The organism is Bradyrhizobium guangdongense (assembly GCF_006483445.1).
GTDB lineage: Bacteria > Pseudomonadota > Alphaproteobacteria > Rhizobiales > Xanthobacteraceae > Bradyrhizobium > Bradyrhizobium guangdongense_A.
Genome location: NZ_PPPT01000119.1, coordinates 1 through 44,467 on the forward strand (window position 1 = coordinate 1; position 44,467 = coordinate 44,467).

Annotated in this window: 48 protein-coding genes and 1 pseudogene; 25 read left to right on the top strand and 24 right to left on the bottom strand. The window is 64.3% G+C overall.

The genetic code is table 11. The features are described 5' to 3' along the window. On the bottom strand, positions 1–568 hold a 568-nt coding region (locus tag C2U70_RS17475), incomplete at its 3' end, for a dienelactone hydrolase family protein (protein WP_433960684.1). Positions 569–705: 137 nt separating this feature from the next. Between C2U70_RS17475 and C2U70_RS17480 the strand changes: the two genes are divergently transcribed. Beyond that, a complete protein-coding gene (locus C2U70_RS17480; RefSeq protein WP_140979673.1) occupies positions 706–1,170 on the top strand; it encodes a cupin domain-containing protein in 465 nt (154 codons plus the stop codon). Between the two features lie 7 nt (positions 1,171–1,177). Here the strand turns inward: C2U70_RS17480 and C2U70_RS17485 are convergent, their stop codons facing one another. Further along, a complete protein-coding gene (locus tag C2U70_RS17485) occupies positions 1,178–2,140 on the bottom strand; it encodes an alpha/beta hydrolase (RefSeq protein WP_140979674.1) in 963 nt (320 codons plus the stop codon). On the opposite strand from C2U70_RS17485, the gene C2U70_RS17490 reads away from it, so the two are divergent. Then, positions 2,139–2,456, top strand: coding sequence for a hypothetical protein (locus C2U70_RS17490; protein WP_140979675.1), 318 nt, complete (start codon positions 2,139–2,141; stop codon positions 2,454–2,456). The genes C2U70_RS17485 and C2U70_RS17490 overlap by 2 nt on opposite strands. Before the next feature lie 276 nt (positions 2,457–2,732). On the opposite strand, the gene C2U70_RS17500 is transcribed toward C2U70_RS17490, so the two are convergent. From C2U70_RS17500 to C2U70_RS17510, 3 genes are read right to left on the bottom strand one after another with little or no spacing between them, the layout of a single operon-like run. After that, complete coding sequence (locus C2U70_RS17500) at positions 2,733–3,851, bottom strand: HD-GYP domain-containing protein (protein ID WP_140979677.1); 1,119 nt, start codon at positions 3,849–3,851, stop codon at positions 2,733–2,735. Between the two features lie 46 nt (positions 3,852–3,897). Beyond that, the gene (locus C2U70_RS17505; RefSeq protein WP_140979678.1) at positions 3,898–4,230 is read right to left on the bottom strand and encodes a PilZ domain-containing protein; all 333 of its coding nucleotides are present in this window, start codon (positions 4,228–4,230) and stop codon (positions 3,898–3,900) included. Next, positions 4,227–5,252 carry a DUF2336 domain-containing protein gene (locus C2U70_RS17510; protein ID WP_349629574.1) on the bottom strand — a complete coding sequence of 342 codons (1,026 nt, stop codon included), beginning with the start codon at positions 5,250–5,252 and terminating at the stop codon, positions 4,227–4,229. The genes C2U70_RS17505 and C2U70_RS17510 overlap by 4 nt, the downstream gene beginning before the upstream one ends. Before the next feature lie 383 nt (positions 5,253–5,635). Here C2U70_RS17510 and C2U70_RS17515 point away from each other — a divergent pair, with 383 nt between their 5' ends. Then, positions 5,636–6,583: an AraC family transcriptional regulator gene (locus C2U70_RS17515; RefSeq protein ID WP_140979718.1), complete on the top strand. Its 948-nt coding sequence runs from the start codon at positions 5,636–5,638 to the stop codon at positions 6,581–6,583. A 55-nt stretch (positions 6,584–6,638) separates the two neighbouring features. After that, positions 6,639–7,229 carry an NADPH-dependent FMN reductase gene (locus tag C2U70_RS17520; RefSeq protein ID WP_140979680.1) on the top strand — a complete coding sequence of 197 codons (591 nt, stop codon included), beginning with the start codon at positions 6,639–6,641 and terminating at the stop codon, positions 7,227–7,229. Positions 7,230–7,328: 99 nt separating this feature from the next. On the opposite strand, the gene C2U70_RS17525 is transcribed toward C2U70_RS17520, so the two are convergent. The 3 genes from C2U70_RS17525 to C2U70_RS17535 all read right to left on the bottom strand — a co-directional run bounded on the left by C2U70_RS17525 (position 7,329) and on the right by C2U70_RS17535 (position 10,439). After that, entirely contained in the window at positions 7,329–7,763 is a 435-nt protein-coding gene (locus C2U70_RS17525; protein WP_140979681.1) for a GFA family protein, read from the bottom strand. A 75-nt stretch (positions 7,764–7,838) separates the two neighbouring features. Further along, positions 7,839–9,923, bottom strand: coding sequence for a methyl-accepting chemotaxis protein (locus tag C2U70_RS17530; protein ID WP_140979682.1), 2,085 nt, complete (start codon positions 9,921–9,923; stop codon positions 7,839–7,841). Positions 9,924–10,001: 78 nt separating this feature from the next. Then, entirely contained in the window at positions 10,002–10,439 is a 438-nt protein-coding gene (locus C2U70_RS17535; protein WP_140979683.1) for a DUF1810 domain-containing protein, read from the bottom strand. A 205-nt stretch (positions 10,440–10,644) separates the two neighbouring features. Between C2U70_RS17535 and C2U70_RS17540 the strand changes: the two genes are divergently transcribed. The 8 genes from C2U70_RS17540 to C2U70_RS17575 all read left to right on the top strand — a co-directional run bounded on the left by C2U70_RS17540 (position 10,645) and on the right by C2U70_RS17575 (position 16,618). Further along, positions 10,645–11,598, top strand: a complete 954-nt coding sequence (locus C2U70_RS17540; RefSeq protein ID WP_186294320.1) for a DUF2778 domain-containing protein — start codon at positions 10,645–10,647, stop codon at positions 11,596–11,598. Between the two features lie 64 nt (positions 11,599–11,662). Beyond that, on the top strand, positions 11,663–11,920 hold the full coding sequence (locus C2U70_RS17545; RefSeq protein ID WP_140979685.1) for a hypothetical protein: 258 nt from the start codon (positions 11,663–11,665) through the stop codon (positions 11,918–11,920). Between the two features lie 215 nt (positions 11,921–12,135). Next, positions 12,136–13,632, top strand: coding sequence for an ATP-binding protein (locus C2U70_RS17550; protein ID WP_140979686.1), 1,497 nt, complete (start codon positions 12,136–12,138; stop codon positions 13,630–13,632). A gap of 87 nt (positions 13,633–13,719) precedes the next feature. Continuing rightward, positions 13,720–14,445, top strand: coding sequence for a DUF6064 family protein (locus tag C2U70_RS17555; RefSeq protein ID WP_186294321.1), 726 nt, complete (start codon positions 13,720–13,722; stop codon positions 14,443–14,445). 79 nt (positions 14,446–14,524) lie between these two features. Next, on the top strand, positions 14,525–15,226 hold the full coding sequence (minC, locus tag C2U70_RS17560) for a septum site-determining protein MinC (RefSeq protein WP_140979687.1): 702 nt from the start codon (positions 14,525–14,527) through the stop codon (positions 15,224–15,226). A 21-nt stretch (positions 15,227–15,247) separates the two neighbouring features. After that, positions 15,248–16,063 carry a septum site-determining protein MinD gene (gene minD, locus C2U70_RS17565; protein WP_140979688.1) on the top strand — a complete coding sequence of 272 codons (816 nt, stop codon included), beginning with the start codon at positions 15,248–15,250 and terminating at the stop codon, positions 16,061–16,063. Then, a complete protein-coding gene (gene minE / locus C2U70_RS17570) occupies positions 16,060–16,341 on the top strand; it encodes a cell division topological specificity factor MinE (RefSeq protein WP_140979689.1) in 282 nt (93 codons plus the stop codon). The genes minD and minE overlap by 4 nt, the downstream gene beginning before the upstream one ends. Before the next feature lie 91 nt (positions 16,342–16,432). Further along, on the top strand, positions 16,433–16,618 hold the full coding sequence (locus C2U70_RS17575) for a hypothetical protein (RefSeq protein WP_140979690.1): 186 nt from the start codon (positions 16,433–16,435) through the stop codon (positions 16,616–16,618). Between the two features lie 7 nt (positions 16,619–16,625). Here the strand turns inward: C2U70_RS17575 and C2U70_RS17580 are convergent, their stop codons facing one another. From C2U70_RS17580 to C2U70_RS17590, 3 genes are all read right to left on the bottom strand, one after another. After that, positions 16,626–16,865, bottom strand: a complete 240-nt coding sequence (locus tag C2U70_RS17580) for a hypothetical protein (protein ID WP_140979691.1) — start codon at positions 16,863–16,865, stop codon at positions 16,626–16,628. Between the two features lie 106 nt (positions 16,866–16,971). After that, on the bottom strand, positions 16,972–18,096 hold the full coding sequence (locus C2U70_RS17585; protein WP_140979692.1) for a hypothetical protein: 1,125 nt from the start codon (positions 18,094–18,096) through the stop codon (positions 16,972–16,974). A gap of 87 nt (positions 18,097–18,183) precedes the next feature. Beyond that, positions 18,184–18,561: a hypothetical protein gene (locus tag C2U70_RS17590; RefSeq protein ID WP_140979693.1), complete on the bottom strand. Its 378-nt coding sequence runs from the start codon at positions 18,559–18,561 to the stop codon at positions 18,184–18,186. 136 nt (positions 18,562–18,697) lie between these two features. On the opposite strand from C2U70_RS17590, the gene C2U70_RS17595 reads away from it, so the two are divergent. Next, complete coding sequence (locus C2U70_RS17595) at positions 18,698–19,483, top strand: SDR family NAD(P)-dependent oxidoreductase (RefSeq protein WP_140979694.1); 786 nt, start codon at positions 18,698–18,700, stop codon at positions 19,481–19,483. Here C2U70_RS17595 and C2U70_RS17600 read toward each other — a convergent pair whose 3' ends face one another. The 3 genes from C2U70_RS17600 to C2U70_RS17610 all read right to left on the bottom strand — a co-directional run bounded on the left by C2U70_RS17600 (position 19,484) and on the right by C2U70_RS17610 (position 21,394). Beyond that, a complete protein-coding gene (locus C2U70_RS17600) occupies positions 19,484–19,720 on the bottom strand; it encodes a DUF6894 family protein (protein ID WP_140979695.1) in 237 nt (78 codons plus the stop codon). Positions 19,721–20,039: 319 nt separating this feature from the next. Then, a complete protein-coding gene (locus tag C2U70_RS17605) occupies positions 20,040–20,300 on the bottom strand; it encodes a hypothetical protein (RefSeq protein ID WP_140979696.1) in 261 nt (86 codons plus the stop codon). An 86-nt stretch (positions 20,301–20,386) separates the two neighbouring features. Then, positions 20,387–21,394: a hypothetical protein gene (locus tag C2U70_RS17610; protein WP_140979697.1), complete on the bottom strand. Its 1,008-nt coding sequence runs from the start codon at positions 21,392–21,394 to the stop codon at positions 20,387–20,389. 318 nt (positions 21,395–21,712) lie between these two features. Between C2U70_RS17610 and C2U70_RS17615 the strand changes: the two genes are divergently transcribed. Beyond that, positions 21,713–22,321: a L,D-transpeptidase gene (locus C2U70_RS17615; RefSeq protein ID WP_186294324.1), complete on the top strand. Its 609-nt coding sequence runs from the start codon at positions 21,713–21,715 to the stop codon at positions 22,319–22,321. A 13-nt stretch (positions 22,322–22,334) separates the two neighbouring features. On the opposite strand, the gene C2U70_RS17620 is transcribed toward C2U70_RS17615, so the two are convergent. Further along, a complete protein-coding gene (locus tag C2U70_RS17620; RefSeq protein ID WP_140979699.1) occupies positions 22,335–22,766 on the bottom strand; it encodes a COG4315 family predicted lipoprotein in 432 nt (143 codons plus the stop codon). 283 nt (positions 22,767–23,049) lie between these two features. On the opposite strand from C2U70_RS17620, the gene C2U70_RS17625 reads away from it, so the two are divergent. Further along, positions 23,050–23,331, top strand: coding sequence for a hypothetical protein (locus C2U70_RS17625; RefSeq protein WP_140979700.1), 282 nt, complete (start codon positions 23,050–23,052; stop codon positions 23,329–23,331). 133 nt (positions 23,332–23,464) lie between these two features. Then, a complete protein-coding gene (locus C2U70_RS17630) occupies positions 23,465–23,983 on the top strand; it encodes a DUF1993 domain-containing protein (protein WP_140979701.1) in 519 nt (172 codons plus the stop codon). A 108-nt stretch (positions 23,984–24,091) separates the two neighbouring features. Here C2U70_RS17630 and C2U70_RS17635 read toward each other — a convergent pair whose 3' ends face one another. Further along, positions 24,092–24,556, bottom strand: a complete 465-nt coding sequence (locus tag C2U70_RS17635; protein WP_140979702.1) for a MarR family winged helix-turn-helix transcriptional regulator — start codon at positions 24,554–24,556, stop codon at positions 24,092–24,094. A 115-nt stretch (positions 24,557–24,671) separates the two neighbouring features. Between C2U70_RS17635 and C2U70_RS17640 the strand changes: the two genes are divergently transcribed. The 3 genes from C2U70_RS17640 (at position 24,672) to C2U70_RS17650 (ending at position 28,181) form a co-directional block, all read left to right on the top strand. Beyond that, positions 24,672–26,573 (top strand): FAD-binding monooxygenase, encoded by a 1,902-nt coding sequence (locus tag C2U70_RS17640; RefSeq protein WP_140979703.1) that lies wholly within the window; start codon positions 24,672–24,674, stop codon positions 26,571–26,573. 102 nt (positions 26,574–26,675) lie between these two features. Beyond that, entirely contained in the window at positions 26,676–27,224 is a 549-nt protein-coding gene (locus tag C2U70_RS17645) for an SRPBCC family protein (protein ID WP_140979704.1), read from the top strand. 3 nt (positions 27,225–27,227) lie between these two features. Further along, on the top strand, positions 27,228–28,181 hold the full coding sequence (locus tag C2U70_RS17650; protein WP_140979705.1) for a cytochrome D1 domain-containing protein: 954 nt from the start codon (positions 27,228–27,230) through the stop codon (positions 28,179–28,181). Positions 28,182–28,326: 145 nt separating this feature from the next. On the opposite strand, the gene C2U70_RS17655 is transcribed toward C2U70_RS17650, so the two are convergent. Both C2U70_RS17655 and C2U70_RS17660 read right to left on the bottom strand, forming a co-directional pair. Beyond that, the gene (locus C2U70_RS17655) at positions 28,327–29,253 is read right to left on the bottom strand and encodes a nucleoside hydrolase (RefSeq protein ID WP_140979706.1); all 927 of its coding nucleotides are present in this window, start codon (positions 29,251–29,253) and stop codon (positions 28,327–28,329) included. Next, positions 29,253–29,897, bottom strand: coding sequence for an HAD-IA family hydrolase (locus C2U70_RS17660; RefSeq protein WP_140979707.1), 645 nt, complete (start codon positions 29,895–29,897; stop codon positions 29,253–29,255). Before C2U70_RS17660 ends, C2U70_RS17655 begins: the two co-directional genes overlap by 1 nt. Before the next feature lie 72 nt (positions 29,898–29,969). Here C2U70_RS17660 and C2U70_RS17665 point away from each other — a divergent pair, with 72 nt between their 5' ends. Both C2U70_RS17665 and C2U70_RS17670 read left to right on the top strand, forming a co-directional pair. Continuing rightward, on the top strand, positions 29,970–30,191 hold the full coding sequence (locus C2U70_RS17665; RefSeq protein ID WP_140979708.1) for a DUF433 domain-containing protein: 222 nt from the start codon (positions 29,970–29,972) through the stop codon (positions 30,189–30,191). 4 nt (positions 30,192–30,195) lie between these two features. Then, entirely contained in the window at positions 30,196–30,546 is a 351-nt protein-coding gene (locus C2U70_RS17670) for a DUF5615 family PIN-like protein (protein ID WP_140979709.1), read from the top strand. A gap of 39 nt (positions 30,547–30,585) precedes the next feature. Here the strand turns inward: C2U70_RS17670 and uvrA are convergent, their stop codons facing one another. Beyond that, positions 30,586–33,564 (bottom strand): excinuclease ABC subunit UvrA, encoded by a 2,979-nt coding sequence (gene uvrA / locus C2U70_RS17675; RefSeq protein ID WP_140979710.1) that lies wholly within the window; start codon positions 33,562–33,564, stop codon positions 30,586–30,588. 242 nt (positions 33,565–33,806) lie between these two features. On the opposite strand from uvrA, the gene C2U70_RS17680 reads away from it, so the two are divergent. Beyond that, the gene (locus tag C2U70_RS17680; protein WP_186294322.1) at positions 33,807–35,636 is read left to right on the top strand and encodes a M4 family metallopeptidase; all 1,830 of its coding nucleotides are present in this window, start codon (positions 33,807–33,809) and stop codon (positions 35,634–35,636) included. A 91-nt stretch (positions 35,637–35,727) separates the two neighbouring features. On the opposite strand, the gene C2U70_RS17685 is transcribed toward C2U70_RS17680, so the two are convergent. From C2U70_RS17685 to C2U70_RS17695, 3 genes and pseudogenes are all read right to left on the bottom strand, one after another. Next, positions 35,728–36,396 carry an outer membrane protein gene (locus C2U70_RS17685; protein ID WP_140979712.1) on the bottom strand — a complete coding sequence of 223 codons (669 nt, stop codon included), beginning with the start codon at positions 36,394–36,396 and terminating at the stop codon, positions 35,728–35,730. Between the two features lie 252 nt (positions 36,397–36,648). Then, positions 36,649–37,394, bottom strand: a pseudogene (locus tag C2U70_RS17690) (outer membrane protein). A gap of 308 nt (positions 37,395–37,702) precedes the next feature. Continuing rightward, the gene (locus C2U70_RS17695; RefSeq protein ID WP_140979713.1) at positions 37,703–38,446 is read right to left on the bottom strand and encodes an outer membrane protein; all 744 of its coding nucleotides are present in this window, start codon (positions 38,444–38,446) and stop codon (positions 37,703–37,705) included. Positions 38,447–38,900: 454 nt separating this feature from the next. Between C2U70_RS17695 and C2U70_RS17700 the strand changes: the two genes are divergently transcribed. Continuing rightward, positions 38,901–39,392: a single-stranded DNA-binding protein gene (locus C2U70_RS17700; RefSeq protein WP_140979714.1), complete on the top strand. Its 492-nt coding sequence runs from the start codon at positions 38,901–38,903 to the stop codon at positions 39,390–39,392. 12 nt (positions 39,393–39,404) lie between these two features. Here the strand turns inward: C2U70_RS17700 and C2U70_RS17705 are convergent, their stop codons facing one another. Further along, positions 39,405–39,770, bottom strand: a complete 366-nt coding sequence (locus tag C2U70_RS17705) for a low molecular weight protein tyrosine phosphatase family protein (protein ID WP_140979715.1) — start codon at positions 39,768–39,770, stop codon at positions 39,405–39,407. Positions 39,771–40,063: 293 nt separating this feature from the next. On the opposite strand from C2U70_RS17705, the gene C2U70_RS17710 reads away from it, so the two are divergent. Both C2U70_RS17710 and gyrA read left to right on the top strand, forming a co-directional pair. After that, a complete protein-coding gene (locus C2U70_RS17710; protein WP_140979716.1) occupies positions 40,064–40,462 on the top strand; it encodes a DUF2306 domain-containing protein in 399 nt (132 codons plus the stop codon). Positions 40,463–40,630: 168 nt separating this feature from the next. Beyond that, a complete protein-coding gene (gene gyrA / locus C2U70_RS17715; RefSeq protein WP_140979717.1) occupies positions 40,631–43,369 on the top strand; it encodes a DNA gyrase subunit A in 2,739 nt (912 codons plus the stop codon). A gap of 105 nt (positions 43,370–43,474) precedes the next feature. Here the strand turns inward: gyrA and C2U70_RS17720 are convergent. Then, on the bottom strand, positions 43,475–44,467 hold a 993-nt coding region (locus C2U70_RS17720; RefSeq protein WP_186294323.1), incomplete at its 5' end, for a KUP/HAK/KT family potassium transporter.

A 44,467-nucleotide genomic window follows, 5' to 3' on the forward strand; every position in this document is an offset into this window, starting at 1 on the left:
CGCCGCGAAAGCCCGCGGCTGAGCCCTGACGGATCATCACGTTCAGCGCGGTGCTGCCGCCATTCGACCAGCCCTGCAAAAAGACCTGGCCGCCGTTAACGTCGCTGCGGGTTCGCAAATAGGCGAGCGCGCCCTCGGCGTCGCGCGGACGCACGGTCTTTTCGTTGACGTCGGCGCGATCGGGATCGCCATGGGTGAAGCGGCCAAAACCGTAAGCCTTGCCGCGCGGCCCAAAACTGTCCGGCAGCAGCGCGAGGTAGCCGCGATCGGCCCAGTACTGGCCCCACATGGCATGGCGCTTCGACAGCGTCGATGCATTGCAGTCGGATGCAGTCTTGGGGCCGACGAAGGTGCAGGTCGAGTTGGTGTTGCTCGAATAAGGCCCGCCGCGGCCGTGCAGCATGACGATGGCTGGGTAGGGACCTGCGGATTTCGGCTTGAAGACATAGCCGACGATTTGGGTGCTGCCGTCGCCGCTCGGAAAATACACCGTCTGCGGTTCGGCCGCGGCGCCGGTGACCAGCCAGGTCCAGGCGAGGGCAGCACACGGGATCAAACGGCTTGGCATGGCTGGCGAGAATCTCTCCTCGTGGCAGCAGACACCAGCGTGGTTGCGGTTTCAACCGTGCTTGCTGCACTGCGCGCTGACGGGGCCGTGGAGAGCTGCTAGCCTTGTCGGCAACAACGCTGGAACGGAGCATCGTCATGGACGCCGTGACCCCAAAAGACCCGCAGACCGCCGATCAGCACTCGCATCTCGTGCAGCCGCAAGCCATGGACTGGCAGACAACGCGCTTTCCCGGCTGCGAGGCCAAGACGCTGCTGTTCGACCGCACCACCGGATTGATGACGGCCCTGATGCGCTTCGCGCCGGGGTCGGTGCTGCCCGACCACGAGCATGTCGGCATCGAGCAGAGCTACGTGATCGATGGCTCGCTCGTCGACAAGGAGGGGCCGGCCAAGGGCATCGCCTGCAAGGCCGGCGAGTTCATCTGGCGCGAGGCCGGCAGCCGCCACGCCGCCTGGTGTCCGGACGGCGCACTGATCCTTGCGATCTTTCAGGTGCCCAACAAGTTCTTCGAGGCCGATGGCCGCGTTGTTGATGCCTCCGGCCAGGATTGGGACGGAACCTGGGGCCACACCGACGCGCAGCGGGCGCGCCGGGGATAGCTCCTCGTTAGACGCCCCGCGCGAGCAACGCCCGGAAATCGGCGCGGGCGCGTTGCGCTTCCGCGCGCGCGACCTCCGACGTCTCGCCCATGCTGAAATAGCCGTGGATCAGGCCGGGGCCTTCGTGGTGCCTGACCTTCACGCCGGCCGCCTCCAGCGCGCGGGCATAGGCTGCGCCTTCGTCGCGGAGCGGATCGAACCAGGCCGTCGTAACCACGGCAGGTGCTGCGCCCGCGAGCGACGCGGCGCGCAGCGGCGATGCGCGCCAGTCGCCGGCGTCAGCGGGATCGGCAAAATAGTGGCCGGCAAACCATTCCATCACCGCGCGTGACAGGAAATAGCCGTCGGCGTTTTCGCTGCGCGAGGGGAAACGGGCGTTCTCGTTGCTATCTGCGTAATTGCCGACGGCGTCGGTCGCGGGATAGACGAGGAGTTGTCCGGCGAGCGTGATGCCAGCATCGCGGCAGGCGAGCGCGGTGACGGCCGCGAGATTGCCACCGGCGCTGTCGCCGGCAACACCGAGGCGCTTTGCGTCGCCGCCAAATTCCGTCACGCGGGTGAAGATGTCGGTCGTCGCTGCCACGGCATCCTCGAATGCGCCGGGAAAACGCGTCTCCGGCGGCCGCCGGTAGTCGACGGAGACGACGACCGCGCCAGTCTCGATCGCGAGGTTGCGCGCCTGCCGGTCATGCGTTTCCAGATCGCCCGCGACCCAGCCGCCGCCATGGAAAAACACCACGGTCGGCGCCGTTTCCGAGCCAATGCGATAGACCCGCGCCGCAATTGGCCCTGCGCCGCCTTTCACCTCAATATCCCTGACGCTGTCGACCGCCGGCGGCGGCACCGCCGCGCGCGCCGCAGCCAGTGCACGCAAGGAATCGCGGGCGCTCTGCGGTGTCATGGTCGCGGGATCGCGCAACGGCAGCGCCGGAATGATCTGGGCGATGACGGGATCGAGCGGTGCGGCCATGGCGTATTCCCTGGATTTCCTTGATTGCAGGCTTCTTGCCTGTTTGAGCGCTTCTTGGTTCTGGTTGGTGGTTAACATAGATTTCGCGCACCGCGCCGGCAATCGCCGGTCCATCATGCCAACGATGCAGAGACGCAAGTCGCGCGCGAGCGCGCAAGGGCAGGGAGCACAAGACGCGGAATCCGAAGCGCTGGCCTCAGTCGCGTCGCAGCGTGGGTTCAAGCGAGAAAAATATTCTCTGAGTCGGCTGCTGAAAATTTTGGGTGTGGACCGCGCGACGGCTCTTGCAATCTCGAACGGTCAGGAGGAACAATAAGGCCCTGAGAGGGTTTGTTGCTGGCGCGAGGGAATTGATATGCGGCGGCTGGCTAGCCTGGTCCGATGGTTCTTCGGACCACGAGGTATCAGACATCCGGTGGATGACGATCCCAGCCTGCCTTTCACACCCGACGAGTTTGGCCGCCTGATCCGCAGCGGAAATCACGACGACATGAAGCGCCTGGCGGAGGGACTCGCCTGCCGGTCGATCCCGCGCCGGTCCAGATACCGCGCCACGCACTGATCCCGCTTCAGCGCAAAACCACCGCTGAGATTACCGCGTCAGGGCCACTGCCTTGAACGACGCGACCAGCGGCTTCTCCAGCTTTCCGTTCATCCCGCAGAGAATGTTGTAGGCCTCCTCACGCGGCAGCGTGGGCCTGTACGGTCGATGTTCAATCAGGGCAGAGAAGATATCGGCAATCGTGAGGATTCGAACGATGTCGGAAATGTTCTCGGCGCAGAGCCCGTCGGGGTACCCGCTGCCGTCGAGATATTCGTGATGATGTCTGACGGCGTCGAGGATCTCGGGCGAAACTCCGTCGTGATCCCTGAGGAACTCATATCCCGTTACGGGATGTGTTTCGATCAGCACTCGTTCTTCTGCGTCGAGACGTCCGGGCTTGTCGAGGACCGCCAGCGGAATCTTCGCTTTGCCGATGTCGTGGAACATGGCGGCGGTGTAGAGCCGCTCGAGATCGGTTTTTCGCACCCCCAGGCTCAGGCCAAAATCGATCGCCACGCCCGTAACGAGCAGGCAGTGCTGATAGGTGCCCTCGTGATGACGCCGCACTGTCGTCAACCATTTCGACAGGCCATGCTCGGAAATGCGATTGGCGATCTTGCGGCCGGCTTCCCTGGTGCCGTCGACGTCGATCGCCTGGCCCAGCATGAGCGAGGCGAACATCGCAGCGATGGCGGTGGCTCCCGCCTCGGCGGCATCGTTCGGCTGCGCGGCTTGTTCTGACGCGGAGGAGCCGGTCTCGGTTTGGTCCATCAACGCCGCCATCAGCTTGGTTCGGTCGATCGTCCCGGGCAGCACCAGCGTTGCGCCGAGCGCGTAGGCTTGCGAGATGCAGACGTGCGAGGTCTGCTCGACGATGAAAATGCGCTTGGCCGTCTTGGCAATGCGTGCGGCGCGCTTTTTCAGCGCTGCGATGTTCTCGACGATGCGCAGGTCGGCGCGCACCACCACGGCAAGCGGGGTGTGAGGAAGCTTTGCTTCGGCGTCGAGCCTTTCGCCCGCGACCGTGAACTTGCGTTCCAGGATCGAGCAGACGCCCGACAATTTGTCCGAGGTGTCGGCCAGGACGTGTACGAAGGCGTTTGCTTTCGACGTGTCCTGGGTGCTTCCGTGCGTTTCGGCTAACTTGATTGGCCTTGCGTTCTGCACAGGTCGTCTGCGTTCGGTTCGAGTTCGAGATGATCCGATGGGTCTCTTATTTGCTTGCTGCCGCCTTCTGCGCGGCCGCTTGTGCGGTCGACGCCTTTAGGCTCTTCTTGTTTGCGAGAATGAAGTGAACGCCGGCTGTGGTCCCATCGATCCACACCAGCTCGCAGCGCCGATAGGCCAATCCCGTCGACGACAGCACCAGGAAGAATTCCTTGGCCTGCAACACGTCGAGCGTGCCTTCGACCTCGACCTTGGCACCGGTGTCGGAAATGTCGACCAGAACGCAAGCGCGCCGCCACGTGCCGTCGGAGCCCATCAGATTGACGGGCTGACGATGATCCATGCGCACCCGCATGGTCTTGCGATTGTCGAACTTCATGCGCTCATTCCCAGTTTCGCAGTCTTGTTGTCCGTGGATGCCGCTTTGGTGTTCGCGGCCATCTCGCCCCAGCGCACGGTCCACTGGCTGGTAGACAGATGCAGGGTCTCGAACAGTTGCTGGGCCCGTTCACGATCCTCGAAGGAGAGGCGAATGCCGCCGCGATTGCCCAGGATCGCCAACGTGGTCTGCCAGTTCAGGCGCGAGGCGCGGCAAGCCATCACCAGGCCTTCGCAATCATCGTCGGCCATGACGGCCTCGATGATGTCGATCGGCGCACCTGACAGCACCGAGAGCGCGGTCCAGAGGTTCGCGGTCTCGCCACGGATGGCAAAGCGGTTGACGGTGGAGTCGTTCAGCTTGCCGATGCGGTTGAGCGCAACGATCTCGGGCCTCGCATCCGCATATTCGGGGGCGCGCGGCCGAACCGCGCCTTTCGCCGGGCCGTTCATCTCGGTCGCCGAAGCCACACCCTGCACCGCCGCCGCTGCCTCCGGCGGCGACGCGGCAAGCAGTTTTCGGACCACCATGTCCGGGACGTTCGGCCGGAGCACCAGCTCCCTGGTCAGCTCGCCGTCTTTCTCGGCCCGCGCGGCCAGGATCGCGTAGGCGGCCTCGGACAATTGCGCGCCAGGGTTCTTCGCGATCGCAAGGCAGACCTTCTTGCCGCCGCGCTTGACCAGGATGTCGGCGAGCTGCTTCTCAATTTTGCGGCGGCCGGAGATCGCGAGCAGGTGCTGCTCGCCGCGCGCCGATGCGATCGCTTCGAGATCTTCCCGCGACAGCGCGGGCGAGTTCCGCAGCAGCGGGGTGGCGATCGCGGGATCCTCATGGACGGCCAGACGACGCACCGTCTCGCGCGGCGGCATCTTCAGCTCCGACAAGATCGCGCTGAGCTGTGCCAGTGCGTCGGCCGCAATTCGCCCCGCCAGGCGGACCAGCAAATCGTCAAGAAGGCTGACGTGTCTCTCCGTCAGCCGGTCGCGGCTGGCGACGAGCAGATCGGTGATCTGCCAAAGCATGCGGGCGCAACGTTCGGCCGAACAGGCCGAGATCGCGTCCTCTAATTCTACGATAATGTCCGCAGGCGAAATCGCGCGCATGGCGTGCCTGATCACTAAAAAAATACACAAGGTCCCAACGGTTCAATTGCGCGCCAAAGTTGTTAACATGAGATATACAAATGAGTCGGTAGGGTATTTCAGCACCACGCCGCGCCCGGAATTGATTATCGAAATTTGGCAGCTCTCGCCGTTGTTTGTTGTTTGATCGATTTGATGCGTTGCAACTCATTGATGTGAGCGGGTGGATTCGTTCACGGGGAATCTTGCCAAGCGGGAGGGAAATAGCGCCGGTTTTTGCCGGACGTGCGTCATACGACCACGCGCGATTTTCATGCATTGCCATGGACACTGATCATCAAGCGCCGACGCTGGCGCCAAAGACATTTCGCTTTACCGACGTTGATGAGTTCCGCAGTTCAATCCGTACCCTGAATGTGGAATTCACGCCGCTTGTGCGGACGATTTCGGCCGAGCAGGTGATTCTCAGCCTGCCCGGGTGCGACATCAACTACACGACGTCGTTTCCCCGCATCGTGGATGCGCAGCTCGCGCCGAACTGCACGGCGGTCGGCTTCATGATGGACGATCATGAGGTTCCCATTCGCTTCAACGGCGCGCATCGCGACCGGGCGGCGATCGTGATCGGAAGCGGCGGGGCCGCCTACAACACGGTCGAGGAGGTGGCGCGTCAATATGCCTCCGTCATGTTCACGCCTGAAGTGATCCATCGCGGCTGGCCCGAGACCCATGCCAATTTCAAGATTTTCGAGACCAGTGCCGCCGCTCTGCACTGGTTGCGAGGCCTGATCCGGGAAGTGTTGGCGGCGGCCTCGGAGCCTGCCGATGCCGTTGATCGACGCCTGAAGGCGCCGGCGATGCGGGAATCCCTTCTGGCCGGGGTCGATGCGGCGTTCTCCGACGCGGTTCCCGCGCGCTGGACGGCGCGCCCGAATGACGCGCGCCATTTCAAGATCTTTCAGGACATCCGCGCGCTTTTGTCCGAAGACCTCGGTCAGCCCATCTACAGCGAGCAGGTGGCCAAAAGGCTCGGCCTGTCGGTTCGCAGCATGCACGACGCCGTGCAGCGCTATCGCGGCATGAGCCTGCATCGCTTTCTGCGCCTGCGGCGGCTCTGGCTCGTGCGCAAGCACCTGCTCACCGGGCCCGACAGCGTGAAGGCCGCGGCGCTCGCCTTCGGCTTCTGGCACCTCAGCGATTTCTCCAAGAGCTATCGTGACAGGTTTGGCGAGACACCGTCGGAAACGCGGGAGCGCGGCCGCAGGGCGTGACGTTCTGGCGCGGACGTGACTCGGCGCGCGCGCAACTGCGTGCTAGCGTCCGAACATGAGCAACCGCATCCTCGTCCTCTATGGTTCCTACCGTTCCGATCGCATGGGCATTCGCCTGGCGCAGTTCGTCATCGACCGGCTGCGCCGCCGCGGCGAGGACGTCGAACTCATCGACGCCAAGGCCATCGGCCTGCCGATGCTCGATCGCATGTACAAGGAACATCCCAAGGGCCAGGCGCCGGAGGCGCTGGAAAAGCTTGCGACGAAGATCCGCGAAGCCGACGGGTTTGTCTTCGTCACCGGCGAATATAATTGGGGCATCCAGCCGGGCCTGAAGAACCTCACCGATCACTTCCTGGAGGAGTGGTTCTGGCGTCCCGCCGCGATCGTGAGCTATTCCGCTGGCCGCTTGTCCGGCGCGCGTGCCGCCACCGCATGGCACGGCACGCTCTCGGAAATGGGCATGGTCGTGGTGTCGAGCACGATCGGCGTCGGTCCGATCGGGCAGTCGCTGTCGGAGGCGGGTGAGCCGACGGGCGAGGGCGGTGCTGCACTGGAGCGCGCATTTCCGCGCTTTGCTGATGACCTCCTGTGGTGGATCGAGGCCGCCAAGGCGCAGCGCGCCCGGAAGAAGCCGCCTTATTAGGCGCGACCCATCGGTAGCCCGGATGGAGCGTTAGCGTAATCCGGGAGAGTCTCGAAACATCGAAAACTGGTCCCCGGATTGCGCTGCGCTCCATCCGGGCTACGGGATCTCCTCGGCCGGGATGAAGCGGAGCGTGCCTGCGCGACGCGTCGGCTGACCGGTGTCGTTGGTGTGATTGACGCCGTCCATGACCGGCACTTCAGTGAAATCGAACGGGCTGATTCCGTCCAGGCAGGCCACGTTGACGGCGTACAGGTTCTGGTCAGATCGCCGCTGGTGGTGGGTGTAGATGCCGCAGCGGGAGCAGAAGAAGTGCTGCGCCGCTCGGGTGTGGAAGCGGTAGCTCGTGAGCGCGTCCTCGCCGCCGAGGAACTTGATCCCGCCCATCTCCGCCATGGCGACGACGGCGCCGCGCATCCGGCAGTAGGAGCAGGTGCAACGCCGGATCGAGTTGAAGCCGTCGCTGAGCGTCACCTCGAAACGCACGGTGCCGCAATGGCACTGGCCCGCCCGAACGCCTTCATCGCCCGACATGTCGCCTCCTGTTCACGTCACCCCTACGCTTTGACGGGCGTACGAGAGCGTCCGGACGACGTCAACGGCTTCGGGCTAAGCGGCCCTGACCTCCGACAGGAAGCGGTTCACCTGACCGGCGAGATCGCGGGACTGCGTCGAGAGCTGCTCGGCTGCGCCCAGCACCTGGTTAGCGGCAGCACCGGTGTCGTCGGCGGCGCGCTGCACGCCGGTGATGTTGCTGTTGACCTCCTGGGTGCCGCGGGCGGCCTCCTGCACGCTGCGGGAGATCTCCTGGGTCGCAGAACCCTGCTCCTCGATGGCGGACGCAATCGCGATCCCGATCTGGTCGATCTCGGCGATGACGTCGGCGACGCCGCGGATCGCAGACACCGTCTCGTCACTGGCGGTCTGGATCGCCGCGATCTGCTCGGAGATTTCGGTGGTGGCCTTTGCGGTCTGGCCGGCCAGTGACTTCACTTCGGAAGCGACCACCGCAAAGCCGCGGCCGGCATCGCCGGCGCGCGCGGCTTCGATCGTGGCGTTGAGTGCCAGCAGATTGGTCTGCTCGGCGATGCTCTGGATCAGCGTGACGACGTCGCCGATCTTCTGCGCGCCTTCGGCGAGCGCGCGGGCGGTATCGCCGGTGCGGCGGGCGTTCTCGACCGCGCGGGCCGCGATCTCGGTGGATTGTGCGACCTGGCGGGCGATCTCGGCGATCGAGGAGGTCAGCTCCTCCGTGGCGCTCGCCACCGTCTGCACGTTGGTCGAGGTCTGCTCGGACGCCGCGGCGACGACGGCCGCCTGGCTGTTGGTGGCGGACGCGGTCGAGGTCATCGATTGAGCGGTGGTCTCCATCGCGTGCGAAGCCGACGACAGGCCGCCGACGAGTTCGCCGACCTTGGTCTCGAAGGTGCGGGTGAGCTCGTCGAGCACCTGGGCGCGCCGCATCTTGACGTCGTTCTCGGCCTGCTTCTCGGCGGCGAGCCGGTCGGCCCGGATCATGTTGTCCTTGAAGACCTGCACGGCGGCGGCCATGTCGCCGATCTCGTCGGAACGTGCCGCACCGGGGATTTCACCTTCCATGTCGCCGCCAGCAAGGCTCGACATCCGCGATGTCAGGTTGACGATCGGCGCGCAGACGCGGCGGCGGACCATGACGACGAGGCCGATGCTGGCGACGAGCACCGCAATGAGGCCGGCGAGTGCGATGGAGAAGCTCAGGCGCGCCGCCGAATAGGCCGAGCCAAGCACCTGCTCGGCATTGTCGTAGAAGGCCTCGCGCACGCCGATCACGGCGCCGAGGCCGCGCTGCGATCCCTGATAGAAGGCGTCGACGTCGAGCTCGTATTTGCCTGATGCCGCGCCGTCCTTGACCAGCTTCAGCTCGCGGCCAAAACCCTCGACATAGTCGGCGTTCATCTTCTCCAGCGCGGAGGCGACATTGGCCGGCGTCGTCGGATTGCCGCGCAGCTCCTGCAGCGACATCAGGATCTGGTCGTTGCGGCCTTGAGAGCGGGCGATGTCGATCTTCTCGGCGTCGGTCGCCGCCTTCTTGGCGCCGACGAGGTTCTTGTGCAGGCTGGCGTTGAGGCCGCCGACGTCGCGCAGCGCCCAGGCGACGTTGGCATAGCTCGCCTGCCGGTAGGCATCGCCGTTGAGGATCGCCATGCGGCGGACCTGCTCGTTGAGCAGCGCAGTGACGCCGTTGTTGAACACGGCATTGTCGGCGACGATCTTCTTCGCCGCATCCTTGCGCGCCTCGGCGGGACCGTCGATAGCCTTGTCGATGGACTCGCGCAAGGCGCTAAACTTCGTGTTCAGCGCCTCGATCTGGGTTGCGATGGTGCCGCCGTCGTCGAGCGATCCCGGCAGTTGCTCCTTGCGCAAGGCGTTCATCTTGTTGCGCGCGCCGTCGGTCAGCTTGCGCAGCTTGTCCTGCTCGGCCCGCGCGGCCGGTTCCACCGTTGCGGGGCCGTAGAGAATGTTGGTCGAGTAGCCGCGCTCGGGGTTGAGATAGCGCGGGATGTCGCCGACCGCACGCACGATCTCGAGCCGGCTCTGCGCCTCCGCGATCCGGTCCATCGTCTGGTATCTGCTGACGGCGACGTAGACCGCGAGGCCTCCGCCGACGGTCGAGAGCGAGACGATGGCGGCGGTCAGAAGCGTACCGATTTTCATGATTGGGTCCGGGCAATTTGCTGCGGGCAGAAAGCGTCGCAACGATAGGTTGGCCGGATTAATCCCGGGTTTACGGTATCAGGGCCGCTGATCGAGCCTGGCGAGGATATCCAGCGTCGCGCCGTCGCGTTCCCCGCCGAAATATTTGGCGAGCGTGCGGTCGAACACCGGGTTGTCTGACACCGCGGCGAACAGCGTCATCGACGAGCGCAGCTTGGTGTCGTCAGGCGCGCCCATGATGGCGTTGATGGTGCGACCCTTGACGGCGAGGACGAGGCCGGTGCATTCGACCAGCCGCGGGCCGAGCAGGGTGTGTGCAAGGTAGGCTTCGGCCTCCCTGCGGGAGCCGATGGCATAGCGCTGCGACATGGCGCTGAAGCCGAGGCCTGCGATCTGGGGGAAGACGAACCACATCCAGTGGCTCCGTTTCCGGCCATCGGCCAGCTCGGCCAAAACCCGCGGGTAGACCCCGTTTTGGGCCTCGACGAAGCGATTCAGGTCGAAATTGGCGGTCATTGACACCTCAAGCCTGCCCTTGGCGCGCTCGGCGGCCGCGATTATGCCTCACTTTTGGACGCTGATATGGTAGCTGGTAGAGAGTCTCGACGGGGTTGGGCACCCCGGGGGTTGAGGTCGATTTGGGGATCTGATGGTTTCCGACGCTAGGCATGCCGAAAGGCTGTTGTCGCGCCGCCGCCGCATCGGGCGGGGGGAAACCATTATGCTGTCGCTGGCTGCGATGGCGCTGTCGCTGGGTGCCGCCGCCTGGATCGCCGATATCGATTCCAGCGCGCCCTTTGCCTCCGCCGCCCTGACCACCGGCCCGACCACCTCCTTTGCGGATCGCTTCACGCCGATGCCGACCGGGCAGGCGGGCATCGATGCCAGCACCAGGGCGCTCGATCGCTCGGCGGTCAGCGCCTTCCGCATCAAGCTCAACGACGCCAAGGCGCTGCTGGCGCAAAAGCTGATCTATGAGGACTGGCGCACCAGCCTGTCCGGCGACGACAGGAGCGCGGCCGACGACGCCAGGACCGCGCAAAAGTCCGACATCCCGATTCCGCGATCGCGCCCGCCCCAGGCCGACCTCGCCGCCCAGATCGCCTCCAGCCAGGCCTTTGCCGACGCCAATCCCCGGGTCGACAACCGCAACTTCTTCGAAAAATTCAGGGACAAGATCCGCCTGGCTTCGCTCACGCCGGACAGCGGCCTGTTCGGCCGCGGCCCCGACCTCACCGCGCTCGGCTACGATTCCCAGACCGCGGTCTACGACATCTCGGCGAAGGCGGTTTACCTGCCGAGCGGCGTGGCGCTGGAAGCGCATTCCGGCATGGGAAGCCTGAAGGACGATCCCGACCACGTGCACGAGCCCAATGTCGGCGCGACCCCGCCGGCCGTCTATGACCTCAAGCTGCGCGAAAAGCCCTTCCACGGCGTGCGTGCGCTGCGCATGACGCCGGCCGAAGGCACCAGCGCGCTCGGCCGCGTCGGCCTGCTCACCCACAACTATCTGCTGGGCGCCGGCGGCGATTCCAACGGCTGCGTCTCCATCAAGTTCTACGACCGGTTCATCAAGGCCTACGACAATGGCGAGTTCAACCGCCTCGTGGTCGTGCCGAGCCTCACCGGCGCCACGTCGGCGGCGCAGCAGCGTTCGAACTCGTCGGACTCCTGAGCTTCACCGGAACGGCGTGCTTCCATTGTCGTTTCGTTAAGCCGTCCTCGTCCAGAAGCAGCGCATGAGCGATCCGTCCAAGTCCGAAACTCCGCTGCGCACCACGTTCAAGATCCGGCTGAACGGCGAGACGCTGGCGATTGCCACCGTCGGCCAGGCCTATCAGTTCCTCACCAACTTCAATTCGGTCGAGTGGATGGAATTCCGCTCGCTGCATGACGAAGCCGTCGCCATGCTCGAAGGCGCCGCCGAGAACGCGATGCTTTCGGTGCAGGCGACGAACGCCGTGCGCGCGCTGTTCGTGAGCGCGAAGCTGCTGTGAAGCCCGCAGCCCGGATGGAGCGGAAGCGTAATCCGGGGCCGCTGACAGGCTTGATTGAGAGGTTTCCCGGATTGCGCTTCGTTCCATCCGGGCTACAGCACCCACCGATTCGTACAGCCGTGTGGACGACGCCGATATCAGCCCTCGTTCCGCTCGACGGGCCCCGACCGGGTTGTTAATCCCGCTCTCCGCTGGGGGAGAGTTTGAGTCGGGCTATGACTGTTGCGATCGAGATGGGGCAGACGTCGGCTGGCGCCCCCGCGACTCTCGACCTCGAGGAGTTGCTTGCGACCCGCCTCCTGGTGCAGGGCAATTCCGGTTCCGGCAAATCCCATCTGCTGCGGCGGCTCCTGGAACAGAGCGCGGCCTGGGTGCAGCAGGCCATCATCGACCCCGAAGGCGATTTCGTCACGCTGAGCGAGGCTTTCGGTCACCTCGTCATCGATGCCGAGGACCATACCGAGCGCGGCCTGCAGGTTGCCGGCGAGCGGGCGCGTATCCACCGTGTGTCCACGGTGCTCAATCTCGAAGGGCTGGACGCCGAGAACCAGATGCGCCGCGCGGCTGCATTCCTCAGCGGTCTGTTCGACGTCGAGCGCGATCACTGGTATCCGATGCTCGTCGTGGTGGACGAAGCCCAGCTCTTTGCGCCCGCGGTTGCCGGCGAAGTGTCGGATGAGGCGCGAAAACTCTCGCTCGGCGCCATGACCAACCTGATGTGCCGCGGCCGCAAGCGCGGGCTCGCCGGCGTGATCGCGACCCAGCGGCTGGCAAAGCTCGCGAAGAACGTTGCGGCCGAGGCGTCGAACTTCCTGATGGGCCGCACCTTCCTCGACATCGACATGGCGCGCGCCGCCGATCTGCTCGGCATGGAGCGGCGGCAGGCCGACGCCTTCCGCGACCTCGAGCGTGGCCACTTCATGGCGCTGGGGCCAGCGCTGTCGCGCCGTCCACTCGGCTTGCGCATCGGCGCGACCGACACGCATGCGCGTAACGCCAGCCCAAAGCTGATGCCGCTGCCTGAAGCAGCGCTGGAGGATGCGCGCTCCGTGATTTTGGCGGCGCCGCCGCCCGAGGCCAACCGGCCGCAGCGCCGGCCGTCGCCGGATCTGCTCGACCAGCTCAGGGCCGCGAAGCTTGCTGCAACCGAGATCCGCACGGACGCGATCGAGATTCCCGTCAGCGCCGAAGAACTCGCCGCGCGGCGGGAGCGGGTCGACGGCATCCTCCGTGCGATCCTGGCCGAACCGGACGCGGGATTCCGCGCCGTCGGTGTGCTCTATCAGGAGTTCGTGGTTCGCTGCCGCATCGAAGGCCTCGGGTCCGATGTGCCAGATCTCACCGAATTCCGCCGCATGCTGACGCGCGCCCGTGCAGGCCTCGGTTCCGATCTCGCGGCGGATGAAGCCTGGGAAGACGTCACGCTGCGCGCCGGGATTCTGCCGGAGGATATGCAGGGCGTGTTCATGATGATCGCGCGCGCGGCGAAAGAAGGCTGGCCGTGCCCGAGCGACATCGCGATCGCGCGCGCCTATGGCTCGCACTCGCTGCGCCGCGCCCAGCGCCTGCTCAGCTATATCGAGGAGCAGGGGCTCATCGTGTGCCAACTCGACGGCGCCGGCCGCCGCACTGTGACGCTCGTCGAGCTCGCCTGGGCGACCGCGCCGGGTGATCCGAATGCGGAAGAGGCGGTGGAGCGGCGGGCGGGGTGAGAGCGGCGCTCGCCGACGCCTTGCGCCACATCAATGCAAGCGTCCGAAAAGCCGCAATGTAGAGGCGTCGGAAGGCGAGACGGTCCAATGCTACCCTTCACGCCGGGCCAGTTCTTTGCGGTCTTTGTGGCGTATAATGACGCCATCTGGCCGGTTCAGATTGTTGCCTATCTGCTCGGCATCGCGGCCGTCGTGCTGCTGTTCTTCAAGACGCGTCATGCAAACCGTCTCATTGCCGGAATCCTAGCCCTGATGTGGCTATGGACGGGCGTCGCCTATCATGGGGCGTGGTTCTCGGAGATCAACAAGGCTGCCTATCTCTTTGCGGCGTTATTCGTCGCCCAGGGAAGCTACCTCGCTTATGTCGGCGTGGTTCGCGGCCAGCTTTACTTCGGCTTGGGCGCGGACCTTGCGACCGCGGTCGGTGCGGTGTTCGCTGCCTATGCGGCGATCGTTTACCCGCTTATTGGCGTCGCCGTCGGCCACGCCTTTCCCGAGATGCCGATGTTCGGCGTGACGCCGTGTCCGGTCACCATCTTCACGTTCGGCTTCTTTCTGCTCACGACCGGACGGCTGCCGCGCCTGCTCCTTGTCATCCCCTTCATTTGGTCATTGATCGGGGGAAGTGCCGCCATGCTGCTTTACGTGCCGCAGGACTGGCTGCTCCTCGTCAGCGGCTGCATTGCCGTCGTGTTGATAGTTGCCAGGGATCGACAGACGAAGCCGGGGGTGCCGCTACCGCCTAGAGGCATTCCCGTCGGGCCGACACCTTTGCCTCGCAATGCATGGCACTCGCCCCCGGGTTCCACGTAACTCCACGGAGAAATTAACTCGTCATTAACCATGCCGGGCCGATCATTAACACTTCAATAACAAGGACGAGTCGGCAGCCATGGAGGCAGCAGTAGCAAGACCTCAACGCCAATTGGTGCGTCTGCGCGGGCGTTCCTATGTCGCCTTCGTCTTCGTGCCGACGGTGCCGATCGTGGACTGGCTGCAGGAGATCGACGCGACGATCGCGCGTTCGCCGGGTTTCTTCGTTGGACGTCCTGTGGTGGTGGACCTGTCCTCGGTCGATCTCAGCCAGTCCGGCATCACGCATCTGCTGGCGAGCCTGCAGGAGCGCAACATCCGCGTGCTCGGCATCGAGGGGGTGGAGGAGGCGCGGCTGACGGCCGTGATGCCGCCGCTGCTCTCCGGCGGCCGGACCTGTGCGATCGAACAGAATGCGCCGAAGAAGGCCGAGCCCAAGATCGACCTCAAGCCCACCTCGCTGCTCCTCGAAAATCCCGTGCGCTCCGGCCAGACCGTGATCTTCCCCGACGGCGACGTCACCATTCTGGGCTCGGTCGGCTCCGGTGCCGAGGTCGTGGCGGGCGGTTCCATCCACATCTATGGCGCGCTGCGCGGCCGCGCCATGGCTGGCGTCAACGGGCATTCCACCGCGCGGATCTATTGCCAGAAGATCGAGGCCGAACTGCTTGCAATTGATGGGTTTTATCAAACCGCGGACGATATCGACGCTGCCCTGCGGGGCCGGCCGGCCCAGGCCTGGCTGCAAGGCAACAGCATGCGGATTACAGCGCTGAACTGACCAGCAAAGGAGATTTTTCGAATGGCCAAAGTTCTGGTCGTGACATCAGGCAAGGGCGGGGTCGGCAAGACCACGACCACGGCGGCCCTAGGTGCTGCGCTGGCGCAACGCGGGGACAAGGTCGTCGTCGTCGATTTCGACGTGGGCTTGCGCAACCTCGACCTCGTGATGGGCGCCGAACGCCGCGTGGTGTTCGACCTCATCAACGTGGTGCAGGGCGTGGCGAAGCTGCCGCAGGCGCTGATCCGCGACAAGCGGCTGGAGAATCTCTGGCTGCTGCCGGCCTCGCAAACCCGCGACAAGGACGCGCTGACGGAGGAGGGCGTGGGACGCGTCATCTCCGATCTACGTTCGCGCTTCGACTGGGTGATCTGCGACAGCCCGGCCGGCATCGAGCGCGGTGCCTCCATGGCGATGCGCTTTGCCGACGAAGCCGTGATCGTCACCAACCCCGAGGTATCCTCGGTGCGCGACTCTGATCGCATCATCGGCATGCTCGACTCCAAGACTGTCAGGGCCGAACGCGGCGAGCGCGTCGAAAAACACATCCTCATCACCCGCTACGATCCGGCGCGCGCTTCGCGCGGCGAGATGCTGACCATCGACGACATCCTGGAAATCCTGGCGACGCCACTGCTCGGCATCATCCCGGAAAGCCAGGACGTGCTGCGCGCCTCCAATGTCGGCACGCCCGTGACGCTGTCGAATGTCGACGGTGCGCCGGCACGCGCCTATATCGACGCGGCACGCCGCCTCTGCGGCGAGAGCGTGGCAATGCAGGTGCCGTCCGAGCGCAAAGGTTTCATGGACCGGCTGTTGCGACGGAGGGCGGCATGAGCATGGGTCTGCTCCGGCTTCTGCGCGGCAAAAAGGCGTCTGCACCGGTCGCGCGCGAACGGCTGCAGATCCTCTTGGCGCATGAACGCGGAATGCGTGGTCAGCCCGATCTGCTCGGCGTGCTGCGTGAGGAAATTCTCGCCGTCGTCTCCAGGCATGTGACGCTCGATCCGACCAAGGTCATCGTGCGGCTCGAGCGCGGCGACGAGGTCTCGACATTGGAGGTCGACATCGAGGTGCCCAACGACTTCGACCGTAAGCGCGTCGCGGTCGCGTAGGGAACGAGGCGCCGGTTGAACCGTTGATGATGGACTGCGGCGAATCCAGGTGATCCGCCGCGGTTCCGACGCGTCACAACGGGAGGCGCCCATGATGTCCGAGGTCCAGGTTCACACCATCGCGCGGCAGATGCTCGAACAGCACGGTTTTGCCGCGATCGCAAAGGCTTCCGAACAAGCGCAGGCCTGCGAAGGGCGCGGCGAGGCGGAGGATGCCAAGGAATGGCGCCATATCGCCGACGCCATGAAGATCATTCGCGGACCGCATCAGAGCTGAACGATTTTTAATGCTGCTGCTGGTCGCCGGCCTGTGCCGGATGCCGATGCTGCGTCTGCGACGGGGTGTTGCGCTCGCCGGTTTCCCGGCAAGGGAGCTGGATCCACGATCCGTCGGCAGCCTGCTGATAGGCGCTGCAGGATGTATCAGACGATTTGTCTTCGCCCTTCAGAGTCTCGGAATTCTTCGCCAGGGCGGGCGCGGTGAGCGCTGCGAGCGCGATGATTGCGGCGGTGGCAATCCGCATGGTTGGTCTCCTTTTGGAAGGGGCTCCCATGCTTGCGAGGATTGTGACGATTCATGGGCCGCCGCGCCGGTTCCATCGTCGCGTGCTTAACGCTGCACCGAGGCGCTCACTGACCCACGGGTTCGAGCGCGATGCCGTTGCGGCGGGCGCAGGCGCGCACCCAGCCGATCACGCCGCCATGGACCGAGAACTCGTACTTGTCCTCGATCTTGCTTGCCCTGACCTCGAACACGGAACCCTTTTCGATCGCGCCCAGCAGTGCGTTGCCGTGCTGCGGAAACAGGCCGATTTCGTCGTGACCCTGCATCTGAGCGGAGACGGCCGGGAACGGCGCGCCACCGACTTTCAGCGTCGCCTCGAGCGGCGCTCCTTCCGGCAAATCCAGCTTGGTGTCCTTCACCATCATCGTAAAGCCCTTCGCCCGGCTCGCCATCAGGAAGGTGCCGAGGCGGCGGGTGGGGCCATCGCCGGGGATCACATAGTGGCGGCGGATGAAGCAGACGATGATGCTGCCGTCGCGGTTGCGCAACTCCGAGGCATCCCAGCCCTCGATCTTCTGCTTGTCCTCGATGCCGGGCGGTCCGGCAGGCGTCGGCGGCGTGAACGCGATCTTTGGCGAGCGCGGGCGCGGTGTCGGCATGTCGGGCGCGTTGGGATCGGTCGGCTTGTCGATCGCGATGTCAAAGGTCTTGCCGCATTGTTTGAGCCAGCCGAGCGCGTCCTGCGGAAGGTTGATGGCGATGCTACCTGAATCGATGCCGGCGCCGTCGGAGCGCAGCGTCACCTGTTTTGCGGTGCCGAGTGCCACGAGCGCGCCGTCGGCGTCGCCCGGATGCAGCGCGAACGCGGTGCCCACTGAAAATCCCACGGCGGGAAAGGTCTTGCCGTCGATGACGATCTCGCCCTGGTCGTCCAAGACCTGTTCGCCGGGAAGGCCATCGTCCATCATCGTGAGCACGAGGCCGGAGCCGCGGCTGATATTCAGGGCGAAGCGGGTGTCGACCTTGCCGCTCGCGGTCGCGCGCTGCCGCAGCGCGACCAGCACGCATTGGCGGACCTGGCCGTCAGGACCGGTCTGGGGCAGGGCGCTCCAGGCGCCCGAGGGAAAGCGGACCTGCTGGCCTGCGACGGGCTTGTCGGCCGGCGCCGCGAGGGCGGCCTGAGGCAAGCTCGCTGCGAGCAGCGCGGCGAGCGCGGCGGCCCGTCCAAAATGTCTGAGACCTGCCGGCATGGGCCCTCGCGCGATGTCCTGTTCAGGATTGGACGCGGAGGGCCGGGCCGAGGTTCACGGACGCTGCGCCATCCGCGGCCCTAAAGGTTAGTTGTTGCGAATGAGGCCGGCGAGCGCGGCCTTCTGGGTCGCGCACCAGCTCGTCATGCCGAGGCGGCGCTGATCCATGTCGGTCGCCTGGGTCGCGACAGCGACCTCGGCCATCAGATCGTCGTCCTGCTTCTCGCCCATCTTGCCGCCGGTGTGCATGAAGGCGATCGCCTTGCGGACCTGCTCGGTGGTGCCATCGGGCAGGTGCATGTCCTGCGCCTTCTGAACCATGCCCTGATAAACGATATCCGTGCCGGGGCATTCGACCTTGGCCGCAAACGCCTGCAGCACCATCGTGACATAGACCGATCGCGGCTCTGCATGTGCAGGTGCAGCAATCAAGATCAGGCCGGCGATCAACAACCCGTAGCGCATCCAAGAGTCCTCCCGTTTTTTGGGGAGGCTAGCGTCCAGTGCGGCCCCCTGCAATGGGGCGCGGGCGCCATCACGCCGGATTGTCGTTGTCCGCGCGGCCGCGCTATCGTGAACGGGTGAAATCCCGGAGACCGCCATGAGCCTGCTGAGCACGCCGTTCGATCCCTTACGCGACACGGCCCTCGTGACCGGCGCCGGCAACGGTATCGGCCGCGCCATTGCGCTGGCCCTCGTTGGCGAGGGCGTGCGCACGATGTTTGCCGATGTCAGCGAGGAGCGGGTCGCCGCGGCGGTCAAGGCCGCCGCACGGCCCGAGCTGGCGGTGCCGTGGGTCGGCGATCTCGCCCGGCTCGAAGCCTGCGACGCGTTGCTTGGCGCAGCTCATGCAACGTTGGGACAGGTCACGCATTTCGTGCACAGCGCATCGCCGCCGCGACGCGAGGCCGATCACGCGCTCGCGGTCGACCGCAAGACGTGGCAGGAGATGCATGCGGTCAATCTCGACGCCGGCTTTCATCTGTCGCGCGAGATCGCAAAGCGGCTGATCGCGGCGAAGCAACCCGGCTCGTTCCTGTTCCTGACATCGTTGCATGCGGGCACCCCGCGCAACCTGCCGCATTACTCGACCGCGAAGGCGGCGATGGCGATGCTGGTGAAGGAGCTCGCGAAGACCTATGGCCGCTACGACATCCGCGTCAACGCGCTGGTGCCGGGGGCGATCGCGGCAGGCGGCTTCGTCGCCGATCCATCACTGGCGCGACACATTCCGCTGGGACGTCTCGGTCAGGCGGACGACCTCGCGCCGATGGCGCTTGCCGTGCTCTCGAACAAGCTGTCAGCCTATGTCACCGGCGCAGCCTTCGTCGCCGACGGCGGATTGTCGTTGACGAACTGGTTCGAGCCGCCGGTGCTCGAGGGCTGATTAGCCCGACCGCTGCCAGCTCGGTACGGGATCGAGCGGCGTGCGATAGAGCTCTTTGTGATCGCGATCGGTGACGCGGACCGCGCAACCCTTGCTCTGCAGCTCGGGCTTCACCTGCGACAGCTCGCTCGCCAATTGATGGGCGCGATCCGAGGCGACATCCAGATCTTCGAGGATGATACCGCCCTGGTTCTTGAACTCTTCACCAACCACAAGATCGAAATAGTAGTAAGGCATCCGAATTCCCCGAGTCCGATGTACTCAAGTCCAACGTGATGGGAGATCGTACCACTGAGTCGATCTTTCCCGAATGAACGCGGCGCGCAATCTCTGTGCTTATGGCGCAAAAATCATGTGCAGCACGAAGCTGCGTTAAGTTTTTATTAAACATGTCGGGGCGATCCTGTGCCTCATGGAATTGCAACGGAACCGGGCTCCGGGAACCGGCAGTTGCAAGAGAAGGCCGCCGGCATAAATCCCGGCGGCCTTTTCTCTTGGCGGATTTGAATTCACCGTAGTCGTCCGGATTAACGCGCCGCGTCGACTCGGGAAAACTTCACTGCGGCTTTCGTGCGGAGATCCATCGTGCCAGCGCGACGAGCGCGTAGATGGCGATGGCCAGCGGCATGAACAGCACGAGCATGCCGAGCAGCGTCATGATGTCGGCGATGAAATTGTCCGAGGCCTGCACGCCCGCGACATGCGCAATGATCGCGCTCGCGACGCCGATCAGCGCGAACGCAGCGACGAGTCCAAGCAGAATGACGAGCGGCGGAGCCGCCAGCCACGCATTCGAGATCAAGCGTCGGATCGCCATCGGAGCATTCGACCAGGGGACCGCTCGCGGAATGAAGCGGGCCTCTGCTTTGGCGTCGAAAGTGCGCCGATCGGTTCAGCGGCGCATCAGCGGACCGGCATCGGCGGCCGCACCACCGGCCCGTCATCGTCGGCAACGGCTTGCGAGGCCGATACCGGCGGAGGCGGAACGGCAGCCGCCTGCGCGGGCGGCGCGATCGGCATTGGCGCGTAGCTCGGCGCATAAGCCGGCGCAGCCACCGGCTTCGGCTTGCGGACCAGCGGCGGCGCGACTGACGCGGGCGGTTTTGGCGGGAGCGCAGAGACCTTGGCGCGGGGGTCGACGACAGGCTTCGGCGCGGAAGCTTTCGCCATCTCGCGGGCCATCTGCTCCTGGCCGGCCTTCAACTCTGCGATGGTCGCTTTCAACTGCTCGATCTGCTGTCCCATCGCCGCGAGATCGCGCGTCATGGATTGCATCGCCTGCGGGGTGTCGTGGGTAGTCGCAACAGGTGCTGCAGCAGCCGGTGCCGCCACGGTCGTATCGTGAGGCTGCTCGGCCGACGCTGCCGCCGCGGGTTGATCCGCCGCGGCCGGTTGTGCCTCGGACGCGGCAGCCTGCGCGTCGGAGGCGGGCGTTGCCTGCGAGGCCGTGAGCGTCGGCACCCACGCCGCGATGATCTCTTTCGCGGTATCGCCATGCGCCTGCCAGGCGATCGTCGCGGCCGCGCTGCCGGCGGCGAACAACATGCTCAGCGACGCGCCCGCAAGCCATCTGCGGACCCGCGATCGCTTGCGGGGAGCGCGAAGATCGGTCGCCGCTTCGCGCACGGCCGTGTCGACCGACGGCGCGGCAGTAGCGGGCGCCACAGCGGCTGCGCCGATCTTCGGTGCGCCGATCTTCGGTGCGACGCTCTTTGGTTCAACGATCTTGGGTTCGGTTCGCACCGTCAGGTCCGGCGCGAGGGGCGCCGCATCCGTATCGGCGCGCGAGGCACGCACGATGTCCGGCGAGATCCTGAACGCGTCGTGCGGATCATTGTCCTTTACGCTGTCTTTGGCGGTGTCCTTGACGATTTCGTCGACGATTTGCTTGCTGTTCAGCGTCGCGAGCATCGAAGCTCCCCTAAAGCCTGATCGTCCGCATTGGCGCGAGCCGATTAAAAGAGGTCGTCGCGACCTCTGTCCCGGTCCGCACGACTCCAGTCGGGTTTGACCAAAGCAAGGCGAAGGGAAGGAGAGTGTGGGGCCGTCATCTGCCGCCGATGTCGGGGAACCCTGATGCGTCAAACACGTCTCTGTGTTCCATACGCGTTGCCATCTTTTTTGCACGATTTGGGCAACAAGGTTTCATCCTATTCGCACTGGAGGCAGGCGGTGCAACGCTCTCTTTTCGCAGGGCTGCTGGTGGCGTTGTTGCCGCTCGGCGGCTGCATGCAGACGACGCTTTCGCCCTCATCGGATGCGAGCATGACGCCGCGTGACCGGCAATTGCTGTCGCACGCGCCTTACGCACAGGCGACCATCCCTGAGCAGTACCTGCGTCACATTGTCGATTACCCGCGCAAGGAACAGCCCGGCACGATCCTGGTCGATACGGATGCGCGCTATCTCTATTACGTGCTGCCTGACGGCAAGGCGATCCGCTACGGCGTAGCGGTCGGCGAGGAGGCTCAGGCGTTCTCGGGCATTGCCCGGGTCGGCCGCATGGCGGAGTGGCCGGACTGGATTCCGACCGCGGACATCCAGGCGCGGCTGGGGCCATATCCGGCGCGCGTTCCCGGCGGCCCCGCCAATCCGCTCGGCGCCCGGGCGCTCTATCTCTACGCCGGCAACAAGGACACGCTCTATCGCATCCACGGTACCAACCAGCCCGAATATATCGGGCAGGCGATCTCATCCGGCTGCATCCGGATGCGCAACGAGGACGTGATCGATCTCTACGACCGGGTGAAAGCGGGCTCGATGGTGGTGGTGTTGCCGCCGAGCCAGAACGCAGCAGAGGTGCAGCCGACGTCGCGGCCGGTGCGCTGGCGCGGCTGATGCGCGCTGCGATTTACTCTTCCGGCTGGGCGACCCGCCAGAGCATGGTCGTGGCGATGCCGTTGGCGTCGCCGGGTGTCTTGTCCGCCGCCGACGTGTAGAGCGGCCGATAACGATAGGCCCACATCTTGCTGCCGTCGCTGCGGGTGATCACGGTGAAATCGCCGACCGGCTTGGCGTCCTTGGGCGCAGCGAGGGGCTTCCAGGTCTCCGTGCACTTGCCGTCGCAACTCGACGTCTTTCCGCTGGTGTCGCGCTCATAGTAGTAGAGCGTCATGCCGTTGAGATCGACGAGCTTCAAACCTTGCTTGGTCCGGACCACGCGTGCCGGCGAGGTCTGTGCGTCCGGCTTCGGCGGCGCGGGTTCCGAAGAGCCGTGACCGTTCGCCAGTGCAGGGTCCGCCGAGACCAGCAGGGCGGCGGCCAGAAGTGCGAACCTCAACATTCCAAAGCCCCCAAAGGCAAGGTTAATCGTGCGTTAAACGCCGCATGAGGTGTGCATTGTAGCCCGCAAAAGGTTAGTTCCAGGTTTCGCGCACCTGCGGCATTTTTGGGCAAGCACGCGTCTGGCCACCGCGCCGGCCTTTCCCTTGATGTCGTCGAAAGGAGACGAACCCGCAAAGGATGTAATTTGACAAAATTGCACCCGACGAGATTTCATCGATCGTAACATCTTGCATCAAAGCTGAAGCCATCCACTCGGGCAGGGGGCTCGGAGGGATGCAACGATGAAACACCAGGGCCAACTGGAGACGCGACGCCAAAATGTCGCTTTGAAGTCGATGTCGAGGGAAGCCAAGCAGCTTGCGGGCCTGATCGCAGGCCTGCGCAAGTCGCTTCTCGGTATCGACAAGCAGCGGACCAGAGACGGGTTGTCGAACGCCGACATCGGGATTCTGGATGAGCGGCGAAATAATTTGCATGTGACGATTGCAGCATTGGAAGACCGCCTCTCGGCAGTGCAGGGATTGATCGACCTGGGGCGGCCGCACGTCATTCGCGTGCACTGATCGGCTTCACTTTCCGCCGCACGGATTTGCTTTCGCGCGGGGCCGACAAGCTTTCGCGGGCGAGGCCGCTTGCAATCGGCCAGAATTTGGCAACACTCCGATCCCTACAACAACAGGATTGGGGAGATCCGCCATGGGCTTTTCGCTCTACGACGCAACGGTCGCCAACTATCTGCAGATCCTGGGCGCTGCCAGCGGTTTCCTCGACAAGGGCCTTGCCCATTGCAAGGAGAAGGGCATCGACCCTGCCGAAATGGTCGAGACGCGGATCGCGCCCGACATGCATCCGCTCCGCTTCCAGGTCGTCTCGCTCGTGCATCATTCGCGCGGCGCGATGCAGGCGGTCAAGAATGGCGTGTTCGCGCCCTCCGGAGCCAAGGACGAGGACTATGCTGGGCTGCAGGCGTTGGTGACATCAGCGCGCGACGAGCTTGCCGCGCTGACACCGGATGTAGTCAATGGGCTGCTCGGCCGCGACGTGATGTTCAAGCTCGGTGAGCGCACGCTGCCGTTCACGGCTGAAGGTTTCCTGATGTCGTTCTCGCTGCCGAACTTCTTCTTCCACGCGACCACGGCCTACGCGATCCTTCGCCACAAGGGCGTGCCGCTCGGCAAGCGCGACTTCATGGGGCGGTTGAATCTGAAGATGTAGGTTCGCAGTCAGCCCGTAGCCCGGATGGAGCGTTAGCGAAATCCGGGTTTCCTGCCGTGCGTCGAGATCCCGGATTACGCTTTCGCTCCATCCGGGCTACGCTTCCTTCTAGCCGGTCGTCTCGCGCAGCGGCGCGCGGCTCAACTCGTTGCCGGCGGCGATGGCCTTGCGCATCAGCCGCATCAGTTCGGCGGCTTCCTTAGGCGACAGGCCCCGCAGCATCAGGCGTTGGGCCTCTTCGACCGCAGGCGTAATCGCGCGCAGCGTGCGCTTGCCTTCGTCCGTGATCTCCAGCTCGCGCGCGCGGCGGTCGCGGCTCGAGGCGCGTCGCTCCAGCAAGTTCTTCTGCACGAGGCGATCGACCACGCCCGTAATCGTGGTGCGGTCGTAGGCGATCAGTCCGGCCAGCGTCGCCTGGTCGATGCCGGGGTTCGCCTTGATCGAGGCGAGCGCCGCATATTGCACCGGCGTCAGGTCGAAACCGGCCTCGCTGACCTCGGCCAGGAACACGGCGACCGCGATCTGCTGGAAGCGGCGGGCCAGATGCCCGGGCATCTCGTTGTTGTCTCTCACGGAAACCTCCGAAGGTCTGCGATATTGACAAGTATACTGATAGTCAGCATACTGAGCAATATCGAAAATGAAGGCCGGACCGCAGAATGCGGCCCATGACGGGGAGGAGCACGCCATGCAATTCCATCTCAACGGCTTTGAGCCGGGCGATCCCGAGATTGCCGATCCCGCCGAGCGCGTGCCGCCGTCGGGCATGCCGGGCGCCGTCCCGGCAGAGGTTGACGTCCTCATCGTCGGCTGCGGGCCCGCGGGCCTGACGCTCGCCGCGCAGCTCTCGCAGTTTCCCGACATCAAGACCTGCATCGTCGAGCAGAAGGCGAGCCGGCTGTTGCGCGGCCAGGCCGATGGCGTTGCCTGCCGCACCATGGAGATGTTCAACGCCTTCGGTTTCGCCGAGCGCATTCAGAAGGAATCCTGCTGGATCACGGAGACGACGTTCTGGAAGCCCGACGCGAAGCAGCCGGAGCAGATCGCACGCAGCGGGCGGGTGCAGGACGTCGAGGACGGGCTATCGGAATTCCCCCATGTCATCCTCAACCAGGCACGCGTGCATGACGGCTATCTCGACATCATGCGGCGATCGCCGACAAAACTCGAGCCGCATTATGCGCGCCGGCTGCTCGACCTCACGGTCGACCCGGCCGCGTCGCATCCGGCGACGGTCCGGCTCGAACGGGTCGATGCCGACAACGAGGGCAGGATCGAGACCGTCAAGGCGCGCTATGTCGTCGGCTGCGACGGCGCGCGTTCGGCGGTGCGCAAATCGATCGGGCGTGAGCTCGTCGGCGAATCCGCCAACCACGCCTGGGGCGTGATGGACGTGCTCGCGGTGACCGATTTTCCCGACATCCGCTTCAAATGCCTGATCCAGTCCGCCCATGACGGCAGCATGATCATCATTCCGCGCGAGGGTGGCTACCTCGTCCGGCTCTATGTCGAGCTGACCAATCTCGATGCCGGCGAGCGCGTCGCCAATCGCAACATCACCGTCGACGACCTGATCGCGAAGGCGCGGCGCATCCTCAACCCGCATACGCTCGAGGTGAAGGAGGTCGCCTGGTGGTCGGTCTACGAGATCGGCCAGCGCCTCACCGACAAGTTCGACGACGTGCCGGAGGGCGAGGTCGCGACGCGCCTGCCACATGTGTTCATTGCCGGCGATGCCTGCCACACCCACAGCCCGAAGGCCGGGCAGGGCATGAACGTCTCGATGCAGGACGCCTTCAATCTCGGCTGGAAGCTCGCCGCTGTACTGCGCAAACGCTCTCCCGCGAGCCTGTTGCACAGCTATTCCGCCGAACGCCGTGCGATCGCCAAGGAGCTGATCGACTTCGATCGCGAATGGGCCGACATCCTGGCCTCCGCCAAGGGCGATGGTGCGGGCGGCGACGCTGCGAAGACGCAGGACTACTTTGTGCGGCACGGGCGCTATACCGCAGGCACGGCAGCGCATTATCGGCCGTCACTCCTCACCGGCGAGGCGACTTACCAAAATCTCGCCAAGGGATTTACGATCGGCATGCGCTTTCACTCGGCGCCGGTCGTGCGTGTGTCGGATGCAAAGCCCCTTCACCTCGGCCATGTCGCCAAGGCCGACGGGCGCTGGCGGATCTATGCATTCGCCGGGACGGATGATGCGGGCATCCGCGGCTTGTGCAACTTCCTCAGCGATGACGGGGCGTCGCCGGTGCGGCGCTATACGCCGGCCGGGGCTGATATCGACGCAGTCATTGACGTCCGCGGCGTGTTGCAGCAAGCGCATGCGACCCTCGACATCGCGAAAGTGCCGCCGCTGCTGCTGCCGGCGAAGGGGCGCTATGGCTTGCGCGACTACGAAAAGGTGTTTTGCCCCGACCTCAAAGGCGGCCAGGACATCTTTGCGATGCGCGGCATCGACCGGAGCAGGGGCTGCATGGTGATCGTGCGGCCGGACCAGTATGTCGCGCATGTGCTGCCGCTCGACGCGCACCGGGAGCTTGCGGCCTATTTCGACGCGTTCATGCTGCCGGCGGCGTGAGGCTTCCACCACAATTGTCTCGATCCGGCCAAAAACTGCGCTACGATGGCCCCTAGCGCGCGTCAGTCGCGCAGGACGCAACGAGACGATTGAGGAAACGACATGAGGACGACGACGAAGGCCGTGGTTGCGGCGCTGACTGTCGCGGGTGTGGCGGCGGCCCTGGTTCCAAGCTGGGCCCATGGGCCGACCCGGCAAAAGGTGCGGGAATCCATCGAGATCAACGTGCCCCAGGCCAAGGTGTGGGCCGCGATCGGCAATTTCCAGGACATGAGCTGGCTCGCGCCCGTCACCAAGACCGAAGGCGAGAAGGGCAACGAGGTCGGCGCGACGCGAAAACTGACGCTGCAGGGCGGCGCCACCGTCGACGAGGAGCTCTACAAATACGAGCCGGATATGTTGAGCTATTCGTACCGGATCACGGCCGTGGACGTGAAGGTGCTGCCGGTCACCAACTATTCCTCGACCCTGACCGTCTCGCCCGCGCCCGACGGCAAGTCGAAGGTGGAATGGGCCGGCGCGTTCTACCGCGGCTTTCCCAACAACGATCCGCCGCCGGAGCTGAGCGACGAGGCCGCGGTAAAGGCGGTGAGCGGGCTCTACAAGGCCGGGCTCGAAGGGCTGAAGAAGAAGCTCGAAAGCGGAAGCTGATCCGTGCGCATCCTGGTTCTGGCGGCGCTCGCCGCCAGCATCGCGCTGTCAGCGGCTGAAGGCGCCTATGCCGAAGAAGCGTTCGTCACCAACCAGTTGAGCGACGATCTGACGGTCGTAGACCTTGCGACCTCAAAACCGGTTGCGACGATCGCGATCGGCGGCAAGCCCGCCGGTATCGCCGTGACCGCCGACGGACGCGTTGCCTATGTGACGAGCCCGGATGCCAAGGCGGTGACCGTCGTCGATGCGGCGGCGCGAAAGGTGGTCGGCAAGATCGATGTCGGCGGCGGCCCGATCGGGATTGCTGTCGCGCCCGATGGTGCGACCGTCTACGTTGCCGACTGGTATGCGGCTGCCGTGCGGGTGATCGACGCGAAGTCAAACAGCGTAGCGGCGAGCATCGCGGTCGGCGCCTCGCCCTCCGGGCTCGCGGTGACGCCTGACGGCAAATTGCTGCTGTCGGCCGATCGCGACGACGACAGCGTCTCCGTCATCGACACCGCAACACGTGTTCGGCGGACGACGATCAAGGTTGGCACGCGCCCATTCGGCGTGACTGTTGACGCCGAAGGCAAGCGCGCCTTCACCGCCAATGTCGGATCGGACGACGTCTCGGTGATCGATGTCGCCGAGGCGAAGGAGGTCGGCCGGGTGGCGGTGGGCATGCGTCCTTACGCGGTGGCGCTGGCGCAGGGCCGCGGCTTCGTCACCGATCAGTATGGTGGCACGGTCAGCGTGTTCGACCTCGCGACGTTGAAACCGGTGAAGCGCCTTAATGTCGGCGACTACCCGGAAGGAATTGCCGCGACGGCCGACGGCAAGCGCATCATCGTGGCGAACTGGGAAAGCAACACGCTCAGCATCATCGATGCGGCCGAGCTGAAGGTGATCGGCCAGGTCACCGTCGGCGACGGCCCGCGCGCGTTCGGGGCGTTCTTGCGACGGACGGAGTAGGGGGCGGGATTCGTAGGGTGGGTTAGCATGCGGTTGCGCGAAGCGCAGTCCGCAGCGTAACCCACCGCTTTGGTCTCCGCGTCGACAGACGTGGTGGGCTACGCCGCGCGGACTGCGCTTCGCGCAGCCGCGGAGCTAACCCACCCTACGGCACCTTCGACGCGGCGAACGCCTTCAGCTTTACGAAGAAGTCCTTCAGGATCGGATTGCGGTTGACATAGGTGACGTAGCGGATCGCGTGCCGCCGGCGGTCGGTGCTCCACGTCATCTGATCCGTCAAAACCGGCGCCGGGATGATCACGCTGGGCGCCCACTCCGGATTGAGCAGCCAGCCGACCGGCGCCATGTCCCAGATCTCCTTGGCCCAGCCGAGGTGATCGGAGGAATACTCCTTGAAGCGCATCGCAAGGAACGCGCCGATGTCGCCGTGGGGTTCGACGTAGCGCTCGATCTCCGGGACGGTCGCGTGCAAATGCGAGGTGACGCCCTTGCAGGGCACGAGCACCAGCGGCACGCCGCTGTCGAGCAGCACCTGCGCGCCGCCGACGTCCTGCTTGAGGTTGAACTCGACCGTATCGGGCCATTCCAGCGCATGGCCGCCGAGCCAGACCACGACGGTACGATCGACGATGTCGGGCGCCTTCAAAAGCGCCGAGGCGACATTGCTGATGGCGCCGATGGCGACGATGTAGAGTGGCTTGTCCGGCGAGCCGGCGCGTGCCCGGGCGATCAGGTCGTCGACCGCCGGCGCCTCCCGGGCCTGCTTGGCGGGGCCGACATAGTCGGCGACGCCGCGATGGACGAGGCCCTCGGGCGAGACGTTCAGCCGCTCCAGCAGGCGCAGGATTTCCTGATAGCTCAGCTCCATGCCATGGCCGGGGTTTTCCGCGCGCTTGTTGAAGAACGGCACGGCATAGATCGCCTCGACGTCAAAGCGTTCCTTCGACAACAGCATCTGGACCAGCGCGAACTGGTCGTCGATCTCGTTAAACGTGTCGGTGTCGAGCACGACGCGCAACCGGCCTCCGGGCGGCGTCAGGAGTTTCAGGCGGGCTGCTTCCGTGATGGCCATCATCGTGTCCCCGGATTGCGCGGACATAGCGTGCCCGCGATCTCGTCCATCTGCGCGAACAGATGGTCCGGCGCAAGGGCCTGCAGCGCCGCCGGCGCGGCATAACCCCATGCGACCGCGCCGCAGGCAATCCCCGCACTGCGCGCGGCCTCGATGTCGCGCACCTCGTCACCGATGGCGATGACATCAGCCGGCCTTACGCCCGCGCGCCGCGTCACGCGGCGGAATTTTGTAGCCTTGCCGAACAGCGAGGCCGAGCAATCGTAGTGCGCAAACAGCGCCGCTGCCGCGCCGAGCTTCTCGCGTGCGTTGGCCTCGCTGTCCGACGTGACCAGCGCCAATGTCACGCCGTTGCCGGCGAGCCGCCGCAGCATCGCCTCGACGCCCGGGAAGAGCGGGATGGTCGCCGCATGCTCCGCCTTCAGCCGCCGCACATAGCGGGCGATCATCGGCAGTTTCCAGACGGGCACCTCGAGCGTGCTCAAAATCTCCCGCGACGAGGCATGGCGCAGCGTCTCGATCTCGTCATCGGCGACACGGCGGAAGCCGAAGCGATCGGCGATGTCGTTGATGGTGCGCAAAAACCACGGAAAGCTGTCGGCGAGTGTGCCGTCGAGATCGAAGATGGCGAGGGAGTAGGGCATGAGAGTTGAACGGGTGACCCGCTGACAAGCGATGAAAAGCGTGCTACTTTTCAGTAGGATTTGAGGATAGCCATGCGTCACGAACGGATCGAAATCAACCCGGCGATCATGGACGGCAAGCCGGTCATCCGCGGAACGCGCGTTCCGGTCGAATTGGTCCTGCGCAAGCTGGGGGCCGGCATGACCACCGAAGCCATCCTCTCCGAACATCCACGACTTGCACTTGATGATGTTCGGGCGGCGCAGGCGTTTGCGGCCGACTATCTCGCCGACGAAGACATCATCTACCGCTAACGCCGTGTTCTGGCTTGCGGACGAGTGCGTTGCGTCTTCGATGGTTCGAACGCTGCGCGGTGCGGGCCACGACGTGCTTTACGTCGCAGAAGTCTCGGCAAGCTTGAGTGATGTCGAGGTGATGCAGCTCGCCTCCCGCGAAGGGCGGGTTTTGCTTACGGCAGACAAGGATTTCGGTGAGCTGGTTTTTCGTCGTGCCCAAGCAGTGCCGGGCCTAATCCTGGTCCGGATTGATCCGGACAGAACTCAACTTGCGAATGCGCGCCTGATGGAGGCCGTTGATCAGTTCGGCGAGAAACTCATAGGCCGTTACATCGTGGTGGAAGAGGGACGCCTCCGGTCTCGCCCGCTGTAGCCAATCCTACTGACGACGTGAAACCGGCGTGAACGTCGTCTACTCCGCCGCCTCGCTCGCCGCCCTCCGCCGCTTCGGCTTGTTCGCCTTCTCCAGCACCGGGGCCAAAAACTTGCCCGTGTAGCTCCGTGGCGCCTTGACGATGTCCTCGGGCGGGCCCCAGGCGACGATTTCGCCGCCGCCGTCGCCGCCTTCGGGGCCGAGGTCGATGACCCAGTCTGCGGTCTTGATGACTTCGAGATTGTGCTCGATGACGACGACCGTGTTGCCCTGGGCGACCAGCTCGTGCAGCACTTCCAGCAGCTTCTTGACGTCGTGGAAATGGAGACCGGTGGTCGGCTCGTCCAGGATATAGAGCGTGCGGCCGGTGGCGCGCTTCGACAATTCCTTGGCGAGCTTGACGCGTTGGGCTTCGCCGCCTGACAGCGTCGTGGCCTGCTGTCCCACATGGATGTAATCCAGGCCGACGCGGTGCAGCGTGTTGAAGGTTTCGCGAACGCGCGGGACGGCCTTGAAGAACTCGGCGGCTTCCTCGACGGTCATGTCGAGCACATCTGCGATGCTCTTGCCCTTGAATAGGACTTCGAGCGTCTCGCGGTTGTAGCGTTTTCCTTTGCAAACATCGCAGGTGACGTAGACGTCGGGCAAAAAGTGCATCTCGATCTTGATGACGCCGTCGCCCTGGCAGGCCTCGCAGCGGCCGCCCTTGACGTTGAAGGAGAAGCGGCCGGGCTCGTAGCCGCGCGCCTTGGCTTCGGGCAGGCCGGCAAACCATTCGCGGATCGGCGTGAAGGCGCCGGTATAGGTCGCGGGATTCGAGCGCGGGGTGCGGCCGATCGGTGACTGGTCGATGTCGATGATCTTGTCGATGTGCTCGAGGCCCTCAATACGGTCGTGCGGGGCCGCACCCTCGCTGGCGTTGTTCAGCTTGCGGGCGATGGCGCGGTAGAGCGTGTCGATCAGCAGCGTCGACTTGCCCCCACCGGATACGCCGGTGACGCACGTGAACAGGCCGAGCGGAATCTCGGCGGTGACGTTCTTCAGGTTATTGCCGCGCGCGTTCACCACCTTGATGGTGCGGCGATGGTTCGGCGGCCGTCGCTCGGGCACCTCGACCTCGAGCTCGCCGGTGAGATATTTGCCGGTCAGCGATTTCGGATTGCGCATGATCTCGGCGGGCGTGCCTTCGGCGACGATGTGGCCGCCATGCATGCCGGCGCCGGGGCCGATATCGAGCACGTAATCGGCGAGGCGAATGGCGTCCTCGTCATGTTCGACCACGACAACGGTGTTGCCGAGGTCGCGGAGGCGCTTCAGCGTATCGAGCAGGCGGGCGTTGTCACGCTGGTGCAGGCCGATCGACGGCTCGTCCAGCACGTAGAGCACGCCCGTGAGTCCCGAGCCGATCTGCGAGGCCAGGCGGATGCGCTGGCTCTCGCCGCCCGACAGCGTGCCGGAGGAGCGGGACAGGGTGAGGTAGTTGAGGCCGACGTCGAGCAGGAAGGTGAGGCGCTCGCGGATCTCCTTGAGGATGCGGCCGGCGATCTCGTTCTGCTGGCTGTTCAGCGCCGCCGGCACGGTCTCGAACCAGGCGCCGGCGCCCTTCACCGACAGCTCGGAGATCTCGCCGATATGCTTGCCCCCGACCTTGACGCAGAGCGCCTCGGGCTTGAGCCGATAGCCCTTGCAGCCCTCGCAGGGCACGTCGTGGAAATATTTCGCCAGCTCCTCGCGCGCCCACTCGCTCTCGGTCTCGCGGTAGCGGCGGTTGATGTTGGTGATGACGCCCTCGAACGGCTTCTTCGTGTCGTAGGAACGGACGCCGTCCTCATAGGAGAACTTGATCTCGTCCTCGCCGGAGCCGTGGAGGATCGCGGTCTGCGTCTTCTTTGGCAGATCCTTCCATTTGGTGGTCAGCGTGAACTTGTAGTGCTTGCCGAGCGCGGTCAGCGTCTGGATATAATAAGGCGACGACGACTTGGCCCAGGGCGCGATCGCGCCCTTGCCGATCGCCATCTCCTTGTCGGGGATGACGAGATCCTCGTCGACATGCTGCTCGACGCCAAGGCCGCCGCAGGCGGGGCAGGCGCCATAGGGGTTGTTGAACGAAAACAGGCGCGGCTCGATCTCGGGGATCGTGAAGCCGGATACCGGGCACGCGAACTTTTCCGAGAACAGGATGCGCTCGGGCCCGCTCTTGTCGTGGATCTTTGCGGTCTTCTTTTTCTCTTCCGCTGGAGCCGCAGCCGGCGCGTCGGCGAATTCGACCACCGCGAGGCCCTCGGCGAGCTTCAGCGCGGTCTCAAAGCTTTCGGCGAGGCGCTGGCCGATATCCGCGCGCACCACGATGCGGTCGACGACGACGTCGATGTCGTGCGGGAATTTCTTGTCGAGCGTAGGCGCTTCCGCGAGCTCATAAAAAGTGCCGTCGATCTTGACGCGCTGAAAGCCCTTCTTGAGCCATTCGGCGAGCTCCTTCTTGTACTCGCCCTTGCGGCCGCGCACGACGGGCGCGAGCAGGTAGAGGCGGGTGCCTTCGGGCAGCGCCAGCACGCGGTCGACCATCTGCGAGACGGTCTGGCTCTCGATCGGCAGCCCGGTGGCGGGCGAATAGGGCACGCCGACGCGGGCCCAGAGCAGGCGCATATAGTCGTAGATCTCGGTGACGGTGCCGACGGTCGAGCGCGGGTTCTTCGAGGTCGTCTTCTGCTCGATCGAGATTGCCGGCGACAGGCCGTCGATCTGGTCGACGTCCGGCTTCTGCATCATCTCCAGGAACTGGCGGGCATAGGCGGAGAGCGACTCGACGTAGCGGCGCTGGCCTTCCGCATAGATGGTGTCGAAAGCGAGCGAAGATTTTCCGGAACCGGAGAGGCCCGTGAACACCACCAGCTTGTCGCGGGGAATCTCGACGTCGATGTTCTTGAGGTTGTGCTCGCGCGCGCCACGGATCGTAATTGCGCGCAGGCTGGAGCCCGCGTTCTGTTGTTGGCGCTTCGCCTTGATCACTTCATCCATCCTGGTGGTCCCCAAGGAAAACCCATTTCGAAAAACTCATTTCGAAAAATTCATGGCGCACGGAACGCGCCGGCATGCCGACGCGCCTCTCCGGGAACCGGGGATGGCGCCACTGGGTATGCAGCGAACGTAGGAAGAACGGCGACGGATTTCCAGAGGCGTTTGCGACTCGTCAACGGATTGTTGGCCACGTGGCGGGACGTGGCAGGAGGCCCTTCCGAAGGGGCTCGCTCCGGCCGCGAATGGCGTGCGACCGGTCGCTCGGTTTTCGCTACTATTTCAGATTGTGTCATGATACAATAATCGTATTGCTGATTATTCGATTTTGGACGCTTCGCATGGAAGTATTTGCGAAGATGGCGTTTTTCACAGCGGCCGGCCTGGTCCTCCTGGCCTGCAACATCTGGCTTGCGACCACCATCCTGCAGGCCTTCAGGGGTGGAGACCTGGTCATCGCGCCGGTCAAGGTCATTGGCGGGACCGGAAATGCTTCCGCAGAGGGAGAGACACTGGCGCGCTTGATCATTGCGCGACTGCATACCCGCGAGTGGGAGCTGCAACAGTCCCAATCGTCGCTCAAGGACGAGAAGCAGCAGGTCAGGCTGGAGAAGGAGGAGGCCGCCGCAGTCGCGGCGGCAGCCGCAGTTCCGCACGGCGTGACGGCCGGCATCCTTGGAACGCCGAAAACAGCCGTCCTGAACGCGCAATTGTTCGAACCCACCAGCATCGACGTCAAGGTCGGCGGCGTCGATGTCGGAGGATTGCTGCCGAGCATCCAGCGCTGGTTCGCGCAGGATCGGACGCTGTCATTTGCAGTTTCATGGGAAGGAAAGTCGGCGATCGTCGCCGGCAATATCGACGCGCTCGGCCTCGGCAAGACGAAGCCGCTCTGGATGACGATCGATGATGCAACCGAGAAATCGGTCGCCGATGCCATTGCTCTGGCTCTCATTCACAGGCGATGGGCCAAAGACAGCCCCGAATTCGGCGAGCTGCAGGACGATGAGTTCTCAAATCTGGTGAACTCCATCGGCGAAATCGCGCGGATCAACCGCCGCGTCATCACGTACAAGGTCGCGGCCAAATCGGATTTCGAGCGCATCTTCGTCAGCGTCGGACCGCTGACGGATCGCATCGCCGGATGGAACGAGTTGACCTATTTCGCGGCCTCGATCGCGGAGGGGGCCGAGGAATATGATCGCGCGCTGGCACTTTATCGTCGTGTCCAGGCCTCCAAAGAGTCCAAATTCGACACGAAGAGCCTGGCGACGAAGATAGCCGGGCTGGAAGCGTTGATCGCGAAGGCGACACCTGATCGCGACAGTCTCGCCGTGCAGAGGATGAGGAAGCATCTCGCCGATGCAACCCACATTCTGAACGGCCTGTTCGGTTCGAATCTGGCCGAGCCGGAGATCAACCTCCTCGCAAACGACTATCTCAATGCCTATTGGGACGGGGAAAAAATCAACGCTCCGCCGCGCGTTCAGAACATCCCCGACATCATCTATCATGAAGCGGCATTCCCGTTCATCCTGGCGCGGTGGCATTACGAGTATTCCGGTCAGGAGGGGGCGCTCGTCCAATCCTATACGGACGTGCTGACCTCGCTGATCAAGCAGAAGGTGCTGAACCAGACGGCGCAGACGGCGGATTGGGTCATTGCGCCCGGTGCCATTTCATGGATCACGGGCAAGAATGATCCTGCGGACACGCGCCCCCTGAGGTCGATGAAATCGCCGGGCACGGCTTACGACGACGCCATCGTGGGCAAGGATGCCCAGCCCGATCATTTCAGCAAGCTCGTTACGCAGTCGAGCAGCCTCGCCGATGACAACGGCGGCGTCCACATCAATTCCGGAATTCCAAACCGCGCCTTCTACGAGGCCGCGATGCAAATCGGCTCGGAAAGCGCCGGGAAGATCTGGATCGCGAGCCTCGAGCAATTCAAGCCCCATCTTGACCTGCGCACGGCCGCGAAAGTCATCTACGGCACGGCGGTGAAGTTGCACGGTTCCGACAGCAGCGAAGCGAAGGCCGTCAAGGCGGGCTTCAACACGGTCGGCCTGCTGTAGCTCGGCGGCGATCGGGAGATGCCGGTCGCGATGCTGAAAAGCAAAAGGCCGGCACGAGGCCGGCCTTTCGTCACATGAGTCGATAAGCCGCTTAGTACTTCGCGACCACGGGGCCGCCGAAGTGATAGTTCACGCCGAACTGGATGGAGTGGAAGTTGAGCGTGCCCGTGGGCACGGCTCCGCCAAAGTAGGTTTCGCCGGCGAGGCTGCGATAGAGGTATTCGCCCTTCACCGACCACTGCGGCGCGATGAAAGCCTCGACACCTGCACCGGCCGTCCAGCCCGAGTGGAACTTGCTGTCGGACACGGTCAGGCCCAGCGCGGTGACGCTGATCTTGTTGTCGATCCAGGCGTAGCCGCCGGTCGCGTAGAGCAGCACCTGGTCGAAGGCAACGCCGACGCGGCCGCGAACGGTGCCGAGTGCATCCGTCTTCGAGGCGACCGTGATGCCAAGCGCCGTTGCCGAGGCGTTCACGTCAGCCCAGGCGCCATCGGCTTCGAGGCCGAACACGATGTTGCTGGTCTGCCAGTTGTAGCCGACCGTACCGCCGACGAAGCCACCCTTCATCTTCGGATCGCCCGAGGCGTTCTCCTGCGCGTAGCCGCCAACGGCACCGAGATAGAACCCGGTCCAGTTGTAGACTGCGGCAAGTGGCGCCGGCGCCTTGGTGTAGGGCCGCGCGGCCAGATCGGCCGCCTTGGCCGGCGCGAAGGTGCTCAGTGCCAACAGGCTGGCCGAAGCCAGCAAAACCTTTTTCATTTCAACTATCCCCAGTCACAGAGTCTTTTTTGCCTTCCACAACCTGGAAGGAGCCCGGGCGTTACCGCCCAACCTGCCCAACGCTTACAAGACTAAACGCGCAAGTTGTGTGTCCAATCAGCAACATTGCACGAGAAACGTGTGGAGCTATGCATCTGCATACTGGCGGCTGTGGCGTGCTCAGCAAAAAGGCCGGCGCGAGGCCGGCCTTTTGAGACGAAGATCAAGTCAGGCGAAGATCAGTGCTTCAGCTCAGTATTTGGCGATGATCGGGCCGCCCCAGCGGTAGTTCACGCGGATCAGGCCAATATCGACGTCCTGGCTGATGCGATCGCTCTGGAAGGCGACGCCTGCTGCGGTGTTGAGGGTCCGGGTGTTGCTGCCGGTGAAGATGTGATCGTACTCGACACCAACGGACCAGTTCGGCGCGAAGCCGACCTCGAGGCCTGCGCCGACCGTGCCGCCCCAGCGGGTTTCACGAGCCGAGGCGAGCAGGACGCCGCCGGGCTGGGTGAAGATGTCGTATTTGTCGCCGACGGCAGCGCCGCCGCCCTTCACGTAGAACAGCACGTTGTTCCAAGCATAGCCGACCTGACCGGTGATGAGACCGAAAGCGTTGACACGGCTGCGGTTGAGCTGGGCGGGAAAGAGGACACTGGTGTTGCTGCCGGAGAAGTCCGCCCAGTTGCCCTGGCCTTCGACGCCGAACACCCAATTGCCGGACTGCATGCGATAGCCGAGCTGGCCACCGATCGTGCCGCCGGTTGCGTTATGCAGCCTTCGCTGCCGACCAACGCGCCGGCGAAGGTGTAATTGTCCCAGCACTTGCGGGCCGAGCCGCCGCCGCCGTTGAGACCGATGTAGAAGCCGCTCCAGTCGTAGATCGCGGCCACCATCGGCGCGGGCGCCTTGGTGTAGGGCGCGAGGTCTGCGGCGCTGGCCGGAGCCGACAGGCTCAACGCGAACGCACCGATGACGCCGACCAGAATCTTGTTCATTTTTGCTTCCCCGGCTGTGGCCGCTTCTTGCTGTCCCCGAAGCGGCCAATCAGGCGCGACGCCCAAATCATCAAATTCCGCTGTAATCCTAGCCCAATTTACCCCTGGCGTCCGTCTCCCAACTGCAACACTCGGACGAGAAGCGTCGTCGCTCCAAGTCAATGGGGATGAACGCCTTTTCCCCAAGGGCGCTGGCGGTGAGGTGTGCACGCCGGCGTGCACACGGTTGATCCCTGACCAACAAAAAGGCCGGCGCGAGGCCGGCCTTTTCAAGAGATCCGATCAGTACTTCAATTCAGTACTTCGACTCAGTACTTGGCGACGACCGGGCCACCCCAGTTGAAGTGGTAGTTCACGCCAGCCTTGAGGGTGTGGACGGTGTCGGTCCATTCGGAACGGTTGGTCGGAACGGCCGTGTACTGGATCGTGCTGCGGCCGAAGTCGATGTAGTTGTACTCGACCTTGGCCGACCAGCTCGGGGCGAACATGTACTCGGCGCCGGCGCCGACCGTCCAACCCCAGCGGGTGTCGTTCTGGACGAAGACGTTGCCGGGAACGCCATCATAGCGATGCTGGATATCGCCGACCGCGGCGCCGCCGCTGACGAACCACAGAGCCGGACCGGTCGAATAGCCGAGACGGCCCTTGATGTCGCCGAAGCCGCGGATCTTGGTGAAGTAGGTGTCGCCAACGCCGAGGTTGATCTGGGCGGAGCGGCCGCTGATGTCAGCCCAGTGATAGTCGCCCTCGATGCCGAACACGACCGGGCCCGACTGCCAGTTGTAGCCGAACACGCCGCCGACGAAACCGCCGCTGGTGTCGTAATTCTGGGTGCCGGCGAAGATCGCCGTATTCGGAGCGCCGAAGAAGGTCTCGTTGCTGCGACCCCAGCCGCCGCCGCCCTGAATACCGGCGTAGAAACCGGTCCAGGTGTAGATCGGAGCGGGCGCCACCATGGGAGCCTTCGTGTAGGGGCGGGCAGCCAGATCGGCCGCGCTCGCGGGGGCGGCCAAGGCAATTGCAGCGACGGTACCCAACAACATCTTCTTCATTTTTTTCTCCAGTACGATCCGCTTCCGGTGTCCCCAAAGCGGAGATCAGGGGCGAGGCCCAAACAACCAATTTCGTAGGCAAGCCTTAGCTCGATTCCGAGGCAGAGTCCGTCTCCGAAAAGCAACACTCAGGGGCCAAGTGCACCTGCGGTAAGTTAATGACTGTTAAGAATCTTTTGCCATTTTTGGGAACCCAAAAAGGTTCCATCGGGTTCCGCCTTTTCAGTGACTTTTTGCTGCCCGATTGCCGACAAATTCGGCATTGAAGCGCGCAGAACAAAGCTGGAACATTTGCTGGGCGAGTGCTATATAGTGGGGATAAGTTGCGTGATTGCAGGCTCGCCGGCGCAGGCCGGCGTATAGGGTCGTCGCAAGGGCGAGAGCGCAGCCAGCCGGTTTTGGGCGAGGCCCCCGGCAATATCAGACAATTCAGCGGTTGGAGTGGAGAGCGGCGATGGCGGGAAGCGTCAACAAGGTCATTCTGGTTGGAAATCTCGGCAAGGATCCGGAAATCCGCCGGACCCAGGACGGGCGGCCGATTGCAAATTTGAGCATCGCGACCTCGGAGACCTGGCGCGACAAGGCCACCGGCGAGCGCAAGGAAAAGACCGAGTGGCATCGTGTCGTGATCTTCAGCGAGCCGCTCTGCAAGATCGTCGAGCAGTACCTGAAGAAGGGCGCCAAGGTTTACATTGAGGGCGCGCTCCAGACTCGCAAATGGACTGACCAGAGCGGCGTCGAGAAATACTCGACCGAGGTCGTGCTGCAGGGCTTCAACTCGACCCTGACCATGCTCGATGGCCGTGGCGGCGGAGGCGGCGGCAGCTTCGGCGACGACGCGGGCGGCGATTTCGGCTCCGGCGGTCCGGTGTCGAGCGCCCCGCGCCGCGCGGTTGCCGCCGGAGGCGGCCGCAGCAACGACATGGACGACGATATCCCGTTCTGAGGGTTGGCGGTTTTAGGGCTTGGCGTTCTTGGGCTTGGGAAGAGTCGGCCCGAGGCGGGACAGGAAACGACCGGCTCGACTTTCGAGCATCCGGACCAAGACGGGATCCATGAACTCATAGTCGTCTGGAATGTCGAGGCAGATGACGCGCGTGCCATTCAGGCTGGACCGGAATTTCCGGTTCAGCTTGTTGCGGTGGGTCTTCTCCATGACGAAGATGATGTCGGCCCATTCGACCTGCTCGGACGACAACACTACATCCGCGTCGTTCGAGATGCCGGCCGAGTCGGCCTCGATGCCAGGCCAGGTCGAAAAGACTTGTTCGGCGGTAGGGCTGCGGAGGCGATTGGCACTGCAGACGAAAAGGACGTTGGTCACTTTGACCGCTCCAGCGAAGGGACCGGGATAATAGTCCCGATCGACCCAAGTCTAGACATAGCGCTCTGGCCCGCCGGTGAAATCTTCGACCTTGCGTTGGCCAAGACCGCGCAGCTCCAGTCTGAGTTGGCTCGCGTAGAGTGACAGAATTTCTTACCAATTGATGGGGTAAGCTCGGTTTTTCCGAGTTTGCCTCAGGTGCTGCCTCAAGTCTTTGGCGGGCTGCGATGTGAATGATGTTGACTTCATGTTAATCTTATTCACATAGCCGTTCCGACCAGAGGATGCGCCACATGAGCCTCACGCCACTACTTGAGGCTGCCCCTGCGATCCCGCTGCATGCCCTTGCGGCCATGGGGGCCTTTGTCCTCGGCCTTGTTCAGTTCGCCGCGCCAAAGGGCACGCTGCCGCACCGGACGGTCGGCTGGATCTGGGTCGCCCTGATGCTGGTCGTGGCGGTGTCCTCATTCTGGATCAACACCATCCGCCTGGTCGGCCCCTTCAGTCCGATCCACCTGCTGTCGGTCCTCACTCTGGTCGTGCTGCCGATCGCGGTGTGGCGGGCACACACCCATCGGGTGGCCGATCACCGGCGGATGATGATCATGCTGTTCGCCGGCGCGCTGCTGATCGCGGGCGTGTTCACGCTGCTGCCCGGACGGATCATGCACCAGGTCATTTTCGGCTCGTGACGGACGGTTTTTACCGGTCGATTCCGGGGCTTCCAAAGCACGGTCCGGAGAGCCCGTAAGTCTCTGGAAAAACGAGCGGAAAAACCGCTTCGAAAGGCGCTCCAAGGGTGGTTATCGGGGGCCCGATGCGCTATATGATTCCCAGATCAAAACTCACCGGATTCCCCCTTGGCCGACGACGACGACAACAAGCCTGGCGACAAGCCGGAGCCCTCTGACATTCGCCCGATCTCGATCCTCGACGAGATGAAGAAGTCCTACCTCGATTACGCCATGAGCGTGATCGTGTCGCGGGCGCTGCCCGATGCGCGCGACGGGCTGAAGCCGGTGCACCGCCGCATCCTGTTCTCGATGAACGAGCAGGGGCACACGCCGGACAAGAAGTACGTCAAGTCAGCCCGCGTGGTCGGCGACGTCATCGGTAAGTATCACCCGCACGGCGACCAGTCGATCTATGACGCCATGGTCCGCATGGCGCAGGACTTCTCGATGCGCGTGCCGCTGATCGACGGACAGGGCAATTTCGGCTCGGTCGATGGCGATCCGCCCGCCGCCTATCGTTACACCGAAGCGCGCCTCACGCCCGCTGCGCTGGCGCTGCTGGCCGATATCGACAAGGACACCGTCGACTTCCAGCCGAACTACGACAACAACGAGACGGAGCCGTCGGTCCTCCCGGCCAAGTTCCCGAACCTGTTGGTCAACGGCGCCGGCGGCATCGCGGTCGGCATGGCGACCAACATCCCGCCGCACAATCTGGGCGAGGTCGTCGATGCCTGCGTGGCGTTGATCGACAATCCCGCGCTCACCATCGACGAACTCATGAACTTCGTGCCGGGCCCGGATTTTCCGACCGGAGGCGTCATTCTGGGACGCCAGGGCATCCGCGCCGGTTACCATCTGGGCCGTGGCTCGGTCGTGATGCGTGGCAAGGTCACGATCGACACGATCCGCAAGGAGCGCGAGGCGCTCATCATCACCGAGATTCCGTACCAGGTGAACAAGGCGACGATGGTCGAGCGCATCGCCGAACTGGTGAAGGAAAAGAAGATCGAAGGCGTCGCCGACCTGCGCGACGAATCCGACCGCGACGGCTTCCGCGTCGTCGTCGAGCTGAAGCGCGACGCCGTGCCTGACGTGGTGCTGAACCAGCTCTACCGATTCACGCCGCTGCAGACGAGCTTCGGCGTCAACATGGTGGCGCTCGACAGCGGCCGTCCGCAAACCATGAATCTGAAGGATCTGCTCTCGATCTTCGTCGACTTCCGTGAGCGGGTCGTCACACGGCGGACCAAGTTCCTGCTGGGCAAGGCGCGCGACCGCGCGCATATCCTCGTTGGTCTTGCCATCGCGGTCGCCAATATCGACGAGATCATTCGCGTCATCCGCACCTCGCCGGATCCGACGACGGCGCGCGACACCCTGATGTCGCGCGACTGGCCAGCGCGGGACGTCGAGGACATGCTCACCCTGATCGACGATCCGCGTCACCGCATCAGCGAGGATGGTACGATCCGCCTGTCGATGGAGCAGACCAGGGCCATTCTCGACCTGCGCCTTCAACGTCTCACGGCGCTCGGCCGCGACGAAATCCGTGAAGAGCTGGACAAGCTCGCCGGCGAGATCGGCGATTATCTCGACATTCTGCGGTCGCGCGCCCGCGTGCAAGGGATCGTCAAGACCGAACTCGCCGAAGTGAAGGCGGAGTTCGCGACCCCGCGCCGCACCGTGATCATGGAGCAGGAAGGCGAGGTCGAGGACGAGGACCTGATCCAGCGCGAGGACATGGTCGTCACCGTGTCGCATGCCGGTTACGTCAAGCGCGTGCCATTGTCCGCCTACCGGGCGCAGCGCCGCGGCGGCAAGGGCCGCTCCGGCATGCAGACCCGCGACGAGGATTTCGTCAGCCGGCTGTTCGTGGCCTCCACGCACACACCGGTGCTGTTCTTCTCCTCGCGCGGCCAGGTCTACAAGGAAAAGGTCTGGCGGCTGCCGATGGCCGCGCCAAATGCGCGCGGCAAGGCGCTGATCAACATCCTGCCGCTGGAGCAGGGTGAGCGCATCACGACCATCATGCCGCTGCCGGAGGACGAATCCACCTGGGGCGAGCTCGACGTGATGTTCGCCACGACGGGCGGCAACGTTCGCCGCAACAAGCTGTCCGACTTCGTCGACGTCCGTCGCTCCGGCATCATCGCCATGAAGCTCGACGACAACGAGGCGATCGTCGACGTGCAGATCTGCACCGAGCGCGACGACGTGCTGCTCACGGCTGCCGGCGGCCAGTGCATCCGCTTCCCCGTCACCGACGTGCGCGTGTTCACCGGCCGCACCTCGATGGGCGTGCGCGGCATCGCGCTCGGCGATTCCGACAAGGTAATCTCACTGGCGATCTTGCGCCACGTCGAGACCTCGTCGGACGAGCGCTCGGCTTACCTGAAAATGCGCCGTGCCGTTGCCGGCGAGACCGCCACGGACGAGGCCGCAACTGACGTCGAGGCCGAGGAGACTTCTGGCGCGAGCGAGCTCTCGCAGGAACGTTATGTCGAGATGTCGGCGGCCGAGCAGGTCGTGCTCACCGTCTCCGTCAACGGCTTTGGCAAGCGGACCTCGTCCTACGAGTACCGCACCACCGGCCGCGGCGGCAAAGGCATCGTTGCGATGAGCGTCAATGAGCGAAATGGCAATCTGGTGGCCTCGTTCCCGGTCGAGGAAGCGGACCAGATCATGCTGGTGACGGACAAGGGCCAACTCATCCGCTGCCCCGTGGAAGGCATCCGCATCGCCGGCCGCTCGACCCAGGGCGTGATCGTGTTCGACACCGCCGAGGACGAGCACGTCGTCTCGGTCGAGCACATCACGGAAGAGGCGGAGAGCGGTAGCAGCGAGAACGGCAACGGCGAATAGGGACGATGCGTAGCCCGGGTGAAGCGCAAGCGAAACCCGGGGCGCGTCTCTTCCTCACGCTGAATCCCGGATTTCGCTTCGCTGCATCCGGGCTACGGCGCTGAGTTAAATCTCCAGCTCCGTCCCGAACTCCACCACCTGTCCGGTCGGCACGCCGAAGAACGCTGCTGAACGTTCTGCATTCCGTTGCAGGAAGGCGAACAGCGACTCGCGCCAGACCCACATGCCCGGAACGTCCTCGCGCGGGATGATGGTTTCGCGGCCGACGTAATAGGTGATGTCGGTGAGGTCGATGCCCGGCAGCTTGCCCTGCCGGCAGGCGAGTTTTAGCCCTTCGTAGATCGTCGGGTTCTGCATGAAGCCGTAACGCAGGATCACGCGCGTGATCGCCGGGATGATCTCGATGACCTCGGCGCGCTCCTCTTCGGGAACGTGCGGGACCTCTTCGATCAGCACGGTGACGAGCAGCACGCGCTCGTGCAGCACGCGGTTGTGCTTGACGAACTGGGTCAGCGCGAGCGGCACGCCCTTCGGCGCCGAGGCGAGGTAGACGGCGGTGCCGGGAAGCCTCGCGCGGCATTTGTTGACGGCGGTCTCGATCAAATCCTCCTCGGGCTGGCGCAGCCGGCTGCGCGCGCTCTCGACGAGCTTGACGCCGCTGCGCCAGGTCAGCATCAGGAAGGCGACGAAGCCGGCGAGCAGCAGCGGAAACCAGCCGCCCTCGAACAGCTTGATCGAATTGGCTGCAAAGAAGATCGCGTCAATCACGAAGAAGAAGCCGTTGACCGCAACCACCAGCCACGGCGAATAGCCCCACTGGATCGCGACGAGGGCGGCGAGCAGGGTGGTGATCGCCATCAACAGCGACACCGCGATGCCGTAGGCGCCGGCCAGCGCCTCCGAGCTGCCGAAGGAGAGCACGGCGCCGAGCGTTGCGGCTGCGAGCAGCCAGTTCACCAGCGGCACGTAAATCTGGCCCATCGCATCGCTCTGGGTGTGCCGGATCTGCATGCGCGGCAGGAAGCCGAGCTGGATCGATTGCTGGGTCAGCGAGAACACGCCGGAGATGATCGCCTGCGAGGCGATCATCTCCGGCGT

Coding starts and splice junctions, on each gene's coding strand:
- C2U70_RS17480 (WP_140979673.1), top strand. CDS start 706: ATGGACGCCGTGACCCCAAAAGACCCGCAGACCGCCGATCAGCACTCG.
- C2U70_RS17490 (WP_140979675.1), top strand. CDS start 2,139: ATGGCGTATTCCCTGGATTTCCTTGATTGCAGGCTTCTTGCCTGTTTG.
- C2U70_RS17485 (WP_140979674.1), bottom strand. CDS start 2,140: ATGGCCGCACCGCTCGATCCCGTCATCGCCCAGATCATTCCGGCGCTG.
- C2U70_RS17505 (WP_140979678.1), bottom strand. CDS start 4,230: ATGAAGTTCGACAATCGCAAGACCATGCGGGTGCGCATGGATCATCGT.
- C2U70_RS17510 (WP_349629574.1), bottom strand. CDS start 5,252: ATGCTTTGGCAGATCACCGATCTGCTCGTCGCCAGCCGCGACCGGCTG.
- C2U70_RS17515 (WP_140979718.1), top strand. CDS start 5,636: ATGGACACTGATCATCAAGCGCCGACGCTGGCGCCAAAGACATTTCGC.
- C2U70_RS17520 (WP_140979680.1), top strand. CDS start 6,639: ATGAGCAACCGCATCCTCGTCCTCTATGGTTCCTACCGTTCCGATCGC.
- C2U70_RS17525 (WP_140979681.1), bottom strand. CDS start 7,763: ATGTCGGGCGATGAAGGCGTTCGGGCGGGCCAGTGCCATTGCGGCACC.
- C2U70_RS17530 (WP_140979682.1), bottom strand. CDS start 9,923: ATGAAAATCGGTACGCTTCTGACCGCCGCCATCGTCTCGCTCTCGACC.
- C2U70_RS17535 (WP_140979683.1), bottom strand. CDS start 10,439: ATGACCGCCAATTTCGACCTGAATCGCTTCGTCGAGGCCCAAAACGGG.
- C2U70_RS17540 (WP_186294320.1), top strand. CDS start 10,645: ATGCTGTCGCTGGCTGCGATGGCGCTGTCGCTGGGTGCCGCCGCCTGG.
- C2U70_RS17545 (WP_140979685.1), top strand. CDS start 11,663: ATGAGCGATCCGTCCAAGTCCGAAACTCCGCTGCGCACCACGTTCAAG.
- C2U70_RS17550 (WP_140979686.1), top strand. CDS start 12,136: ATGACTGTTGCGATCGAGATGGGGCAGACGTCGGCTGGCGCCCCCGCG.
- C2U70_RS17555 (WP_186294321.1), top strand. CDS start 13,720: ATGCTACCCTTCACGCCGGGCCAGTTCTTTGCGGTCTTTGTGGCGTAT.
- minC (WP_140979687.1), top strand. CDS start 14,525: ATGGAGGCAGCAGTAGCAAGACCTCAACGCCAATTGGTGCGTCTGCGC.
- minD (WP_140979688.1), top strand. CDS start 15,248: ATGGCCAAAGTTCTGGTCGTGACATCAGGCAAGGGCGGGGTCGGCAAG.
- minE (WP_140979689.1), top strand. CDS start 16,060: ATGAGCATGGGTCTGCTCCGGCTTCTGCGCGGCAAAAAGGCGTCTGCA.
- C2U70_RS17575 (WP_140979690.1), top strand. CDS start 16,433: ATGATGTCCGAGGTCCAGGTTCACACCATCGCGCGGCAGATGCTCGAA.
- C2U70_RS17580 (WP_140979691.1), bottom strand. CDS start 16,865: ATGCGGATTGCCACCGCCGCAATCATCGCGCTCGCAGCGCTCACCGCG.
- C2U70_RS17585 (WP_140979692.1), bottom strand. CDS start 18,096: ATGCCGGCAGGTCTCAGACATTTTGGACGGGCCGCCGCGCTCGCCGCG.
- C2U70_RS17590 (WP_140979693.1), bottom strand. CDS start 18,561: ATGCGCTACGGGTTGTTGATCGCCGGCCTGATCTTGATTGCTGCACCT.
- C2U70_RS17595 (WP_140979694.1), top strand. CDS start 18,698: ATGAGCCTGCTGAGCACGCCGTTCGATCCCTTACGCGACACGGCCCTC.
- C2U70_RS17600 (WP_140979695.1), bottom strand. CDS start 19,720: ATGCCTTACTACTATTTCGATCTTGTGGTTGGTGAAGAGTTCAAGAAC.
- C2U70_RS17605 (WP_140979696.1), bottom strand. CDS start 20,300: ATGGCGATCCGACGCTTGATCTCGAATGCGTGGCTGGCGGCTCCGCCG.
- C2U70_RS17610 (WP_140979697.1), bottom strand. CDS start 21,394: ATGCTCGCGACGCTGAACAGCAAGCAAATCGTCGACGAAATCGTCAAG.
- C2U70_RS17615 (WP_186294324.1), top strand. CDS start 21,713: ATGCAGACGACGCTTTCGCCCTCATCGGATGCGAGCATGACGCCGCGT.
- C2U70_RS17620 (WP_140979699.1), bottom strand. CDS start 22,766: ATGTTGAGGTTCGCACTTCTGGCCGCCGCCCTGCTGGTCTCGGCGGAC.
- C2U70_RS17625 (WP_140979700.1), top strand. CDS start 23,050: ATGAAACACCAGGGCCAACTGGAGACGCGACGCCAAAATGTCGCTTTG.
- C2U70_RS17630 (WP_140979701.1), top strand. CDS start 23,465: ATGGGCTTTTCGCTCTACGACGCAACGGTCGCCAACTATCTGCAGATC.
- C2U70_RS17640 (WP_140979703.1), top strand. CDS start 24,672: ATGCAATTCCATCTCAACGGCTTTGAGCCGGGCGATCCCGAGATTGCC.
- C2U70_RS17645 (WP_140979704.1), top strand. CDS start 26,676: ATGAGGACGACGACGAAGGCCGTGGTTGCGGCGCTGACTGTCGCGGGT.
- C2U70_RS17655 (WP_140979706.1), bottom strand. CDS start 29,253: ATGGCCATCACGGAAGCAGCCCGCCTGAAACTCCTGACGCCGCCCGGA.
- C2U70_RS17660 (WP_140979707.1), bottom strand. CDS start 29,897: ATGCCCTACTCCCTCGCCATCTTCGATCTCGACGGCACACTCGCCGAC.
- C2U70_RS17665 (WP_140979708.1), top strand. CDS start 29,970: ATGCGTCACGAACGGATCGAAATCAACCCGGCGATCATGGACGGCAAG.
- uvrA (WP_140979710.1), bottom strand. CDS start 33,564: ATGGATGAAGTGATCAAGGCGAAGCGCCAACAACAGAACGCGGGCTCC.
- C2U70_RS17680 (WP_186294322.1), top strand. CDS start 33,807: ATGGCGTGCGACCGGTCGCTCGGTTTTCGCTACTATTTCAGATTGTGT.
- C2U70_RS17685 (WP_140979712.1), bottom strand. CDS start 36,396: ATGAAAAAGGTTTTGCTGGCTTCGGCCAGCCTGTTGGCACTGAGCACC.
- C2U70_RS17695 (WP_140979713.1), bottom strand. CDS start 38,446: ATGAAGAAGATGTTGTTGGGTACCGTCGCTGCAATTGCCTTGGCCGCC.
- C2U70_RS17700 (WP_140979714.1), top strand. CDS start 38,901: ATGGCGGGAAGCGTCAACAAGGTCATTCTGGTTGGAAATCTCGGCAAG.
- C2U70_RS17710 (WP_140979716.1), top strand. CDS start 40,064: ATGAGCCTCACGCCACTACTTGAGGCTGCCCCTGCGATCCCGCTGCAT.